Here is a 41,487-nt window from a genome sequence, read left to right on the forward strand (position 1 = left end):
GTCGAAGGGCTCTGGCCAGCGCCAGGTGAAGAAGGCGCCCGGAATGCCCATGAGCAGGCCCAGCGTCGCGGCCCAGACCAGCAGGACGGTCGGTGAGTGGTCGCGGGTCATCACCTTCATGCCGGTGATGGTCAGCGCGAACAGGAAGGACGAGGCCAGCATGGCCGCCGCCGGCCAGCCGATGGCGAACTCGCCCCCGACGCCGGGCCGCAGCATGATCAGCACGCCGATGAAGCCGATGACCGCGGCGCCGATGCGCAGGGGGCCGACGGTCTCGCGCACCACCAGGGCCGCCAGCGGCACCAGCCACAGGGTGCGGGTGAACGACAGCGCGTTGGCGTCGGCCAGCGGCATCTTCTGGAACGCATAGAACGACAGGATCATCCCCAGCGTCCCGGCCGCCGAACGGAAGATCAGAATGCCAGGCCGGGTGGTGGCGAAGGCCGCGCGCCGCCGCTTCAAGATGATCGGCAGCAGGATGATGAACCCGGCCAGCTGCCGATAGAAGGTCTGCAGCGACGCCGGATAGTCGTCGCCGAGATACTTGATCAGGGTGGTCATGGCGGTGAAGGCGACCGCCGAGGCCACCATCCACAGCGCGCCTTCCAGGTTGCGGTCCGCGGCCGGCGCGGCAGGCTTGTCGTCGTGGCTCACGAATCTGACCTGCGCGCCGGCGATGGCCTGCTCAAGGTTGGGCCGGGATCATGTCGCCCAGGATGGTCGCGAACGGCGAGACCTGCGTCGTGTCCCAGGCGTGGCGGCTGCCGACGGTGATGCCGCCGTCGACCACCAGATGCGTGCCGGAGACGAAGGCCGCGGCGTCGGAGGCGAGGTAGAGCGCCGCCTGGGCGATGTCGTCAGGCAGGCCGGCCTTCGGCACCGGTTGGGCCTTGGAGGCGTTCTCGGCCACCTGGGCGGCCATTTGGTCGGCCACTTCGCGCGGCAGGCCGAAGGAGGCGCCGAAGATCGAGGTGGCGATCAGGCCCGGGCAGATGGCGTTGACGCGGATCTTCTGCGGCGAGAGCTGGGCGGCGGCCACGCGGCTCATGTGAATGACGCCGGCCTTGGCGGTCGAATAGGCGATCGGGCCATAGCCGGCCTGCAGCCCGGCGATCGAGGCGGTGTTGATGATCGACCCGCCGCCGCGCTCCAGCATCAACGGCACGGCGTGTTTCATGCCCAGCGCCGGACCGCGGACCAGGATGTCGAAGATCCAGCTCCAGCCTTCGGCGGTGATCTCGGGGATGGAGCTCATCCGGTCGGAGATGCCGGCGTTGTTGAACAGGATGTCGAGGCCGCCGAACTCGGTCTTGGCCTTCTTCACCGCGGCCTCGATCTCGGCCTCGCTGGTGACGTCGCAATGGGCGTAGACGACCTTGCCGGGGAAACGCTTCTCGAGCATCGCGCCCTTTTCGTCCTGGATGTCGGCGGCGACCACCTGGGCGCCCTCGGCGACAAACAGTTCGACCGTGCCCAGCCCGATTCCCGAAGCCGCGCCGGTGATCATCGCCACCTTGCCGTCCAGACGCCCAGCCATGTCTCGCTCCCGTTATGTTTTTATATGATCAGCGATCACTAAAGCGGCTTCGCCTCGGCGTCGAGGCGCCATCTCCTGAAGTTCTTTCCTCCGCTGCGTAGCGGGGGAGGGGGACCGCGCGTAGCGTGGTGGTGGGGGCGAGACTGGGCTCTGAGCTTGTGGCCGCCCCCTCCACCGGCTTCGCCGGTCCCCCTCCCCCATCAAGATGGGGGAGGAAAAGACCTATCAGTCGACGATCACGACGACCTTGCCCATGGCCTGGCGGCTGCCCAGGTGGGCGATGGCGTCGGCGCCGCGTTCCAGCGGGAAGCGCTCGGAGACGTGCGGCTTGACCTTGCCCTGGGCGTAGAGCTCCAGCAGCTCGTCGATGCTCTGCGAGAATAGCTCGGGATTGCGCGCCGCCCAGTTGCCCCAGAACACGCCGACGATCTGGCAACCCTTCAGCAGGGCCAGGTTCAGCGGGATCTTCGGGATGTCGCCGGCCGCGAAGCCGACCACCAGATAGCGGCCTTCCCAGGCGATGGAGCGCAGGGCCGGTTCGGCGTAGTCGCCGCCGATGGCGTCATAGATCACGTCGAAGCCGTGCTCGCCGCCGGCCTCCTTGAAGAGGGCGCCCAGCGCCTTCTGGCCGTCGCGGTCGAACGGACCGCGGCCATAGACCACGCCGGCGTCGGCGCCGTGCTTGATCGCCAGGTCGACCTTCTCTTGGCTGGAGCAGGCGGCGACGACGCGCGCGCCCATGGACTTGCCCAGTTCGACGGCCGCCAGGCCGACGCCGCCGGCCGCGCCCAGCACCAGCAGGGTCTCGCCGGCCTTCAGGTCGGCCCGATCCCTTAGCGAGTGCCAGCTGGTCCCGTAGGTCAGGATGAAGGCCGCGGCGATGTCATGCGGCATGGTGTCGGGGATGTGCCACAGGCGGTTGGCCGGCAGCAGGACTTCCTCGGCCATGCCGCCCGACCCGGTGTTGGCCAGGATGCGGTCGCCGACCTTCACATTGGTCACGCCTTCGCCGACCGACTTGACCACGCCCGACAGCTCGCCGCCGGGCGAGAAGGGGCGGGGCGGCTTGGACTGATACTTGTCCTCGATCATCAGCACGTCGGGGAAGTTGACCCCGACCGCCTTGACCGAGATCACCGCGTGGCCGGGCTTCGCCTCGGGCGCGGGGATGTCCTCGACCACCAGGGTTTCGGGTCCGCCCGTCACCTTGCTGAGCACCGCTTTCATGTCCGTCTCCCGCGTCTGAAATTGATTGGCGCGGACGCTAGCGCAGGGGGGGAAGCGGCGAAAGGGGCGGTTCGAACATTTGTTTGAGTTGGGGCGGCGGCGCGCGTCTCCAACCCCCTCGTCATCCTCCGGTCAGCCGCTGGCTGATCCGGGGGACCCAAGCGGCCTAGCCAGTTCTGCACCTCAGCTTGGGTCCCCCGGATCGTCTTTCAGACGACCGGAGGATGACGATGTGGGGGTTGGGCGCGGTTCGATATTCAGCCGCAGGGCCGCCCATTTGGAATAAAGCCCCCGATCGCCTATATTCCGCGGCTTCCAGACAGCGAGTTTCCCTTGGGCGTCACCCTTGATCTTTCGCGCGGGTCTTCCGCGTCCGTCGCTATTAAGCCGAACCTCTCGGGCCTGACCCGCAAGGGGCTGGTCGAGGCGTTGGTCGCCGCCGAGGTGGTCCGGCCCGAAAAGGCCAAGATGCGCGCCACCCAGCTGTGGCGCTGGATCCACCACTATGGGGTCACCGACTTCGCGGCCATGACCGACGTGGCCAAGGAAACCCGCGCGGTGCTGGAGGAGGCCTTCAGCCTGACCCGCCCCGAGGTGGTCGAGCGCCAGGTGTCCAAGGACGGCACCCGCAAGTGGCTGATCCGCATGGCGCCGGGCATCGAGGTCGAGACCGTCTACATCCCCGACGTCGGCCGGTCGGGCGCGCTGTGCGTCTCCAGCCAGGTCGGCTGCACGCTGAACTGCACCTTCTGCCACACCGGCACCCAGGCCCTGGTCCGCAACCTGACCGCCGCCGAGATCGTCGCCCAGGTCCAGGTGGCCCGCGACGACCTGGCCGAATGGCCGAGCCCCAAGGCCGACCGCCGGCTGTCCAACATCGTCTTCATGGGCATGGGCGAGCCGCTCTACAATCTGGACAACGTCGCCGACGCCATCGACATCATCGCCGACGGCGAGGGCATCGCGATCTCGCGCCGGCGGATCACCGTCTCCACCTCCGGCGTCGTGCCCGAGCTGACGGCGCTGGGCGAACGCACCCAAGCCATGCTGGCCATCTCGCTGCACGCCTCCAATGACGAGCTGCGTGACGTGTTGGTGCCGATCAATAAGAAGTACGACATCGCCGCGCTGATGGCCGGCATCCGCGCCTATCCGGGTCTGTCGAACGCCCGCCGCGTGACTTTCGAGTACGTGATGCTGAAGGGCGTCAACGACAGCCCCGCCGAGGCGCGCGCCCTGCTGAACCTGCTCAAGGGCATCCCGGCCAAGATCAACCTGATCCCGTTCAATCCGTGGCCGGGCACCGACTACGAGTGCTCCGACTGGGGCGCGATCGAGAGCTTCGCGGCGATCCTCAACCGGGCCGGCTACGCCTCGCCGATCCGCACGCCGCGTGGCCGTGACATCCTGGCGGCCTGCGGTCAGCTGAAGTCCGAGAGCGAGAAGGTGCGGGCCAGCACCCGGCGCAAGCTGGAAGCCGCCGCCGCCGCGGCGGTCGATGAGCCGGCGGCCTGAAGCGCCTTAACCTCTAGCCATTGCCAAGGCGCGGCCCGTCCGTGCTAACCATTCGGCCCAGTTCTTAGATCTTGCTGACGGGTCCCATGCCGCCACAGCTCCAGTCTCCCGAAATCCAGGCGTTCGCCACCGGGTTCCCGATCACCCTGATGCACATCGGGGTGACGATCCTGATGCTGTTCGTCGGGGCCACGATCTATGTGCTGATGACGCCGCATCGCGAGATTTCGCTGATCCGGGAAGGCAACGCCGCCGCCGCGATCTCGCTGGGCGGGGTGCTGCTGGGCCTGTCCATTCCGCTGGCCACGTCGCTGGCCCGCTCGACCTCGGTCATCGAGATCGGCCTGTGGGGCGCGGCGACGGTGGCGCTCCAACTGCTGATATTCCGGCTGGTCGACCTGCTGCTGCGCGGACTGCCGCAGCGGATTCAGGACGGCGAGGTGGCGGCCGCCGCCTTGCTGGTCGGGGCCAAGCTGGCCTCGGCCTTGATCATCGCCGCCGCGGTCGGCAGCTGAGTTTGAGCTGACATGCACTTTCCCCGGCTGCCCGATTGGCTGGTCTATCTGGCGGTGGTGCTCGCCCTGCTGATCGCCGCCATTGGTCGCCAGGAACGCGCTGACGCCCCGCCGCCGCCGCCGCCGGTGGCGAGCGGCGAGGGGCTGCCGCTGGGGCCGGCCTCGCCGTTCGATCCGCAGGTGGTGGTCGATGTCCCGGACAAGGCCGAGCCTGGGGTCGGGACGGCTTTCTCGGTGGCCGAGACCGGCGTCTGGATCACGGCTCGCCACGTGGTCGACGGCTGCACCGAGGCCGCCATCGTGGTGGCCGATGGGCGCGGCGTCGAGGCCAAGGTCCGTATCGATCCGCGCGGCGAGGCCGCCATCCTGACCACTGAAGGCGGCTCGCCGCCCCTGCCGATGGGCCTGGACCAGCCGCTGCGCAAAGGCGATCGCGCCTTCCATCCCGGCTTCCCGCAAGGCCAGGCCGGGGAGGCGACCTCGCGGCTGCTGGGGCGCGAGAACCTGGAGGTCCGGGGGCGCGGGGCTCGCACCGAGCCGGTGCTGGTCTGGGCCGAGACCGGCCGCACCGACAGCCTGAAGGGCACGCTGGCCGGCCTCTCGGGCGCGCCGGCCCTGGATCGCGCCGGGCGGGTGATCGGGGTGACGGTGGCCGAGGCCCCGCGTCGCGGCCGCATCTACACCACGGCCCCGGAAACCGTCATCGCCGCCCTGAGCGCCACCCATGAGCGGCCCTCGAGCTTCGCGGTCGGCGAGCCGATCACCACCGACAACTACGGCCGGGTGGCTGACAGCCTGCGCCGCGACCTGCGGGTCGCCCAGGTGATCTGCCTGAAGACCGGCCCGGTGACCTAAGGCGCTGCCGGCGTCTCTTCGTGGATCGGCGGCAGTCTCGCCACCATGAAGGCCAGGACGATGCCGATCACCCCCAGCAGGGCCGAGTAGCAGAAGAACACCATGTAGCCGGAGCCGAGCGCCGCGGCCGAGACGCCGGACTTCTCCATGGCGCTGGCGAAGGTCTCGGGCGGCAGGGCGGCGAACAGGCTCTTAAGCGAGGCGAACAGTCCGCCGGAATCGGCGGCCGCCGCCGCGCCCTCGACGATGCGGCCCGACTGCGAGGCCACCAGTTTTCCCAGCAGCGCGTAGAGCGAGGAGAACAGCGCGTACTGGGTGGCGGTGAAGCCCTGTCCGGTCAGGCTGGACATGTAGGCGATCAGGCAGGTGCCGGAGAACCCGGAGGCCACGTTGTCGACGCCGATGGCGACGCTGAGCGCCCAGAGCTGCGGACCCTGGGTGGCCAGCCAGGCGAAGACTAGGTTCGAGATCGGCCCGGCGAAGGCGCCCACCACCAGCGCCCGGATCAGGCCGAAGCGGGCGATGGCGAAGCCGCCGAGGCCGACGCCCAGCACCGACATCACCGCGCCCAGCACCTTGCGCACCTCGGCGATCTCGAGCTTCGAGAACCCCATGTCGAGATAGAAGGGGTTCATGATGTTGAGCACGAAGTCCGACAATCGGTAGACGCAGATCAGCGCCAGGATCAGGCCCGCGGCCTGGCCGTAGCGGCGGAAGAAATCGGCCAGCGGCGCGCCCAGCGCCACCCCCAGATAGCGGCCCGGCCGGGTCTTCAGGCCAGGGGCGGGGCGGGCGGCCAGGAAGATCACCACCGCGCCGATCACCACGCCGCTCACCTGGGCGAAGACGCCCCAGGGCTTGGCGCTCCACATGGCCTCGACGCCCGCCGCCGCGCCGGGCAGGCCAAGCTTGGTCAGGCCGCCGGAGAGGATCGCCGCATTGCCCGCCAGGCCCGAACCGAGGACCAGCGCCCCCAGCACGAAGAGCCCGAGGCGGATCGCCCATTCGACGCCGTCGCGGGCCGGGGCGGCGGGGATGTCGTGGGCGTCGATGCGGCGGATCTCATGCTGCGCCTCGCGCGGCGCGCCGAGCACGCCCAGCACCCCAACCAGCATCAGCAGCGCCATGATGGCGTAGGAGGTGTTCCAGCCGACGAATTCGGAGAGGGCCAGCGGCACGACGCCGGCCACGATCATCGCGATCCGGTAGCCCCACTGATAGGCCGCGGCCATGGCGCCCTGTTTCTCGGTCACCGCCGCCTCGATCCGCCAGGCGTCGATGACGATGTCCTGGGTGGCCGAGACGAAGCCCACCATCACCGCGAACAGCGCCATCAGGCCAAGGCTGACGGCGGGATTGGTCCCGGCGATCAGCCAGAGGCCCAGCACGATCAGCACCTGGCAGACCAGCATCCAGGATCGCCTGTGGCCGAGCCACTTGGTCACCAGCGGCACCGTCGCGCGGTCGACCAGCGGGGCCCACAGGAACTTCAGCGAATAGGCCAGGGTGGCCAGGCCGAAGAAGGCGATCACTTCCAGCGACAGCCCCGCGTCCCGCAGCCAGGCCGACAAGGTGTCGAAGATCAGCAGGTTCGGCAGGCCCGAGGCGAAGCCCAGCGACAGCATCACCAGCGAGCGGCGCTCGAGATAGACGGCCAGGGCCTGCAGCGTTCCGGGTTTCTTCCCGTCCTGCGCGGCCGCCTGGCTTTCGGTGGTCATGTTCGGCGTTCCCCATGCGTGGGGCCGCCCCCAGGCTCGTCAGCCGACCTTGGCGTGGTCCGCCTTTTCCGTCCAGTCGGACGCCCCGGTCCAGCGCGCCAGCGCGCCGCGCAGGGCGCCCGGGCTGAGCGGTTTGACCAGGAAATCGTCCATGCCGGCGGCGAGGCAGGCGTGGCGGTCTTCCTCGAAGGCGTTGGCGGTCAGGGCGACGATCGGGGTCCTGACGCCCTGGGCGCGGGCCTGTTGCGCGGTTTCCAGGCCAGACATCCCCGGCATCCGCATATCCATCAAGATCAGGTCGTAGACGCCGACCGACAGCGCGGCCAAGGCTTCCTGACCGCCGCCGGCCTGATCGACGCGGCAACCCTCGCGGGTCAGCAGGGTGCGGGCCAGCAGGGCGTTGATCGGATTGTCCTCGACCAGCAGGATGCGGGCGCCCGGGGCGGCGGCGGGCGCCACCCGGTCGTCGTCGTGGCGTTCGGAGCGCTCGGCGTGGGCGCCGAGCACGGCGAGCACCCGTTCGGCCAGCGAGGCGCGGCGCAGCGGCTTGATCAGGTATCCGGCGTATCCGGCCGCCCGGTAGGCGTCGATATGGCCGCGTTCCTCGGGCGCCAGCAGGATCAGGGCGGTGCGTCCGGCCGGCGGGGTTTCGGGCGCCACGGCGCGGTCGATCATCAGCACGTCGCCCGGCCCGGTCGCCTGCAGCGCGGCGGCCAGATCCTTGGCGGCGACGGCGAGCCCGCCGGCGGCGGCGATCTGGCGATGGGCGGCGTCGCTGACGATGGGGTTGGCGCAGGCAATGGCGATGGTGCGGCCGGCCAGGCTCTGGTCGGGCTGGGCCGGCAGCTGCGTCAGGTCCGCCTCGAACCAGAACGCCGCCCCGCCGTGGGCGGCGGTCTCCACCCCGACCGACCCGCCCATGGCGGCGGCCAGCTTGCGGGCGATGGCCAGGCCCAGGCCCGCGCCGCCTAGCTGTACGTCGTTCAGCGGATCGGCCTGTTCGAAGGCCTCGAAGATCTTCTCGCGCGCCGCGGCGCTGACGCCGGGACCGGAGTCCTCGACCGTGAAGCGCAGGCCGGCGGCGACCTGCGCCACCGTGATCAGCACCCCGCCCTGGGGCGTGAACTTGATGGCGTTGCCGGCGAAGTTCAGCAGGATCTGGCGCAGCCGGCCCTCGTCGGCCACCGCCTGGCCGATGCCGGCCGGGGCGGCCCAGGCGATCTCCAGGCCCTTTTCATGGGCGCGCGGCGACAGCAGTTCGCAGACCGAGCGCAGCAGGCTCTCGACCTCGAAGGTGGTGGGGAACAACTCGATCTTGTCGGCGCCCAGGCGCGCGAAATCCAGCACGTCGTTGACCAGCCCCAGCAGGTGCTCGCCGGACTCGCGCAGGGCCGAGACATAGGCGCGCTGCTCCTGGGTCAGGCGGGTGCCTTCCAGCAGCCGGGCCATGCCGAGCACACCGTTCAGCGGGGTGCGGAATTCGTGGCTCAGCGAGGCGAGTTGCTCGGCGCTGACGCGCGGGTCTTGGTTTGGATCGACGTTCATCGACCAAGAGCCTACGCCTCGCGGCTTAACGGGCGGTCAAATCCGGGATGATCGGTCGCCAGGGCCGGTTGTCGGCTGTTCAGCCGGCCGCCATCTCCTGGGCCAAGGCGACCAGCGCGGCCCGGGCCGAGGCGCGGGGAATGGCGGCGTAGGCCTCCAGGAGCTCGGTGGCCCCGGTCAGGGCGAGGGCCTGCAGGATCTCGTCGGCGGCGTCGGACATGCCGCCCTCCTCGCCGACCAACCAGCCGACGGTGGTGTCCAGGGCCGAGGCGATCGCCACCAGCATCGAGCCCGAAACCCGGTTGGCGCCGCGTTCGTATTTCTGGATCTGCTGGAAGGACACGCCGACGCGATCGGACAGCACGCCTTGGCTGATGCCCAGCGACTTTCTGCGCAGCCGCATCCGCGCGCCAATTGCGATATCGACGGGATCAGGGCCTATGGCGTCATCAAGGGGCATGGGTTTCTCCCCGCTCGCTCACGAAATTCTTTCACGGGCCTAGGCCCGAATACACCATAACAAGTAGACGGGCTCCTACGCGAGTCGCTAACGTGTTCATCTTATGCGCGCACCGCAAGAGATCGCCGCAGACCCAGTCGAGCTTCTGACCCCTCGGGAGCGCGAATGCCTGCGATTGGTCGACCGTCACCTCAGCTCCAAGCAGATCGCCCGCGAACTCGGGATGTCGAAGGCGTCGGTCGACACCTATTGCGACCGGGCGCGCAAGAAGCTCGGCGTCGGCGACCGTTATTCCGCCGCCCGGGCGCTCGCGGCGCGTGAAACCGCTGTCCCGATCGTGTCGGGACAAGACGCAATCAGGACAGACGCCACCGCGCTCCTATGGGCTGATGAAGCCCAGCAAGGAGACCGGACCGATGGGCGATTGGTTGAGAGAACTGGCGGACGCCAGGGTGACGATGGCGGATCTGGAGCCCGATCGCGGGACGACGAGCCGTCGGGCCGCGGTTGGACAGGCGATGCGGGTTCGCGACGAGGTGCAAGCCTTCGAACGCCGCTGGCCGACCCCGCAGAACTCCGAGCCGGTGGTCCCGGGCTTTACCTGGACCCAGCTCGAACGCCAGCTCGCGGACCTGGCCGACACGCCGTTGAAGGCGAACATGGCGCGCGAACTGGTTTCGGCCACCCGCAAGATGTCGCGTTTCAAGCCCCCGGAAATGGTGCTGAGGGAAATCCTCTGCCTGACCTGGGCGCTGTTGGACGAGGGCTTCCAACCGGACTTGGAGCCGGGATTGGCGGGCGCACCCTAGGGCCTGCCGCCCGACTGGGCATGGTGGGCGTGATCGCCATCGTCTCGGCCCTGTCGTTCGGGGCGTTGCTGGCGGGCCTCCACGCCCTTCAAGACCTTTTTTAGGGTCTTAATCTTAAATTAAAACGGGGCCTTAGCCCTGATTTCCTACCCTTCACATCGTCAGAAGGCGCCGGCTGCCCCGTGCGCCAGGAGATCCCTCATGCTTAAGCAACGCCGTATGATCGCCGATCAGGTCGCCGCTAGCCTGTTCGAAGCCGAGGCCGCCATTGATATCGCCCTGGCCAAGACCGCCGGTCTGGCCGGCGTCATGCCTGGCCTGCGCGCCGACGCCGGCCTCTCGGCCCTGATCGGCCAGGACGCCGTGGAACGGGCCAGCGAGGCCCTTACGCTGCTGGCCCAGGCCCGCCGCGCCATCTGCGAGACGCACAAGGAACTGGACGTGGCCAAGACCCAGATCGGTCTGGGCGCCGTGATGTACGGCGGCGTGCAGAAGCCGCCGAACTTCGCCATGGAAGCCACCCGCCCGCTGCGCGCCGTGGCCAGCTGATCGTCTTCCAGTAAAAGTTGCATCCTGCGGGATTAACCGCAGTATCGGGACCCTCAGGAGGCTGAGGGTCCCGTCGTCATGTTCAGCTCGACCCCGGAACGTGTCTGGGCCATCGCAATGTTCGCGGTCTCCGCCTTCGCCCTCTGGCGCGGCGGGCGGACCGAACGTGTCGTGGCCATCGCCAACATCGTCGCCTGGATCGCCACCATTGTGGTCCAGAACCGCAGCAACTGGGTCGATCCCCAGTGGGGCATGTTCGCGGTCGATGTCGCCTTCCTGCTGGTGCTGCTCTGGTTCGTGATCCGCGGCAGCCGCCTGTGGATCCTGCCGGCGGCGGCGTTCCAGCTGCTGGCGGTGGTGACCCACGGGGCCATCCTCGCCGACGGCGGGGTGCGGGCCTGGGCCTATCTGACCGCGCTGATCCTCTGGAGCTATCTGGTGCTGATCACGCTGGCGGTCGGCGCCTACACCTACTGGCGGCGCGAGGCGGCGCCGGGCCACGCGCAGGTTCAGGCCTGGTAGCGTCCGTCGTCGTGCTTCAGACCAGGGCCGGCGCCGGTTGGCCCATTCGCCGGTAGATCAGCGCCTCGGCCACGTGGATGCGGCGCACCGGGCCGGCGCCTTCCAGATCGGCGATGGTGCGGGCCAGGCCAAGGGCGCGGGTCCAGCCGCGGGCGGTCAGGCCGCCGGCCTCGGCGGCCTTGGCCAGCAGGGCGCGGCCGGCGGGATCGAGGTCGGCGATCTTTTCCAGGAAGTCGCCCTGCGCCTGGGCGTTCAGCCTCGCGCCGTCATCCCCGGCGCGGTCGGCCTGCAGCTGGCGGGCGGCGGCCTGCTCCGTGCCCTCGGCCGGGGCGGGCAGGGCCAGGTCCGCGGCGCTCACCGGCGGCACGTCGATCTGCAGGTCGATGCGGTCCATGAACGGACCGGAGACCTTCATCTGATAATCGGTCTGGCAGCGCGGCGCCCGGCCGCAGGCCCCGCGTCCGGCCCCGCCCATGCCGCACTTGCAGGGGTTCTGGGCGGCGACAAGCTGGAAGCGGGCCGGATAGCGCACATGGGCGTTGGCGCGGGCCACCACCACCTCGCCGGTCTCCAGCGGCTGGCGCAGCGAGTCCAGCGCCTGGCTGGAGAACTCCGGCAGTTCGTCGAGGAACAGCACGCCGTTGTGGGCCAGCGACACCTCGCCCGGCTTCACCTTCAGCCCGCCGCCGGTCAGCGCCGCCATGCTGGCCGAATGGTGGGGGGTACGGAATGGACGGGTGCGGGTCAGGGCGCCCCTGGCGATCAGCCCGGCCACCGAATGGACCATCGAGGTCTCCAGCAGCTCGGCCGGGGACAGCGGCGGCAGCAGGCCCGGCAGGCGGGCGGCCATCATCGACTTGCCCGAGCCGGGCGGCCCGCTGAACAGCAGATTGTGACCGCCGGCCGCGGCGATCTCCAGCGCCCGCTTGGCGTTCTCCTGGCCCTTCACGTCGCGCAGGTCGGGAACCATCATCGGCCCAGGCTTGGGCGGCGACAGGATCTGGGTTCCGCGGAAGTGGTTGACCACGGCGATCAGCGACGGCGCGGCCAGGTTGGCGATGATCCGTTTGGACGGCATGGCCAGGCCCAGGCCCGCGAAGGCCGCCCGGACCCGCTCGCGGCTCTCGGCGACGGCCTTGTCGCCCAGGCCGACCAGCATGAACTTCATCTCGCCGCCGGTGAGCTGAACCTCGACGTCGACACGTCGGGCCTCGACGCCCTGAAACGCTACCGTGACGACTCGGGACGCCCTGCCAACCCCCAGAAATGGCTCAACTTATCCACAACCCCAGCACGGCGTGCGGGGCAGATCAAGAACAAAAATAGAACTTTTGGAGAAGTTGAGACGATTCCGCGACTTATGCGTGTCTCTTTGCGTTACAAACTAAGCCGTTGCACGGATCTGTTCAATACGGTCCCACATGATCGCTGTCGCATCGATTCCGCTGAACCGCTTGAGCGCCTGGGCGCCGGTCGGCGAGGTGACGTTGATCTCGGTCATGTAGTCGCCGATCACGTCGATGCCGACGAACATCAGGCCGCGCCGCTTCAGCTCCGGACCGATGATCGCGCAGAGCTCCAGATCGCGGGCCGACAGTTCGACCGCCTCGGCGGTGCCGCCGACCGCCAGGTTCGAACGGATCTGGCCTTTCTTGGGCACGCGGTTGATGCCGCCGACCGCCTCGCCGTCGACCAGCAGGATGCGCTTGTCGCCCTTGGAGACCGCCGGCAGGAATTTCTGGGCGATCACCGGCTCGCGGCTGATGGCGCGGTGCAGGTCGAGCATGGCGTCGAGGTTGGGGTCGTCGGCCAGCAGCCGGGCCACGCCCGATCCGCCCAGGCCGTAGAGCGGCTTCAGCACGATGTCGCCATGGCGGGCGCGGAAGTCGTAGATCGCCTCGATGTCGGCGGTGATCAGGGTCGGCGGCTGCACGCCGGGGAAGTCGGTGACGAACAGCTTCTCGGGCGCGTTGCGCACCTCGGTCGGATTGTTCACCACCAGGGTCTTGGGATGCACCTTGTCCAGGAAGTGGGTCGAGGTGATGTAGGTCATGTCGAACGGCGGGTCCTGGCGCAGCAGGATGACGTCGAACTCGGCCAGGTCGCGAACCTCCCAGGGGCCGAAGCTGGCGTGAGCGCCGTTGACCGCCTGGACGGTGACGCTGCGGCCCCGCGCGGTGACGGCGCCATCCTCCATCGCCAGGCGGTCGGGGGTGTAGACGAACAGGTCGTGGCCCCGCTCCTGCGCGTTGAGCAACATCAGGAAGGTCGTATCGCCCTCGATGTTGACGGCCTCGAGGGGGTCCATCTGGACGGCGACCTTCAACGGCATGGGGAGAGCTCCTTACGGCCAAGGCGCCACGGCCAAGGCGTCTGAGATAGTTCGGCGGCGCTCAAAGCGCCAGCCAGAAGGCCTGGAGGCGCTGTCAGTTCAGCCGCAGGCGGACCCGTTCGCGCTGGGCGCGGGCCGCCAGCGCCGCGCCGCCGTCCAGCGTGCTGGCGTGGGTCAAGGCCTGCAGCGCGCCGGCCAAGGCGCCTTGGCCCTCGCGGGCGGCGGCGACGTCCAGCCAGGGGCGATGGTCGGCGGGGTCGAGCAGGGCGCGGCGCAGGGCGGCGCGTTCGGCGCGGCCATAGTCGCCCGCCGCGCTGGCGCGGGCGTAGACGTTGTTTTGCAGACGGATCAGCACCGCGCGGTCGGGGGCCGGCGCCATCAGGTGGTCCAGGCGGTCGGCGACATTGGGCGTCAGGCCGGCGTGCAGGGCGCGCCGGGTCAGTTCGGAGGGCAGCACCACGCGACCCTCGCTGAAGGGGTCGATGGCCAGCGGCCCCTCGGCGGTCTCGATGCGCAGCAGGAAGTGGCCGGGGAAATCGACGCCCTGGACCACCAGGCCGCAGCGGCGCGCCACGTGCAGGTAGAACACGCCCAGCGCCACCGGCAGGCCCTTGCGTCGCTCGGCGACGGCCACCACGCAGGCGTTGTCGGGATCGTCGTAGGTGAAGAGGTCGCCGGTCAGGCCCAGATCGCCGGCCATGGCCTCGGCCAGCGCCTCCTCCGGGCTCTCGGTGCGCAGCCGGTGGGTCAGGCGCTCCACGCCGGTGCGGGCCAGGTCGCGCGCGGTCTGCGGGTCGCGCGCCGGATCGTCATGCATGGCGCAGGCGATGGCGGCTTCCAGCAAGGGAAACTCGCCGTCCTGCGCCTGGCCGGCCTCGCGCAATATTCCTTCGGCGTCCTCGGGGGTCATCGGATGCTTCAAGCGCCCTTCCAGGCGTCGGGGCTGTGGACCGGCAGCCGTCCAGGCGCCAGCGCGATCAGATCGAGGCGAACCGCGAGGTTTTGCAAGCTGGGCCGGCGCGATGCGATGGCCTGACCGGCGCGGCGCAGGCGCTCGCGTTGCATCTGGGTCACGGTTTCGAGCGCGGCCTCCAGGGTTTGGCGCTGTTTCACCTCCACCACGGCCAGCCGGGCGGCGGCGCCTCTGGCCTGGCGGACGGAGGTCAAGCCTCGCGCTCCTGCTTTAGCTCCATGGCCCGGCGGTAGAGGTCGCGGCGCGGCAGGCCCAGGGCCTTGGCCACTTCGGAGGCGGCCTCGGCCGGGCGCAGGCGTGTCAGGGCGTCGGCGAGCGCCGTGTCGGCGTCGGCGGCGGTGGCGGCTTCCTCGCGGCCGGGACCGACCAGGATGACGATCTCGCCCTTGGGCGTGTCGCAGCGCGGATCGGCGGCGAGCTCAGGCAGGGTTCCGCGGATCACCGTCTCGTAGAGCTTGGTCATCTCGCGGGCGACGGCGGCCTCACGCGGGCCGAACACGGCGGCCATGTCGGCCAGGCTGGAGGCCAGGCGCGGGCCGCTCTCGAAGAACACCAGGGTGGTGCGGATCCCGGCCAGTTCCTCGAAGAAGGTGCGGCGCGCGGCGCTCTTGGGCGGGGCGAAGCCGGCGAACATGAAGCGGTCGGTGGGCAGGCCGGCGACCGACAGGCCGGCCAGCAGGGCCGAGGCGCCGGGGATCGGATAGACGGCCGAACCCTGCGCCACCGCCTCGCGCACCAGCCGGAAGCCGGGGTCGGAGACCAGCGGCGTGCCGGCGTCGGAGACCAGCGCCACGCGCCCGCCCTCGGCCAGCACCGCCAGGGCCTTCAGCCCGCCGCGCTCGGAGGTGTGCTCGTCGTAGCGTTCCAGCTTCTTCGACAGGCCGTAGGCGGTCAGCAGCTTGGCCGCGACGCGGGTGTCCTCGGCCAGCACCAGGTCGGCGGCCGACAGCACGTCCAGCGCCCGCAGGGTGATGTCGCGCAGGTTCCCGATCGGAGTCGCCACGATGTAGAGCCCCGGATCCAGGGGGTTCTCGGACAGGGCGGGCGGGGGCGGGTGACGCGACATGTGGGAGGCTTCGCCGGTTATCGCTCAGGTCGCAAGCCTGGACGTTACATGGTCCAGGATCAAGCGGCCGGCGGGGGTGGCGCGCAGGCGCTCTGGATCGGGGGCCAGCAGCCCGGCGGCGATCAGGGCGCCGACCTGTGGGTGGACCGGCGAAAGCCCGATCGCCGCGACGTCTTCGAAGGCGACGCCCTGTTCGATCCGCAGGCCGGCCAGCAGGCGTTCCTCGGCGACCTCGATGGGGGTGAGGCGTTCCTGGGTGGCGAAGCCCGTTCCGGTCTCGCGCACGGCGGCGATGTAGTCGGCGGGCTTGGCGTGGGCGTGGGTGGCGATGCGCACGCCGTGCCGGGTCAGCCGCCCGTGGGCGCCGGGGCCGGCGCCGACATAGTCGATCCCGGTCCAATAGACGAGGTTGTGGCGCGAGCGGGCGGCTTGCCCGCGTGCATGGTTGGAGACCTCGTAGGCGGTGAAGCCCGCGCCCTCCAACACCGACTGGGTGGTCTCGAACAGCTCGGCGGCCAGGTCCTCGCCGGGCGGGACCAACTGGCCGCGCCGCACCGCGCGGTCGAAGGCGGTGCCGGCCTCGATGGTCAGCTGGTAGGGCGACAGGTGCTCGGCCCCGAGTTCGATCGCCTCGCTCAGCTCCTCGCGCCAGGCCTGCGGCGTCTGGTTGGGGCGGGCGTAGATCAGGTCCAGCGACAGGCGCGGAAAGGTCTTGGCCGCCAGGGTCGCGGCGCGGCGGGCCGAGGCGGCGTCATGGTTGCGGCCCAGCAGGGTCAGCGAGGCGTCGTCCAGCGCCTGCAGCCCCAGCGACAAGCGGTCGACCCCGGCCTGCGCGAAGGCCGTGAAGCGACCCGCCTCGGCGTCGGTGGGGTTGGCCTCCAGCGTCACCTCGACGGGCTCGTCCGGCGACCAAAGCGAGCGGGCCAGGGCGATCAGGTCGGCGGCCCAGGCCGGGTCCATCAGCGAGGGCGTGCCGCCGCCCAGGAAGATCGAGACCAGCCGCCGCTCGCCGGTCAGCTCGCGCTGGGCGCGCAGATCATCGGCGATGGCGTGAAACAGCGCGGCTTGTTCGTCCTGGCGGCCGCGGTCGCGGAAGACGTTGAAGTCGCAATAGGGGCAGATCTTCGCGCAGTAGGGCCAGTGGATGTAGAGCCCGAGCGGCGGCACGATCTGCGCGACCTCGTTCACAGCAGGGCGGCCTTGAGCTTGGCGAAGGCCATGGCCCGGTGGCTGATGGCGTCCTTCGCGTCAGGGTCCATCTCGCCGAAGGTGATGTCGGCGCCGATCGCCTGGAAGATCGGGTCATAGCCGTGGCCACGGTCGCCGCGACCGGGGAAGACCAGGGTCCCATCGACCCGGCCCTCGACCACCACCGCCGGGCCGCCCGGCCAGGCCACCGCCAGGGCGCAGGTGAACCAGGCCGAGAAGTCGTCGGCGCCGGCTTCCTCCAGCCGCGCCTCGACCTTCTTCATGGCCCCGCCGAAGTCCTTCTCCGGCCCGCCCCAACGGGCCGAATAGATGCCCGGTTGGCCGCCCAGCGCGGTGACCGACAGCCCCGAATCGTCGGCCAGCGCGATCAGGCCGGACGCCTCGGCGGCGGCGCGGGCCTTGAGCAGGGCGTTGCCGGTGAAGGTCGCCTCGGTCTCCTCGGGTTCCCCAAGGCCCAGGCTGCCGGCCGTCACCAGTTCGAACCGGTTGTCGAGGATCGCGGCCAGTTCGCGGGCCTTGCCCGGATTGTGGGTGGCGACCACCAGCTTCGCGCCGGGTTCGAGCTTCAGAGCCATGGGAAAACCTTCTGAAATGCGGGGGCGGCGGACCATATGCCGCCCGCCGCTCTGTTGCATTGCAAAAGTTTAATATCGTTTTTCGATAATTAGTTTGATCGAAAAGCAATGCGGCCGTATCGAATATCAACACGGGCGACATGGCGTCGCCGCAGCGCAACAAACGATACGGAGACCTTCCATGTTCAGCCCCGCAATGAGCTTTCTCGAACGCACCCTGATGGTGGCCGTGGTCCTGATGGCCGCCCTGCCGGTCGCGGCCTTGGTGACCGGCGGCATGATCGCCTAATCTCTCCGATGTTTCTTGGACGGAGGGCCGCGATGCGCGCCTTGGGGCCGGGCTCGGTGTCGAGCTTCCTGAAGATCATTCTCGACGTGGTGTTCGTCGCACTCTGGATCGGCCTGGGCGCCGTGGCCCTGATGATGCTGGCCGCGCTGCTGTTCAGCTTCAATCCCGAGCTGCTCGAGAACTTCTCGATCCGCGCCGGCGAGGCCGAGATCGGCGCGCGTGGCCCGGTGCTGCTCGGCGGCCTGGCGGCGGCCGGCCTCTATCTGACCGGCGTGCTGGTGATCGTCGAACGCCTGCGCCGGATCTTCTCGACCTTGACGGCGGGCGATCCCTTCCATCCGGAGAACGTGCGCCGCCTGCGAGTGATCGGCCTGGTGCTGGCTGGCCTGGAGGTCGGGCGCTACGTGATCTACGGCCTGGGAATGTGGGCGCTGCCCGGCGCCAACATCCAGCGGCCCGAGTTCAGCCCGACCGCGTGGTTTTCGGTGCTGGTGGTGTTCGTGCTGGCCGAAGTGTTCCGCGAAGGCGCGCGCCTTCGCCGCGAAGCAGAGTTGACGATCTGACATGCCGATCCGCGTAAATCTCGACCGCGTGCTGCTCGACCGACGCATGTCGCTGACCGAACTGGCCGACCGGGTCGGCGTCACCATCGCCAACCTCTCGATCCTCAAGACCGGCAAGGCCCGCGCCGTGCGGTTCTCGACCCTGGCGGCCCTCTGCCGAGAACTGGACTGCCAGCCGGGCGACCTGGTCATCTACGAGCCCGGCCCCGACGACGGCCCGATGGACGAGGACCTGGACTAGCGGTCCTAGATCCTCCCCCGCTGGGGAAGGTGGCGCGCGCAGCGCGACAGAGGGGGCTTGCCGAAGGAGTCCTGCTCCCCCTCACCCGGCCAAAGGGCCGGGAGCTCCCCCAGCGGGGGAGCATCTAGCGAGCCCCCCAAGCGTGGCTATTATGCCGCAGCGCAGCGATACTCGCCGAAAAATTGCAGCGCACCCGTCAAAAATGACGGTGTAACTGTTGATAACCCAGCGTCACCCTCCTATATGCGATGCAACAATTGCTGCAACGCACAACAAAGGAGATGGACATGGCCCAAGCCATTGAAAGCTTCATCGACCGCCTGATGGGTCCCTTCGCTCGCGAACTGGCCCGCATGCCGGCTTCGTCGTTCCGCTATCTGCTGAACGGCTTCTAAGAGCACACTCGGCGACATGAGCGCCGGGCGCGCCTGTCGATGATCGAAACGCCGCTCCGTCCTCCCCGGAGCGGCGTTTCTGATTCTGGGGGCTGGCTTAGCCGCCGACCGCCTGGCGCTGCAGCGCGCACAGTTCGCCGATGCCCTTGCGGGCCAGCGAGAACAGGCCGTCGAACTCTTCCTGGCTGAAGCCGCGCTTTTCGCCGGTGGCCTGGACCTCGACGATCGAGCCCTTGCCGGTCAGCACGAAGTTGGCGTCGGCCTCGGCGTTGGAATCCTCTTCATATTCCAGGTCCAGCACCGGCACGTTCTTGAAGATGCCGCAGGAGATCGCCGCGACCTGGTCGAGGATCGGGTCGGTGGTGATCAGGCCTTCTTCCATCAGGTACTTGGTGGCCATCCGCAGGGCGACCCAGGCGCCGGTGATCGCCGCCGTGCGGGTGCCGCCGTCAGCCTGGATCACGTCGCAGTCGAGCGAGATCTGGCGTTCGCCTAGCGCCGCCGGATCGACCACGGCGCGCAGCGAGCGGCCGATCAGCCGCTGGATTTCCTGGGTGCGGCCCGATTGCTTGCCTTCCGAGGCTTCGCGACGGCCGCGCGTGTGGGTCGCGCGCGGCAGCATGCCGTATTCCGCCGTCACCCAGCCCTGGCCGCGGCCGCGCATGAAGCCGGGCACCCGGTCCTCGACGCTGGCGGTGATCAGCACCTTGGTGTGACCGAACGTCGCCAGGCAGGAGCCTTCCGCATAGCGGTTGACGCCGGTTTCGAGGGTCACGAGGCGGAGCTGGTCGGGGGTACGTTCTGAGGGGCGCATGGGAAACCTTGGCGTATGGGTCTGGCGTCTTGCGCCGGCGGGCTTATCCTAGATCAAAGAGGTTCAGTCCATGGCTCTGACCGAGCGCCGTCCCCCGTCGTGACCAGCCCGCTGCTTTTCTCAGGCCCCTCGTTGGCCGAGCTGGACGAACGCGCCCGCGAGATCTTCCGCCGCGTCGTGGAAGGCTATCTGGAGACCGGCGAGCCGGTCGGTTCGCGCACCCTGTCCAAGGGCGGCGTCCACCTGTCCTCGGCCTCGATCCGCAACACCATGCAGGACCTGACCCAGCTGGGCCTGCTGGGCGCGCCGCATGTCAGCGCCGGACGGATCCCGACCCATGCCGGCCTGCGGCTGTTCGTCGACGGCCTGCTGGAGGTCGGCGATGTGTCCGAAGACGACCGCCGCGCCATCGAGACGCGGCTCTCGGCCAAGGGCCGCAACTTCGAAGAAGCCCTGAACGAGGCGACCGCGATCCTCTCGGGCCTGGCCGGCGGCGCGGGCGTCGTGGTCAGCCCGGTGCGCGACGCCGGGGTCAAGCATGTGGAGTTCGTCTCGCTGTCGGCCGAGCAGGCCTTGGCGGTGATGGTCTTCGAGGACGGCGTGGTCGAAAACCGGCTGATGAAGCTGGCGGCCGGGGTGACGCCGTCATCGCTGCAGGAGGCGTCGAACTTCATGAACGCCCGGCTGCGCGGCCGCACGCTGGGCGAGGCCGGGGCCGAGATCCGCACCGAACTGGACGCCGCCCGCCGCCACCTGAACGAGGCCGCCGCCCGGCTGGTCGAGGACGGCATGGCCGCCTGGGGCGGGGGAGAGGGCTCCGATCGCGCCCTGATCGTCCGGGGCCGGGCCAACCTGCTGCATGACCGCGAAACCCTGGACGACCTGGAGCGCGTCCGCATGCTGTTCGACGATCTTGAACAAAAAGAACAGCTTATCGGTTTGTTGGACGACGTCCGCGAGGCTCAGGGCGTGCGGATCTTTATCGGCGCCGAAACGCGACTCTTTTCCCTTTCGGGTTCCGCCGTCATCGCCGCGCCCTATATGACGGGCCGACAGAAGGTGCTGGGCGCGATCGGCGTGATCGGTCCGGCCCGCCTAAACTATGCCCGGGTCATCCCGCTGGTGGACTATACCGCCCGCGTCCTGTCCCAGGTGACGAACACGTAGAGGATTAGAAGATGTCCGACGATCAAACGCCGGCCGAAGAGTTCAACGAAGTCGCGGACGCCGCAGCCGATGAACTGCTGGCCCTGCGCGCCGAAAATCAGGCCCTGAAGGACCAGATCCTGCGGGTCGCCGCCGATGCGGAGAACACCAAGCGACGTACCGAGCGCGAGGCCAATGACGCCCGCGCCTACGCCATCCAGAAATTTGGCCGCGACCTGCTGACCGTCGCCGACACTCTGGCCCGCGCCCTGGCCAGCCCGCACGAGAGCGCCGATCCGGTGCTGAAGAACTTCGTGGTCGGCATGGAGATGACCGAGAAGGCGCTGCAGACCGCCTTCGAAAACAACGGCCTGAAGCAGATCGATCCGCCCAAGGGCGAGAAGTTCGACCCGCACCAGCACCAGGCGGTGATGGAGCAGCCCTCCACCGAGGTCGGCGCTGGCGGCGTCATCCAGGTGCTGCAGCCGGGCTATGAGCTGCTGGGCCGCCTGATTCGTCCGGCCATGGTGGTGGTCGCGGCCAAGGGCTCGACCGGCGAGGTCGTGGGCGGCGAGAGCCCCGCCGCCGCCAATCCCTATGCGGCCCACGACGGCGAAGACGCCGGCGGGTCCGTCGACACCCGCGCCTAGCGGCATGGCGGACCTCGAGACGACCCAGGTCACGCTCCGCGAGGTCGCCGACGTCGTCGCGCTGGTCGCCATCGAACTGGTCGGATCGGTCTCCCAGGACACCCGGGAGGCCGACGTCCGGTTGGAGGAGCTGGCCGGCCGGCTGATGGACTATGTCGACGCCCTGCCGGAGGGCAATCAACGGCTGCTGATGGGCGCCATCGCCGAGACCCTGATGGCGACCGAAGAGGGGTCTTCTCCGCCGGACTAGGACCTGGCGGCCGGCTCGCTAACCTCCCAGAAAAATTGACCGAATTCCTCGCCGGGCGTAGGCTTGGCCTTAGGTCATAAGGGATGAAAAATCGTGCTGGCCGGGTCACCGACTCGCCGACATGCACTTGGGCAGTTCGCCGCCGCGGGCGGGGTTCTGCTGGCGGCTCCCGTGATCGCCTTCGCCCAGGATCAGGCCGCCCCTGCGCCGGCCGCGCCGGTGGTCGAGCCCGACGCCGACGAAGCCCCGACCCAGATCAAGATCACCCGCGAGCTTTTCGATCAGGTCACCGCCCCGGTGATGATCAACGGCCAGGGGCCGTTCCGCTTCATGGTCGACACCGGCGCCAACGTCTCCTGCGTCTCCCAGCGCCTGGCCCAGTCCCAGCAGCTGCCCGCCGGGCGGGAGCTGCAGGTCAACACCATCGTCGGTCGCCGCGCCCGGCCCAGCGTGCTGATTGACCGGTTGGAGCTGGGCACGCGGGTTCGGCGGCGGGTCGAGGCGCCAGTGCTGCCAATGGGCGCCTTTGATATCGACGGCGTGCTGGGGATCGACTGGCTGAAGGGCCAGCGCCTGGTGTTCGGGTTCGCCGGCAATACGCTCGAGATCACAAAATCGCGTGCGGAGGGTACGACAAAGGGCAGTGTGGTGGTGCCCGCCCGCCGCAAATCGGGCCAGCTCACAATCGTCGACGCCGATATCAGCGGCCGCAAGATCAGCGCCATGATCGACACCGGCTCGCAGTTCTCGCTCGGCAACGGGGCGTTGCGGACGCTGATCGAGCGGATCGACCCGACCGCGCGCCAGCGGGTCAGCAAGGTCGGGCTGATTTCCATCGCCGGCGAGTCCTTCACCGGAGAACAGCTCTACCTGCCGTTCATGCGGCTGGGCGGCCTGACCCTGGGCAATGTGCCTGTGGTTTTCAGCGATATGCCGATCTTCAAGCTGTGGGATTTGCACGATACGCCGACCATCATGCTCGGCATCGATCTGCTGACGCAGTTCACCACGGTGGCGGTCGACTTCGGCCGTTCGGCGGTGCGGTTCGACATCGCAACGGCGGCTTCGGCTTAATCATCCCCATCAGATCGCAACAGCCCCTTTCCTGTGCCGGGATTTTGGCTAATGTCCCAAGTCCCTCCAGCGTTGGGGGCGACGGCGTATCGAGGCGCCGGCGCGTGGAGATTCGGACCAGACCATGAAGCTTACGATCGAACGGGCGGCGCTGATGAAGGCGCTGGGGCATGTGCAAAGCGCCGTCGAACGCCGCAACACAATCCCGATCCTGTCCAATGTGCTGCTGTCGGCGGAACGTGACCGGCTAACCTTCTCGGCCACCGATCTCGACATGGAGATCATCGACGAGGCCTTGGCCCAGGTTGATCAGCCCGGTCAGATCACCGCCCCGGCCCACACCTTGTACGAGATCGTGCGCAAGTTGCCGGAAGGCGCTGACGTCTCGCTCAGCTTCACCGGCGAGGATCCGCGCCTGACCGTGGCCGCGGGCCGTTCGCGGTTCAACCTGCCGGTGTTGCCGGCCGGCGACTTCCCGGTGATGTCGTCCGACGGGCTGTCGGCGCCGATCGCCGTCGATGTCGGCGACCTGATCCGCCTGATCGACAAGACCCGGTTCGCGATCTCGACCGAAGAGACCCGCTATTATCTGAACGGCCTCTACATCCACGCGGTGGTCGAGGGCGGCGTCCAGAAGCTGCGCGCCGTGGCCACCGACGGCCACCGGCTGGCCCTGGCCGAGATGGCCGCGCCGGAAGGTTCGGCCGGAACCCCTGGCGTGATCGTGCCGCGCAAGACCATCGGCGAGATCCGCCGCCTGCTGGATGACGCCGGCGAGTCGGTGGACCTGCAGGTCAGCCCGCAGAAGCTGCGGCTCGATTTCGGCGGCGCGGCCCTGACCTCCAAAGTCATCGACGGCAACTTCCCCGACTACAGCCGCGTCATCCCCAAGGGCAACGACCGGGTGATGATGGTCGACAACAAGCTGTTCGCCAAGGCGGTGGACCGCGTCGCCACCATCTCGGCCGAGAAGAGCCGCTCGGTGCGCATGGCCATCGAGCCGGGCCGCGTGATCCTGACGGTGCGCAACATGGAAGCTGGCCAGGCGGTCGAAGAGGTCGAGGTCGAGTACGACGGCGAAGCCTTCGAACTGTCGTTCAACGCCCGCTACCTGCTGGACGTCACCGACCAGATCGGCGGCGAGCAGGCCGAGTTCCGCTTCGGCGGCCCCAACGACCCGGCCCTGGTCCTCGACCCCACCGACTCCGACGTCCAATACGTGCTGATGCCGCTGCGGGTCTAAGGGTGCTGCGCCACGGCGACTTCGCCTGCGTCATCCTCTGGCGCGACGGCAAGTTGCTGCTGGGTCTGCGAAGCGCGGACAAGCGCACCTATCCGAACTGCTGGGACATCCTCGGCGGCTATGTCGAGGCCGGCGAGACCATCGAGCAGGCCCTGGCGCGCGAGCTTGTCGAAGAGGTGGGCGTGACGCCGGTCGAGTTCTTCAAGCTCGCTGTGGTCGATGAGCCCGACAAGGCGCGCCACGGCGAGGCCCGCTATCACGTCTATGTCGTCACCGGCTGGGCGGGCGGCGAGCCGGCCATGCTGGGCGATGAGCATGTCGATATGGCCTGGTTCACGCCCGCCGAAGCCGCCGTGCTTCCCGCCTTGGCGATGCCTGAATATCGCGAGCTGTTCGAGATGGCCGCCGTGCGGATGCGCCAGCGCGCTTGACGTGTCGAGGCGTTGGGACGGCGCGGCGAAACCCGCTATGACCGGCGCGTGACGGCTTTCACCCATCTGACCCTGACGGATTTCCGCTCTTACCAGCGGGCCGAGCTGCCCCTCGACGGGCGGCCGGTGTTTCTGGTCGGGCCGAACGGGGCGGGGAAGACCAACCTGCTGGAGGCGGTCAGCCTGTTCACGCCGGGGCGCGGCCTGCGGGGCGCGGTCGGGGCCGAGCTTGGCCGGCGGATGCCGGGCGAGAGCCAGGGGCGCGCCTGGGCGGTCGCCGCGGTGATCGAAGCGGACGGCGAGCCGACCCGGATCGGCACCGGCATCGAAAGCGCCGGCGCGGCGCGGCGCACCGTACGGCTGGAGGGCGAGTCCGTGCCGCCGGGACGCCTGGCCGACCACCAGCGCCAGGTCTGGCTGACGCCGGCCCAGGACCGGTTGTTCCTGGAGGGCGCGGGGGATCGCCGGCGGTTCTTCGACCGGCTGGTGTTCGCCGCTGAACCCAGCCACGCGGCCCACGCCTCGGCCTATGAGAAGTCGCAGCGCGAGCGCATGCGGCTGCTGGCCGACGGCCCGGCCGACGCGGACTGGCTGACCGCGCTCGAGGCCCGTATGGCCGAGGCCGGGGCCCTGATGGCCGATGCGCGGGCCCGGACCTTGAGCGCGCTGCAGACCGAGATCGACAGCCGTGGCGACCGGCCGTTTCCGCAGGCGCGGCTCAGCCTGACCGGCGACTGGGAGCGGATGGCCGGAGAGGGCGTCGACCTGGCCGAAATCGAGGCGCGTCTGATCCGCGCACTGGCCGGCGCGCGAGAGCGCGACGCCTCGGCTGGACGGGCCTTGACAGGTCCTCACCGGGGCGATTTGGCGGTGATCCACGCTGAAAAGGACAGACCGGCGGCCGAATGCTCGACGGGAGAGCAGAAAGCCCTGATTTTGAACCTGGTTTTGGGCCAGGCGGCGCGTCTTTCGCGTGCAGAATCGGCTCCAAACCCTATATTGTTGCTAGACGAGGTCGCTGCGCATCTGGACCGCCGTAGGCGGGCCGCGCTGTTCGACGAAATCGAGGCGCTCAAGCTGCAGGCGTTCCTGACCGGCACGGACGAGCATCTCTTCGAGGATTTGAAGGGCCGGGCCCAGGGCGTCCATGTGGACGGCTCAAGCCTGGCGATTCTGGATACCGAATGACCGACGAGACTCAGATTCCCGACAACACGCCCGAGAACAATGGACAGGCCGAATACGGCGCTGAGTCCATCAAGGTCCTGAAGGGCCTGGACGCGGTGCGTAAACGCCCGGGCATGTACATCGGCGACACCGACGACGGCTCTGGCCTGCACCACATGGTCTACGAGGTGGTCGACAACGCCATCGACGAGACCCTGGCCGGCTGGGCGACGCGCGTTGAGGTGATCCTGAACGCCGACGGCTCGGTGACGGTCACCGACGACGGCCGCGGCATCCCCACCGACATCCACGAGGGCGAAGGCGTCTCGGCGGCCGAGGTCATCATGACCCAGCTGCACGCCGGCGGTAAGTTCGACCAGAACTCCTACAAGGTCTCCGGCGGTCTGCACGGGGTCGGCGTCTCGGTGGTCAACGCGCTGTCGGACTGGCTGCGCCTGAAGATCTATCGCGGCGGCAAGTCCTACGAGATGGAGTTCCGCCGCGGCGACGCGGTCTCGCCCCTGGTGGTCACCGGCGACGCGCCGCTGCGCGAGAACGGCGAGTTCCTGTCGGGCACCGAGGTCACGTTCATGGCCTCGACCGAGACCTTCGCCTTCATCGATTATGATCGGAAGACCCTGGAGCACCGCCTGCGCGAGCTGGCGTTCCTGAACTCCGGCGTGACCATCTGGCTGAAGGACAACCGTGAGGCCGAGCCCTTCGTCGAGCTGCTGCACTACGAGGGCGGCATCGAGGCCTTCGTGCGCCACCTCGACAAGGCCAAGACCCCGCTGCTGAAGACCCCGATCGTGGTCCGCGGCAAGAAGGACAATGTCGAGCTGGACCTGTCGCTCTGGTGGAACGACGGCTATCACGAGAACGTCCTCTGCTTCACGAACAACATCCCGCAGAAGGACGGCGGCACCCACCTGGCCGCGTTCCGCTCGGCTCTGACCCGCATCATCACCGGCTATGCCGAAAGCTCCGGCGCGACCAAGCGCGAGAAGGTTTCGCTGTCGGGCGAGGACGCCCGCGAAGGCCTGACCTGCGTGCTGTCGGTCAAGGTTCCCGACCCCAAGTTCTCGTCCCAGACCAAGGACAAGCTGGTGTCGTCCGAAGTGCGCCCGGCGGTGGAAAACCTGGTTTCGGAAGGGATCTCGACCTGGTTCGAGGAACACCCCAACGAAGCCAAGATGATCGTCCAGAAGATCGCCGAGGCCGCCGCCGCCCGTGAAGCGGCGCGCAAGGCCCGCGAACTGACCCGCCGCAAGTCGGCGCTCGACATCACCTCGCTGCCCGGCAAGCTCGCCGACTGCTCGGAGAAGGACCCGGCCAAGTCCGAAGTCTTCCTGGTCGAGGGCGACTCCGCCGGCGGCTCGGCCAAGCAAGCCCGTAACCGTGAGAACCAGGCCATCCTGCCGCTGCGCGGCAAGATCCTGAACGTCGAGCGGGCGCGCTTCGACAAGATGCTGTCGTCCGACCAGATCGGGACCCTGATCACGGCGCTGGGCGCCGGCATCGGCCGCGACGACTTCAACATCGAGAAGCTGCGCTACCACAAGATCGTCATCATGACCGACGCCGACGTCGACGGCGCCCACATCCGCACCCTGTTGCTGACCTTCTTCTACCGGCAGATGCCGGAGGTGATCGAGCGCGGCTATCTCTATATCGCCCAGCCGCCGCTCTATAAGGCGACCAAGAGCCGGCAGTCGCGGTATCTGAAGGACGATTCCGAGCTCGAGAACTACCTGATCGACGAGGGTGTCGAGGGCGCGACCCTGGACCTCTCCTCGGGCGAACGGCTGGTCGGCGCCGACCTGCTGGCGCTGGTGCAGGGCGCCCGGGGCGCCAAGGCCAATGTCGAGCGGCTGTCGTCGCGCGCGCCGGCCTTCGCCATCGAACAGGCCGCCATCGCCGGCCTGCTGTCGGAAAGCGGCGGGGACCTGGCCAAGGCCGCCAAGCGCCTGGACCTCTACGCCGAGGAAGGCGACGGCCCCTGGAGCGGCGAAAAGGCCGTCACCGGCGGTTATGTCTTCTCGCGCATCAAGCGCGGGGTGTCCGAACGGGTCGTGCTGGACGAGATGCTGCTCGGCGCCGCCGACGCGCGCCGTCTGTCGGAACGCGCGAGCGCCATGGTCGAGACCTTCGAGGGCGTCGCCACCTATACCCGCAAGGACAAGACCTCCACGGTTCGCGGTCCGCTGGACCTGTTCAACGCGGTGATGGAAGCCGGCCGCCGGGGCCTGTCGGTCCAGCGCTACAAGGGTCTGGGCGAGATGAACCCCGACCAGCTCTGGGAAACCACCCTGGACGCCGACGCCCGCACCCTGCTGCAGGTGAAGGTCAACCACGCCGACGACGCCGACGACATGTTCACCCGCCTGATGGGCGATCTGGTCGAACCGCGCCGCGAATTCATCCAGGAAAACGCCCTGGACGCCGAGGTCGACGTCTAGGGCGCGGACCTAGCTACTGCGCCGCGGCCTTCGGAGGGTCCACAGTCGCGGTGACGACCGTGCATCCGAGGAACGCCGGGGCGCTCGGCTTGGCGCAGACGTCCTTCTTCGCTTGGGCCGCCTCGGCCTCGGTCGCCGGGCGCACGAGGATGCGGCCGGCGCGGTTGTCCGAGAAGGCCGTGGTCCAGTATTCGGCCACCGCGAAGGCGTAGGCCGGGCGCGGATAGGCGGGGTCGGGCGCCAGCAGCAGCGTGTGCTCCCGGCCGGCCGACGACGGCGCGGACTGGGCCGGATCGGTCACGCGGTCGGTGGCGGGGCGGCTGCAGCAGGACGCCACGACGCCCGAGGGCCGCCACTCCTCCAGCACGTCTCCAGGCGATTGCCGATCCTTGCTCCGGGCCGGGCCGAAGAAGTCTGGAACATCCAGATAGACCTGATCCGTCAGGCGGGCGGTGGCGGCCAGCAGGGCGGTGTCGGCCGGCTCCGCGCCGCCGAGGTACTTGGCGATGGCCTGCATCTGGCTGTTCGACATCTGCAGCGTCTCGCCGGGCGGCGGCGGCCAGGCCACGACCGCAACGCGGCGTCCGGCCTGCAGGAGCTCCTGCCTGTCGAAGGCTGAGAAGCACCGGCTCGACACCAGGTCAGGACGCTTGGTCCAGTCCGCCGCATTGAGCGCTTCGAAGAGGCTCAGATTGACGTCGAAGTCCGACATCGCCATCGCCCGTGCGCCGGTGCGGAATTCCAGGCACTTGGTTTCGAACGCCGCGGCCCGGGTCTTCGGGTCGCCGACGGCGTGAGCCAGGGCGGTGTAGAAGGCCTGGCTTTGGACGGTCGCCGGCGCCCCGCCGGCCGGCTTGAACATCTGGTTGCTGAGCAACACGCCCTCGCCGATCGGGCCAACCACCGGCGGAATATTCTGCGCGACGACCAACGGCGCGGCGAAGGACCGCTGGAATTCGAGCGCGACCTTTACGGTTCCAATGGTCGGGCCCGTCAGGTCCGCAGGGTTCTTCACCAGGATCGCATAGCCGGCGCTTCTCGTGCCCAGCGGGTCGAGAATGAGGGTCTTGGCCTCGGCCCTGGGAAGGTTTCGGCTGGGGTCCCTAACGAGGTTGACCAGGTTGTCGACGGCCCCGCCGGCCGATTGGATATCGCCGTCGCTGATCTGCTTTGGCCACTGTCCGCCAAACGCCGAATAGGCGCTCAATGCGCTTGGCAGCAGGGTCGAGAACGCCGCCCATTGGGTTGAATCGAAGCCCTGAACCGTCAGGTCGACATCGATCATCATCCCCTGGTCCAGGCGCACCCACGGTGTGATCAGCGGGGTCGCCCTTTGCTGGGACGCCAGCGCCTTGCCTTCGCCCTGGCTGTTCACCCCGACGCTCAGGACGGCGACGGCGGGAATTTCGGTTGTCGTCGTGGCGCTGCGGATGCTCAGCTTGGGCGTGACGGCGACGCCGCGGGCCTGCTTCCACGCGAGGTGGGCGAACTTGCCGCCCTTCTTGGCCTGGAGCGCCTTGACGCCTGCAGCGTCGAACTCCGGGGTGATGACCACCCGCACGTACAGCATGCCGGCGCTGGCCTGCGCCGTAAGGTAGGCTGGTTCAGACGGCACGAACGCCTGGGCGACCGCCAGGCTCGGCGCGCCGACCAAGGCGCCGGCGCAGAGCGCCGCCACGGCGGTCCGCCGGATTTTGGATTGGATCATCAGTTCGCCCCCCAGAACGTCGTTACATCTGACGCAAATCCCCCTTGGGTTGCAAGGTGGCCGGGTAAACTTAATGGGCGCGCCCGGTGAGGCTCAGGCCGTCTGGGGTTCTCGGGCCCGGCGCTTGCGCTTCTGGAACTTCGGGTTGGCCCAGAAGGTGTAGACGGCCAACGTTCCCAGCATGGCCAGGGTGAGGCCCGACAGCGTCATCACCAGCCGGTAGGGCAGGCCGCCGACCTTGGCGGCGTGCACCGGATATTCCAGATTGGCGACGCGCACGCCCATCGGCAGGGTCTGGGCGTCGCGGTTGGCGACTTGTCGGCCGGTCGCCGGATCGAACCAGAACATGGTGCGGCCGTTGGGCAGCCATTCGGCCTGTTGGCGCAGCCGCACCGAGATCAGCGCGCCGGGCTTGGCGGGCAGGCCGAGGCTGCGGATCTCGGCGTCTGGATACTTGGCGCGGGCCTCATCCAGCAGGGCGCGCCAATCGGTGGCCGGGGCCAGGGCGCGGCCCTTGACCTTTGGAGGCGCCTGCGCGGCGTCCATTTCGGCGGGCTTGGAGAAGACCGAGAGCAGGACTTCCTCGACCTTGGGCAAGGTCATGGCCACGCCTGTCAGCAACGATACGAATAACAGCGGAGAGACCAGCATCCCGAGGTCGCGATGCTGGCGGACCACGGCCGTGCGCGACATCTTCGCGGGCCAGAGGCTGAAGGTGAACAGCCGCCGCGTCGGCCACCAGAGGATCACGCCGGTGATCACGAACGCCAGGCCAAACAGCCCCAGCGTTCCGGCCACGAACTTCCCGGTGTCGCCGATCAGCAGATAGTGGTGCAGGTCGAACAGCCAGACCTCCGGCCGCTCCCATTTCGAGGCCCAGCGGGCGACGATCTCGCCGGTCTGGTCGGCATAGGCGCCGCGTTCCTTGTCCGTATAGGACAGCCGGTGCAAGCCCAGGCGCTCGCTGGCCAGCACGATGGAGCGCGGCCGGTCGGGATCAGCGAAGATCTTCGTGACGGCTGCGGCGACGGCGGCGGTGTCCTGCACCTGTTGGTCGGCGGCGTGGGGCATGGTCGCCCGCAGCCAGTCGTCCTTGTGCACGAGCATGGCGCCGCTGAGGCCCAGGATGGCCAGGAACAGCCCGATGAGCCCACCAGCCCAGCGGTGCGCGAGGCGCAGGATCGACATCAGAACTTGCGTTCCACACCGAGGGTGAAGCTGCGGCCGCGACCGGCGAAATAGCGCAGGTTGTCGGTCGGGTTGGCGGTGTCGGAGCTGTAGCTCAGGTACTGCTCGTCGAACAGGTTCTGGATGCTGAAGAAGACGTCGGCCACCGGGGCGGAATAGCGCACTGAGACGTCCACCAAGGTGTAGCCGCCAAAGCTGTTGCGCGGATCGGCGCCGTCGAAGTCGCGCTCCAGATAGGTCTGGCTCTGCAGCCGGGCGGCCAGCGGTCCGCTCTGATAGGTCAGGGCGACATTGACCCGGTCGGGCGAGATGTTGGCGCCGTCCAGGTCGATGTCCACCGAGCCGTCGGCGTTGCTGTCGGCGCGGCCCTTGAGCTTGGCGTAGCCGGCGGAGAGCTTCACGCCGGGGACCGGGGTCTGGGCGGTGACGTTCAGTTCCAGGCCCTCGATCTCGACCCGCTGGCGCTGCACGTCATAGACGGCGGTGGCCGGGTTCAGGACCAGCAGCTGGCCGAGCTTGGAGGTCGACCAGAAATAGGCCGCGGTCGCCTCGATGGGGCCGTGCTTCCATTCGGCCCCGATTTCCTGGTTGTCGGAAACCACCGGGTTGATGTCGAGGAAGTTGTCGACGTCGACGCCGTTGCGGTTCACCCCGCGCAGGATGCGGCCGACGTCGGGCACCGTGTAGCCCTCGGCGTAGCTGGCGTAGAGGCGCAGGGCGTCCATCGGCTTCACGACGATCCCGCCGTTCAGCAGGGTGGCCCCGAAGGACGGCTCGCCGCCGCCGACCGCTCGCGATCCGTAGGAGGCCAGGGTGGTGTAGTCGCCGACCTTGAGGGTCACCGACTCGTAGCGGACGCCGCCGGCCAGGTGCACCCTGTCGTCCAGCAGCGCCAGATTGGCCTGCGCGAACGGCGCGATGCTACGGAACTCCGTCGGCGGCACCCAGACGCGCTTGGTCTGGATCAGCGACTGCTCGGTGCGGTCCTTCATGGCGTCCAGGCCGAAGGTCGAGGTCAGGCCGGGCACGAACGGGATTTCGCGCTCATAGCCGAGCCGGGCGCCCAGCTTCTTGGATCGGTTCGAGGACTGGTCGAACAGCGTGCCGGCGGGCGCCAGGCGAACATCCTGGAAGGTGACGCTGCGGTCTCCGCCGAAGGTGTCGCGTGAGCGGTTGTAGAAGACCTGGGCGGTCAGGTCGCCGCCCAGCAGGTCGTCGTCGGTCACCGAGAGCGACACGGTCTCCACCCGGTTGGCGGCGGGCTGTCCGTCGACGGTTCCGCGCATGCTGCTGGCCGGGCGGTTCTGGGTGCGGTCGCCGGCGATAATCACATAGTCGCCGTCGCCCTTCAGTTCGAAACGGTTGGCGACCACGTCGACGCGCAGGCTCTCGTCGATCTGCCAGCCGAACCGGCCGAACACCGAGGTGCTTTTGGAGTTCTGGATTTCGCCCTGGGTGTTGTCGACGCCGATCCGCCGGCCCAGGCCGTCATAGAAGGCGCCGCGCGCCTCATAGGCGAGGCCGAGCGTGGCGTCGAAGGCGCCGGACCGATAGCCGACCAGGCCCGCGGTCTTCCAGCCGAGCCCGTCGCCGTGGAAGCGGCTGTCGCTACCAACCTGGGCCAGGACGCGGCCGGAGACGCCGTCCGTCTTGGGCGGGCCGACCGTCACCTGGTTGACCACGCCGCCGGTGGCGCCGATGCCCTGCAAGGCGTTAGATCCGTAGATCAGCTCGACATGGTCGATGAAGAAGGCGTCGATGGTGAACCCGTCGCGCGACCCGTCGCGGATCGGGGTCGATTGCGGGATGCCGTTGATGGCGAACAGCGGCGAGCGGCCGCGCAGGGTCTCGCCGCTGCCCGACAGTTTCTGGCGGGTGGGCGAGAAGGACGGCGACAGCGAGGAGATCGCCTCGACGATCGAGCCGCTGATCGACACCTGTTGCGACAGGGTGCTGGCGTCGACGATATCGACCGTCATCGGCAGGGCGCTGGCGGGCAGGGTGGTGCGGGCCGCGGTGATGACCAGCTCCGACACGTCGGTCGGGTCGCTCTTGGCCTGGGCGAAGGCTTGGCCGCCACAGGCCAACGCGATCAGGCTCGCCCCGGCGACCAGCCGTACGCCTCGCATGCGCGCCGCGCGCGCAGTTCCCAAAGCCATCGAAATCCCCGTCGTGTCGTTGTGTGGGGCGCTCTATAGCCGCGAATGAGAACGACTTGCAATTGTCGTCTTGATCGCAGGGAAGGACGCGCGGCTTGCCGCTGACGACCGGCGCCATCTATGACTCATGGCCAAGCCGCGACCCGGTTCAAACAGCGAGCTCGCCCATGATGCGCGACGATGTCGGCGACCTTGCATTCCGCTCCCTGGATTCGCTGGAGGGCGCGCCCGATCGGACCGGCGGCGCGCCTGGCCCGCGCGAAAGCCTGCTGGCCAAGGCGCGTCGTTATGCGCCCGGCGTGATCATCGCCGGCCTGGTCGCCCTGGCCGCCCAATGGCTGTCCGAACACTACAAGGCGCCGGTCATGCTGTTCGCCCTGCTGCTGGGCATGGCGGTGAACTTCACCGGCGATGATCCGCGCTGCCGGCCGGGCATCGATTTCGCCGCGCGCCAAATTCTGCGGATCGGTGTGGCCTTGCTCGGCATGCGCATCACCTTCGACCAGGTCCGTTCGGTCGGCGCCGGCGCCCTGTCGCTGACGGCGGTCGCGGTCGTCCTGACTATCCTGGTCGGGTGGCTGATGGCGCGGTCGATGAAGCTGCGCGGGCCGCTGGGGATCTTGATGGGCGGGGCGGTGGCGATCTGCGGCGCCTCGGCCGCCCTGGCGATCGCCTCGGTCCTGCCGCGCAGCAAGACGCACGAGCGCGACGTCGTGCTGACAGTGGTCGGCGTCACCACGCTCTCGACCGTGGCGATGATCGTCTATCCGACGGTCGCCGCCATGCTGCATTTCAGCGCCAGCGCGTCCGGCATGTTCTTCGGCGCCACCATCCACGACGTCGCCCAGGTGGTCGGCGCGGGCTACAGCGTCTCGCCCGAGGCCGGCGACACCGCGACCATCGTCAAACTGTTCCGGGTGGCGCTGCTGCTGCCGGCGGTGGTGATCATCTCGCTGATCTATCGGGGCTCGGCCGAGCCCAACGCCAAGCGGCCTCCGCTGATCCCGGTGTTCCTGATCGCCTTCGCGGCCCTGGTGGCGATCAACTCCACCGGGGTGATCGGCGCCTGGATCCGCGATCCGTTGCAGGACGCCTCGCGCTGGTGCCTGGTCACCGCCATCGCCGCCCTCGGCGCCAAGACCGCGCTGGGCGACCTGGCCAAGGTCGGTTGGCGGCCGATCCTGGTGCTGGTCGGCACGACGTTGTTCGTCGCGGTGTTCATCCTGGCGGGCCTGGTCCTGCTCGGCGGCTGGCCGCCCTAGGGGGCGAAAACAAAGAAGCGCGCATAGGCCGTTGCCTTCCCCAAGGTGAGATGCTTTTTGATGAAGCGGTATGTTCTCGGGAGGAACGCATGGCGGATTCAGCAGACACCATCGAGGCGGCGAGCGGGCTGGGGTTCGACCCGGAGCAGCTGCGCGAGAAGTACCGTATCGAGCGCGACAAGCGCCTGAAGGCCGAGGGCAACGCCCAGTACCAGCAGATCGCAGGCGACTTCGCTCACTACCTGGACGATCCCTATGTCGCGCCGGGCTTCACCCGTGAACCGCTGACCGACGAGGTCGAGGTGGTGGTGATCGGCGGCGGCTTCGGCGGCCTGCTGGCGGCGGCGCGGCTGCGCGAGGCTGGGGTCAGCGACATTCGCGTCATCGAGAAGGGCGGCGATTTCGGCGGCACCTGGTACTGGAACCGTTATCCGGGCGCGGCCTGCGACGTGGAATCCTACGTCTACCTGCCGCTGCTGGAGGAGATCGGTTACATGCCGGTCGAGAAGTATTCCCGCGCGCCGGAGATCCTGGCCCACAGCCGCGCCATCGCCGAGAAATACGACCTCTATTCCAACGCCTGCTTGCAGACCGAAGTCACCGGCATGGCCTGGGACGAGGCGGCCTGCCGCTGGATCATCTCGACCAATCGCGGCGATGCGATGAAGGCCCGCTTCGTCTGCATGGCCAACGGCCCGCTGCATCGTCCCAAGCTGCCCGGCATTCCGGGCGTCGAGACCTTCAAGGGCCACTCCTTTCACACCAGCCGCTGGGACTACGACTACACCGGCGGGACCTCGAGCGGCGGGCTGAGCGGCCTGGCCGGCAAGCGGGTCGGGATCATCGGCACCGGCGCGACCGCCGTGCAGTGCGTGCCCCATGTCGGCGCGGCGGCGGACCAGCTCTATGTCTTCCAGCGCACCCCGTCCTCGATCGATGTCCGCAACAACCGACCGACTGACCCCGAGTGGGTCGGCGAGCTGGCGCCCGGCTGGCAGCAGGCGCGGATGGACAACTTCAACACCCTGGTCTCGGGCGGCTTCGCCAAGGAGGACCTGGTCAATGACGGCTGGACCGACATCATCCGCAACCTGGGCATGATCGCCCGGACCAAGGCGGCGGGCGACGGCGTTCAGGACCCGGCCACCCTGGTCCAGCTCGCCGACTTCCAGAAGATGGAGCAGATCCGCGGCCGGGTGGATCAGGTGGTGGCCGACGAGGCGACCGCCGAGGCGCTGAAGCCCTACTACAACCAGTTCTGCAAGCGCCCCTGCTTCCACGACGAGTATCTCGACACCTTCAACCGTTCGAGCGTCACGCTGGTCGACACCCAGGGGCAGGGCGTGGAGCGCATCACCGAGACCGGGGTCGTGGTCGACGGGGTCGAGTACGAGATCGACTGCCTGATCTACGCCACCGGCTTCGAGGTCGGCACCGAATACGCCCGCCGGGCCGGCTACGAGATCCAAGGCCGGGGCGGCAAGACCCTGACGCAGAAGTGGAGCGAGGGCGTCTCCACCTTCCACGGCATCCATGTCCGTGACTTCCCCAACTGCTTCGTGATGAGCAACAGCCAGTCGGGCTTCACGGTGAACTACCCGCACATGCTCAACGAGCAGGGCAAGCACATCGCCTACATCCTGGCCCACGCCCAGCAGAACGGCGTGACCCTGGTCGAGACCTCGCAGGCCGCCGAGGCCGAGTGGGTCGAGACCATCATCGCCTCGGCCCTGCAGCGGGCGAAGTTCGCCGAGGAGTGCACCCCCGGCTACTACAACAACGAGGGCAAGCCCTCGGCGCTGGCGGCCCGCAACGGTCCCTATGGCAAGGGCTCGATCGCCTTCATCGAACTCCTGGAGGCCTGGCGCGCCGAGGGTGCTCTGCAAGGGCTGGAGCTGAAGAGCGCCTGATCGCGCGGGCGGGCCGCGGGGCGTAGACCCCGCGGCCGCAGCTCAACTTCCCAGCTGATCGGCGTAGTGATCGCGCATTTGGCGTGCGAGCAGTTCGATCGACTTGGTGATTTCGCGCGGATTGCGGTGGAGCGTCGCGTCGACTGAAAGCCCGCGCAGGGCTGCGGCGATGAGCCGGTGCAGATGCAGGCCATCCTTCACCTGCTGCAATCCGGCCTGGCGTCGGTACTCGGCGACCTGTTCGACGGCCTCGGCCTCGATGCGCGCCTGCACCGGCGCGAGCCGCTCGGGCAGTCCGGGCTCGCTCCGCGCGGCGTTCATGATCTCGAAGGACGCCAGGCCAGCGGGCCGGCTGAGCGCGAACCAAGCCGCCTGCGGCAGGGAGAAGAAGCGCTCCACGGGGTCTTTTATACGGCCCAGGCGATCGGCGTAGATGACGATCTCCTCCTCGTAGGCGTCGCGGACGACAGCGACCATCAGGTCGACCTTGGTGGGGAAGTGGTGAAGCATGGCGCCGCGACTGACGCCGGCCTCCTTGAGCACAACCTCGGTGGAGGTTCCGGCATAGCCGTAGTCATTGAGGCAACGGACCGTCGCATCAAAGAGCCGGCGTTTGGTGTCGGCGCTGCGCTCGGCCTGCGGCCGCCGCCTGGGCTTCGAGCCGGGAGTCGCCTGCGCCTTTTCCTTTGTCGACGGCAGGTGATCGGGAAGGGGCATCAGGCGATCCGGAAATGCGGGCGGTGGCCAACCCTAACTCAAGATTCTTCGCGATGTGAGCACCGCAACTCCGATCGCAGACCGGAGTTGCGGGGTGTCACCTCTAGCTTAGAACCTGGCGTCCAGCGAGACGCCGACGACCCGTCGGTAGTCCGGCCCCAGGAACTGGATGTGCGAGGCCGGATCGCCCAGTTGCACGCCCAGCGGATTGGTCGTGATGAAGCCGGGGACCTGTTCGTCGGTCAGGTTGCGGGCATATATCGCCAGGCCATAGCGGCCCTCAGGGCTGCGAACGCCGACGCGCCCGCCGAGCACCAGGTGAGCGCCGGTCGTGGCCTCGGCGTCCGGGAACTGGGTGAAGACGACCGAGGAGCTATAGACCCCGTCCAGCTGCACATAGCCTTCGTAACCGTTTTCCCAGGCGTGAACGTATTCGCCGCTGAACGTCATCTTCCAACGTGGCGTGGCGCTCAGGCGGCGGCCGACGGCGCTCTGACGACCGCCTACGCAGCCTTGGGCCGCCGTCTGGTTGGGCCCGCAAACCGTGAAGAAGCCTTCGCCATAGGTGGCGTCGGTGTAGGCCAGCCCGCCGTTGAGCGACAAGCCGTCGATCGGCCGGCCGAACAGGGTGATTTCGACGCCCTTGGTCGTGAGCTCCGGGGCGTTTCCGTAGATGAACTGCATCGATGCGGGATCGAAGAACTGCGCCTGGAAGTCGCTCACCTGCGTGTGGAACACAGCCAGGTTCAGCGCCAGGCGGTGCTCGAGCAGGTCGGACTTGATCCCGGCTTCGATCTGTTTGGGGATCTCAGGCCGGACGATCAGCGGAACGTTCTGGCTGGCCGCCCCGTCGTTCACCGCGGGGCCCTTGTAGCCGCGGCTGTAGGTCAGATAGCCCATGACGTCCGGCGTCAGATCGTACTGGGCGCCGAGGCGGTAGGAGAAGTCGTTGTCGCTGACCGAGCCCGCGACCGGCAAGATCGATCCGAACGGCGCCAAGGCGCCCGGAGCCAGAAAGCGGTCGGTGTCGGCTGAAATCTCTTCGCGGTTCAGGCGGCCGCCGGCGATCAGGCGGAACGCATCGCCCAGATGCAGCGTGCCTTGGGCGAAGGCCGCATAGCTCTTGGCCTCGACATTGGTGATGCTCACCTGGCCCAGCGTGCGGCCGGTGGGCAGCAGAGCCTGCAGGACGGCGCCCTGTTGCGTGTTGTTCGACGTCTGCCCGCTTCGGAAATAGTAGAGCCCGGCGACATATTCGAACATTTGCCCGGCGGGAGAGACCAGTCGGAACTCCTGGCTGAAGTTAGTGATCCGCCCGCCGCCGAAGTTGGAGTTGAGGAGGTTGACCTGGACGCTGTCGGAGTCGGCCTGGTTGCGGGTGATCAGCCAGCGATTGGCGGTGATCGAGGATAGGGTGTAGCCGCCCAGATCATAGTCGACCTGAGCCGAGGCGCCGTAGCTCTCGAAGGTGCTGTCCGCCGGGCCGTCGAGGCACGCACGGTTGTTGGTGTGGGACGCGACGATGCCGCACTTCGCCAGCTGCTGGGTCAGGAAGCTGCCCGGCGTGGAGTTCGAAATCGCCCACGTGCTGTCTCGCTGGCGGCTCTTGTCGTAGTCGGCGATCAGGTTGATCGACAGGTCGGCGCTCGGCTCCCACCGCAGGCGCGTGCGCACGCCCTTGGCGTCGTTGTCGTTGCGCCGGCCCTTGAAGACGTTCTCGTAGACTTGCGGCAACTGGTCCAGGTGGCCGGAGACCCGCAGCGCCGCGTCGTCGCCCAGCGGCAGATTGACCACTCCCTGCAAGACGCGGCTGTTGCGCGTGCCGATGTCGGCATGGCCCGCGCCCTCGAAGACGCCGAGCACGGGCGACTTGGTGGTGATGTTCAGGACGCCGGCCGAGGTGTTCTTGCCAAAGAGCGTCCCCTGCGGTCCTGCGAGCACCTCGACCCGCGACACGTCGAACAGTTGGACCGGCGACTGGGGATTGACGGCGTTACCGAGCGCCACGTTGTCGACCACGATCCCGACGCTGCCTTCGGCTGAGCGCGAGAAGGTGCGGGTGCCGATGCCGCGCACGGCCATGCCGCCGCTTGGAACCGGCGCCACGCCGAGACCAGGCACGGCGCGCACGAGATCGTCGGTGGAGGTGATGTTCTGCCGCGCCAACTGATCGGCGCCCACCGCCGTGACGCTGGCCGGCACGTCCTGCAGCCGCTCCTCGCGCTTGTTGGCGGTGACGACGATCTCGGTGACCGTTTGCTGGTCGTCCAAGGCGGCGGCCGGAGCGGCGTAGGCCAGGGCCAACAGACTGCAACTGCAGCTGAGGCCGATGATCATTTTCTTCATGAGGTCCCTCCCGTGAGCCCTTCAGGCTTCGGCGGGACATTCGTTCGGTTGCCATTTACAGTCAAGATAGACTGTTTTGAAACCTGGCTCACTCCAGACCGAGAGGTCCTCGGCGTGATGCATACACCTTAGAAGCAGGAAGAATTCGTCGCTGAAGCGGAGCTGCGCGTGAGGCCGGCATGACCGGGCCGACTATTTTCGGTCCAATCCGACTGTTCATAGAGCGCCAGTCTCGGCGGCCGCGCGATCGGACTAGGTCGTCCCCTGAGGTTCCGCGCCCGGCTCGTAGTGGGCGAACGGCAGGGCGCGGATGTCGTCGGAGGTGAAGGCGGGATTGGCCGGGTAGAGCGCGGCGTAGACCCGCTCGACGAAGGCGAAGTCCTCCGGGGTGTCGACGGTCCAGCGCAGGGCGCTGTCGTCGCGGTCCTGCACCAGCTCGCCCTGACTGAAGCGCTGCGGGTTGCGGTAGAGGAACGGGGTGACGTGTTCGCGGTCGTAGGGGGCGGTCGCTTCTCGCCCGGCGATCAGCAGGGCCTGAAGGTTGAAGACCTCGACGTCCAGGCCGCGCGGATAGCTGCGGCGCTGGCCGTTGGTGACATAGTCGGCGCCGAGCCTGTCCTGCAGCCGCACGCAGGCGTCGATCAGCTCGGGATCGGCCAGCGGGCAGTCAGCGGTCAGCCGGACCACCTTGCCCGCCACCCGGAACGCGCGGGTCGCTCCGACATAGCGCGCCAGCACGTCGTGCAGCGAGCCGCGAAACACGTCGACGCCGATCTGCTGGAGGTGCGCGGCGAGGGGGTCGTCGGAGGCGTCGTCGCTGGTGGCGACGATCAGCCGGTCCAGGGTCGAGCACCGGCGCAGCCGTTCGATTTGGCGTTCGACCATCGGCCGTCCCGCCAGCAGCTTCATGACCTTGCCCGGCAGCCGCGTGGAACTCATCCGCGCCTGCAGGATCGCCACCGCCATCGCCTGTCCTCTCGAAAGGGCCAAGGTTAGGAGCAGAGCGTTTAGCCGCTCTTAACCGCACCAGAGCGGCCTTCCGCGGGCTGCCCGGCGCGTCAGCCTTTACGCCGGTTCCCTGCTTGGGCTACGTCCCCCTAGGTCGCCGCGTGTGTCGGGCGACAACCTAGGATCGAGGTTTCCCATGATGCTGTCTGACGACGCTCGCGTGATCGCCGCCATCGAAAAACAGGCCGCCAAGGGGGCCTCGGTCGAGGCGGTGCTGGCCAGCCTGCGCGCTGGCCTGTCGCTCGACGCCTTCGGTCTGCTGATGATCGGGTTGCCGCGGAAAGATCTGCCGGCGCTCTCCAAACTGCTGCCACGCATGGCCGCCGACGAGACGCAGCGCAACTTCACGGGCGACGCCGGGGTGCCGCTGCTGGTGCAGACGGTGAGCTTCGTGCGGGCCCTGGCCTACAACTATGCGGCGCTGCGCAATCGTTCGCTGTCGGGCGCCAGGATCCTGGACTACGGCTGCGGCTACGGTCGCATCACCCGGATGATGTACTACTACGCCGACCCGGCGAAGATCTGGCCGGTCGATCCCTGGGACCTGGCGATCGACCTGTGCCGGGACTCAGGGCTGCTCGGCAATCTGGCTCAGTCCGACTACCTGCCGCAGAGCCTGCCCGCGCCGGAAGGCGGCATCGACGTGATGTTCGCCTTCTCGGTGTTCACCCACACCTCGCGCTCGGCCACCGACGCCGCGCTGGCGGCGATGCGCAAGCACATCGCCGACGATGGATTGCTGGCCATCACCATCCGCTCGCCCGAGTACTGGAGCGCCGACCCGCAATATGCGGCGAACGCGGCGCAGTTGACGAAGCAGCACGCTAAGGACGGCTTCGCCTTCGTGGCCCATCCGCGCAACACCGTGGAGGGCGAGGCGACCTATGGCGACACCTCCATGACCCTGGAGTTCCTGGCCGCCAACTATCCCGACTGGAAGGTCGTCGGAACCGATTGGGCGATGACCGACGTCTATCAGCGCTACGTCTTCCTGCAGCCGGCCTAGGTGGAATCGACATTCAGCGCATCCAGATGAGTGTGGCGGCGAGGTGGATGAAGC

General features: G+C 68.4%; 38 protein-coding genes and 2 pseudogenes (1 of these 40 running past the window's edge). 20 read left to right on the plus strand and 20 right to left on the minus strand.

The window, feature by feature from the left end; all coding sequences use genetic code 11:
- From ASE02_RS09360 to ASE02_RS09370, 3 genes are all read right to left on the minus strand, one after another.
- Nucleotides 1-591 carry the 5' portion of a DMT family transporter gene (locus ASE02_RS09360; RefSeq protein ID WP_056733547.1) on the minus strand. The gene continues 285 nt to the left of window position 1, outside the view, so only the first 591 of its 876 coding nucleotides appear in the window; its start codon is at nt 589-591; its stop codon lies off the left edge, out of view.
- Between the two features lie 94 nt (nt 592-685).
- Nucleotides 686-1,537, minus strand: coding sequence for an SDR family NAD(P)-dependent oxidoreductase (locus ASE02_RS09365; RefSeq protein WP_056733458.1), 852 nt, complete (start codon nt 1,535-1,537; stop codon nt 686-688).
- A 225-nt stretch (nt 1,538-1,762) separates the two neighbouring features.
- Nucleotides 1,763-2,764, minus strand: coding sequence for an NADPH:quinone oxidoreductase family protein (locus tag ASE02_RS09370; protein WP_056733460.1), 1,002 nt, complete (start codon nt 2,762-2,764; stop codon nt 1,763-1,765).
- Nucleotides 2,765-3,097: 333 nt separating this feature from the next.
- On the opposite strand from ASE02_RS09370, the gene rlmN reads away from it, so the two are divergent.
- The 3 genes from rlmN (at nt 3,098) to ASE02_RS09385 (ending at nt 5,649) form a co-directional block, all read left to right on the plus strand.
- Nucleotides 3,098-4,279, plus strand: a complete 1,182-nt coding sequence (rlmN, locus tag ASE02_RS09375) for a 23S rRNA (adenine(2503)-C(2))-methyltransferase RlmN (RefSeq protein ID WP_056733462.1) — start codon at nt 3,098-3,100, stop codon at nt 4,277-4,279.
- 86 nt (nt 4,280-4,365) lie between these two features.
- The gene (locus tag ASE02_RS09380) at nt 4,366-4,794 is read left to right on the plus strand and encodes a DUF350 domain-containing protein (RefSeq protein ID WP_056733464.1); all 429 of its coding nucleotides are present in this window, start codon (nt 4,366-4,368) and stop codon (nt 4,792-4,794) included.
- Nucleotides 4,795-4,806: 12 nt separating this feature from the next.
- Nucleotides 4,807-5,649: a serine protease gene (locus tag ASE02_RS09385; protein ID WP_056733467.1), complete on the plus strand. Its 843-nt coding sequence runs from the start codon at nt 4,807-4,809 to the stop codon at nt 5,647-5,649.
- Here ASE02_RS09385 and ASE02_RS09390 read toward each other — a convergent pair.
- The 3 genes from ASE02_RS09390 to ASE02_RS09400 form a co-directional block, all read right to left on the minus strand.
- Nucleotides 5,646-7,367 (minus strand): MFS transporter, encoded by a 1,722-nt coding sequence (locus ASE02_RS09390; RefSeq protein WP_056733470.1) that lies wholly within the window; start codon nt 7,365-7,367, stop codon nt 5,646-5,648. The genes ASE02_RS09385 and ASE02_RS09390 overlap by 4 nt on opposite strands.
- A gap of 39 nt (nt 7,368-7,406) precedes the next feature.
- Nucleotides 7,407-8,912: a response regulator gene (locus ASE02_RS09395; protein ID WP_056733471.1), complete on the minus strand. Its 1,506-nt coding sequence runs from the start codon at nt 8,910-8,912 to the stop codon at nt 7,407-7,409.
- A 79-nt stretch (nt 8,913-8,991) separates the two neighbouring features.
- Entirely contained in the window at nt 8,992-9,372 is a 381-nt protein-coding gene (locus tag ASE02_RS09400) for a helix-turn-helix domain-containing protein (RefSeq protein WP_056733472.1), read from the minus strand.
- Between the two features lie 103 nt (nt 9,373-9,475).
- On the opposite strand from ASE02_RS09400, the pseudogene ASE02_RS23325 reads away from it, so the two are divergent.
- The 4 genes and pseudogenes from ASE02_RS23325 to ASE02_RS09415 all read left to right on the plus strand — a co-directional run.
- A pseudogene (locus ASE02_RS23325) lies at nt 9,476-9,664 on the plus strand (response regulator transcription factor); the annotation flags it as partial.
- 124 nt (nt 9,665-9,788) lie between these two features.
- Complete coding sequence (locus tag ASE02_RS09405; RefSeq protein ID WP_235536659.1) at nt 9,789-10,181, plus strand: hypothetical protein; 393 nt, start codon at nt 9,789-9,791, stop codon at nt 10,179-10,181.
- 201 nt (nt 10,182-10,382) lie between these two features.
- Entirely contained in the window at nt 10,383-10,730 is a 348-nt protein-coding gene (locus ASE02_RS09410) for a hypothetical protein (protein ID WP_056733474.1), read from the plus strand.
- A 78-nt stretch (nt 10,731-10,808) separates the two neighbouring features.
- Nucleotides 10,809-11,252: a hypothetical protein gene (locus ASE02_RS09415; RefSeq protein WP_056733476.1), complete on the plus strand. Its 444-nt coding sequence runs from the start codon at nt 10,809-10,811 to the stop codon at nt 11,250-11,252.
- Nucleotides 11,253-11,268: 16 nt separating this feature from the next.
- Here the strand turns inward: ASE02_RS09415 and ASE02_RS09420 are convergent, their stop codons facing one another.
- From ASE02_RS09420 to rdgB, 7 genes and pseudogenes are all read right to left on the minus strand, one after another.
- On the minus strand, nt 11,269-12,516 hold the full coding sequence (locus ASE02_RS09420) for a YifB family Mg chelatase-like AAA ATPase (RefSeq protein ID WP_056733478.1): 1,248 nt from the start codon (nt 12,514-12,516) through the stop codon (nt 11,269-11,271).
- A gap of 120 nt (nt 12,517-12,636) precedes the next feature.
- On the minus strand, nt 12,637-13,584 hold the full coding sequence (gene gshB, locus ASE02_RS09425) for a glutathione synthase (protein WP_056733479.1): 948 nt from the start codon (nt 13,582-13,584) through the stop codon (nt 12,637-12,639).
- Nucleotides 13,585-13,678: 94 nt separating this feature from the next.
- Nucleotides 13,679-14,494, minus strand: coding sequence for a SirB1 family protein (locus tag ASE02_RS09430; protein ID WP_056733483.1), 816 nt, complete (start codon nt 14,492-14,494; stop codon nt 13,679-13,681).
- A gap of 8 nt (nt 14,495-14,502) precedes the next feature.
- A pseudogene (locus ASE02_RS09435) lies at nt 14,503-14,712 on the minus strand (YraN family protein); the annotation flags it as partial.
- A 35-nt stretch (nt 14,713-14,747) separates the two neighbouring features.
- Nucleotides 14,748-15,623 (minus strand): 16S rRNA (cytidine(1402)-2'-O)-methyltransferase, encoded by an 876-nt coding sequence (gene rsmI / locus ASE02_RS09440; protein WP_056733485.1) that lies wholly within the window; start codon nt 15,621-15,623, stop codon nt 14,748-14,750.
- A gap of 24 nt (nt 15,624-15,647) precedes the next feature.
- Nucleotides 15,648-16,811 (minus strand): radical SAM family heme chaperone HemW, encoded by a 1,164-nt coding sequence (gene hemW / locus ASE02_RS09445; RefSeq protein ID WP_156405995.1) that lies wholly within the window; start codon nt 16,809-16,811, stop codon nt 15,648-15,650.
- Nucleotides 16,808-17,407, minus strand: a complete 600-nt coding sequence (gene rdgB / locus ASE02_RS09450; RefSeq protein WP_056733487.1) for an RdgB/HAM1 family non-canonical purine NTP pyrophosphatase — start codon at nt 17,405-17,407, stop codon at nt 16,808-16,810. The genes hemW and rdgB overlap by 4 nt, the downstream gene beginning before the upstream one ends.
- Before the next feature lie 321 nt (nt 17,408-17,728).
- On the opposite strand from rdgB, the gene ASE02_RS09455 reads away from it, so the two are divergent.
- Both ASE02_RS09455 and ASE02_RS09460 read left to right on the plus strand, forming a co-directional pair.
- On the plus strand, nt 17,729-18,259 hold the full coding sequence (locus ASE02_RS09455; RefSeq protein WP_056733489.1) for a DUF2975 domain-containing protein: 531 nt from the start codon (nt 17,729-17,731) through the stop codon (nt 18,257-18,259).
- 1 nt (nt 18,260) lies between these two features.
- Nucleotides 18,261-18,500, plus strand: a complete 240-nt coding sequence (locus tag ASE02_RS09460; protein ID WP_056733491.1) for a helix-turn-helix transcriptional regulator — start codon at nt 18,261-18,263, stop codon at nt 18,498-18,500.
- A gap of 492 nt (nt 18,501-18,992) precedes the next feature.
- Here ASE02_RS09460 and rph read toward each other — a convergent pair whose 3' ends face one another.
- Entirely contained in the window at nt 18,993-19,709 is a 717-nt protein-coding gene (gene rph / locus ASE02_RS09465; protein ID WP_056733493.1) for a ribonuclease PH, read from the minus strand.
- A gap of 99 nt (nt 19,710-19,808) precedes the next feature.
- On the opposite strand from rph, the gene hrcA reads away from it, so the two are divergent.
- From hrcA to gyrB, 8 genes are all read left to right on the plus strand, one after another.
- The gene (hrcA, locus tag ASE02_RS09470; protein ID WP_056733495.1) at nt 19,809-20,876 is read left to right on the plus strand and encodes a heat-inducible transcriptional repressor HrcA; all 1,068 of its coding nucleotides are present in this window, start codon (nt 19,809-19,811) and stop codon (nt 20,874-20,876) included.
- A gap of 11 nt (nt 20,877-20,887) precedes the next feature.
- A complete protein-coding gene (grpE, locus tag ASE02_RS09475) occupies nt 20,888-21,505 on the plus strand; it encodes a nucleotide exchange factor GrpE (RefSeq protein WP_056733497.1) in 618 nt (205 codons plus the stop codon).
- Nucleotides 21,506-21,509: 4 nt separating this feature from the next.
- Entirely contained in the window at nt 21,510-21,755 is a 246-nt protein-coding gene (locus ASE02_RS09480) for a hypothetical protein (protein ID WP_056733499.1), read from the plus strand.
- A 171-nt stretch (nt 21,756-21,926) separates the two neighbouring features.
- On the plus strand, nt 21,927-22,829 hold the full coding sequence (locus ASE02_RS09485; protein ID WP_056733501.1) for a retroviral-like aspartic protease family protein: 903 nt from the start codon (nt 21,927-21,929) through the stop codon (nt 22,827-22,829).
- 124 nt (nt 22,830-22,953) lie between these two features.
- Nucleotides 22,954-24,072 (plus strand): DNA polymerase III subunit beta, encoded by a 1,119-nt coding sequence (gene dnaN / locus ASE02_RS09490; protein WP_056733503.1) that lies wholly within the window; start codon nt 22,954-22,956, stop codon nt 24,070-24,072.
- Between the two features lie 2 nt (nt 24,073-24,074).
- A complete protein-coding gene (locus tag ASE02_RS09495; RefSeq protein WP_056733505.1) occupies nt 24,075-24,503 on the plus strand; it encodes an NUDIX hydrolase in 429 nt (142 codons plus the stop codon).
- 48 nt (nt 24,504-24,551) lie between these two features.
- Nucleotides 24,552-25,691 (plus strand): DNA replication/repair protein RecF, encoded by a 1,140-nt coding sequence (gene recF, locus ASE02_RS09500; RefSeq protein WP_056733553.1) that lies wholly within the window; start codon nt 24,552-24,554, stop codon nt 25,689-25,691.
- Nucleotides 25,688-28,129, plus strand: a complete 2,442-nt coding sequence (gyrB, locus tag ASE02_RS09505; protein WP_056733507.1) for a DNA topoisomerase (ATP-hydrolyzing) subunit B — start codon at nt 25,688-25,690, stop codon at nt 28,127-28,129. The genes recF and gyrB overlap by 4 nt, the downstream gene beginning before the upstream one ends.
- Before the next feature lie 13 nt (nt 28,130-28,142).
- On the opposite strand, the gene ASE02_RS09510 is transcribed toward gyrB, so the two are convergent.
- From ASE02_RS09510 to ASE02_RS09520, 3 genes are all read right to left on the minus strand, one after another.
- The gene (locus ASE02_RS09510; protein WP_056733509.1) at nt 28,143-29,837 is read right to left on the minus strand and encodes a hypothetical protein; all 1,695 of its coding nucleotides are present in this window, start codon (nt 29,835-29,837) and stop codon (nt 28,143-28,145) included.
- A 93-nt stretch (nt 29,838-29,930) separates the two neighbouring features.
- The gene (locus ASE02_RS09515; RefSeq protein ID WP_082601976.1) at nt 29,931-31,025 is read right to left on the minus strand and encodes a PepSY domain-containing protein; all 1,095 of its coding nucleotides are present in this window, start codon (nt 31,023-31,025) and stop codon (nt 29,931-29,933) included.
- On the minus strand, nt 31,025-33,184 hold the full coding sequence (locus ASE02_RS09520) for a TonB-dependent receptor (RefSeq protein ID WP_056733511.1): 2,160 nt from the start codon (nt 33,182-33,184) through the stop codon (nt 31,025-31,027). Before ASE02_RS09520 ends, ASE02_RS09515 begins: the two co-directional genes overlap by 1 nt.
- Before the next feature lie 167 nt (nt 33,185-33,351).
- Between ASE02_RS09520 and ASE02_RS09525 the strand changes: the two genes are divergently transcribed.
- A complete protein-coding gene (locus tag ASE02_RS09525; protein WP_200957652.1) occupies nt 33,352-34,446 on the plus strand; it encodes a YeiH family protein in 1,095 nt (364 codons plus the stop codon).
- 89 nt (nt 34,447-34,535) lie between these two features.
- The gene (locus ASE02_RS09530; RefSeq protein WP_056733512.1) at nt 34,536-36,356 is read left to right on the plus strand and encodes an NAD(P)/FAD-dependent oxidoreductase; all 1,821 of its coding nucleotides are present in this window, start codon (nt 34,536-34,538) and stop codon (nt 36,354-36,356) included.
- Nucleotides 36,357-36,398: 42 nt separating this feature from the next.
- Here the strand turns inward: ASE02_RS09530 and ASE02_RS09535 are convergent, their stop codons facing one another.
- From ASE02_RS09535 to ASE02_RS09545, 3 genes are all read right to left on the minus strand, one after another.
- A complete protein-coding gene (locus ASE02_RS09535; protein ID WP_056733514.1) occupies nt 36,399-37,073 on the minus strand; it encodes a TetR/AcrR family transcriptional regulator in 675 nt (224 codons plus the stop codon).
- Nucleotides 37,074-37,181: 108 nt separating this feature from the next.
- Nucleotides 37,182-39,419 carry a TonB-dependent receptor gene (locus tag ASE02_RS09540; RefSeq protein ID WP_056733516.1) on the minus strand — a complete coding sequence of 746 codons (2,238 nt, stop codon included), beginning with the start codon at nt 39,417-39,419 and terminating at the stop codon, nt 37,182-37,184.
- A 252-nt stretch (nt 39,420-39,671) separates the two neighbouring features.
- Nucleotides 39,672-40,385: a cytidylyltransferase domain-containing protein gene (locus ASE02_RS09545; protein WP_056733518.1), complete on the minus strand. Its 714-nt coding sequence runs from the start codon at nt 40,383-40,385 to the stop codon at nt 39,672-39,674.
- Nucleotides 40,386-40,563: 178 nt separating this feature from the next.
- Here ASE02_RS09545 and ASE02_RS09550 point away from each other — a divergent pair, with 178 nt between their 5' ends.
- A complete protein-coding gene (locus ASE02_RS09550; protein ID WP_056733520.1) occupies nt 40,564-41,433 on the plus strand; it encodes a bifunctional 2-polyprenyl-6-hydroxyphenol methylase/3-demethylubiquinol 3-O-methyltransferase UbiG in 870 nt (289 codons plus the stop codon).
- The last annotated feature ends 54 nt before the right edge of the window (nt 41,434-41,487 follow it).

Source organism: Phenylobacterium sp. Root700, from assembly GCF_001429025.1.
GTDB lineage: Bacteria > Pseudomonadota > Alphaproteobacteria > Caulobacterales > Caulobacteraceae > Phenylobacterium.

What these genes read in the sequence shown, in the direction of transcription:
- ASE02_RS09410 (WP_056733474.1), top strand. Translation starts at nt 10,383, where the DNA reads ATGCTTAAGCAACGCCGTATGATCGCCGATCAGGTCGCCGCTAGCCTG.
- ASE02_RS09370 (WP_056733460.1), bottom strand. Translation starts at nt 2,764, where the DNA reads ATGAAAGCGGTGCTCAGCAAGGTGACGGGCGGACCCGAAACCCTGGTG.
- ASE02_RS09400 (WP_056733472.1), bottom strand. Translation starts at nt 9,372, where the DNA reads ATGCCCCTTGATGACGCCATAGGCCCTGATCCCGTCGATATCGCAATT.
- ASE02_RS09520 (WP_056733511.1), bottom strand. Translation starts at nt 33,184, where the DNA reads ATGGCTTTGGGAACTGCGCGCGCGGCGCGCATGCGAGGCGTACGGCTG.
- ASE02_RS09535 (WP_056733514.1), bottom strand. Translation starts at nt 37,073, where the DNA reads ATGCCCCTTCCCGATCACCTGCCGTCGACAAAGGAAAAGGCGCAGGCG.
- ASE02_RS09480 (WP_056733499.1), top strand. Translation starts at nt 21,510, where the DNA reads ATGGCGGACCTCGAGACGACCCAGGTCACGCTCCGCGAGGTCGCCGAC.
- rph (WP_056733493.1), bottom strand. Translation starts at nt 19,709, where the DNA reads ATGCGCCCCTCAGAACGTACCCCCGACCAGCTCCGCCTCGTGACCCTC.
- ASE02_RS09380 (WP_056733464.1), top strand. Translation starts at nt 4,366, where the DNA reads ATGCCGCCACAGCTCCAGTCTCCCGAAATCCAGGCGTTCGCCACCGGG.
- ASE02_RS09365 (WP_056733458.1), bottom strand. Translation starts at nt 1,537, where the DNA reads ATGGCTGGGCGTCTGGACGGCAAGGTGGCGATGATCACCGGCGCGGCT.
- dnaN (WP_056733503.1), top strand. Translation starts at nt 22,954, where the DNA reads ATGAAGCTTACGATCGAACGGGCGGCGCTGATGAAGGCGCTGGGGCAT.
- ASE02_RS09545 (WP_056733518.1), bottom strand. Translation starts at nt 40,385, where the DNA reads ATGGCGGTGGCGATCCTGCAGGCGCGGATGAGTTCCACGCGGCTGCCG.
- ASE02_RS09460 (WP_056733491.1), top strand. Translation starts at nt 18,261, where the DNA reads ATGCCGATCCGCGTAAATCTCGACCGCGTGCTGCTCGACCGACGCATG.
- grpE (WP_056733497.1), top strand. Translation starts at nt 20,888, where the DNA reads ATGTCCGACGATCAAACGCCGGCCGAAGAGTTCAACGAAGTCGCGGAC.
- ASE02_RS09530 (WP_056733512.1), top strand. Translation starts at nt 34,536, where the DNA reads ATGGCGGATTCAGCAGACACCATCGAGGCGGCGAGCGGGCTGGGGTTC.
- ASE02_RS09430 (WP_056733483.1), bottom strand. Translation starts at nt 14,494, where the DNA reads ATGACCCCCGAGGACGCCGAAGGAATATTGCGCGAGGCCGGCCAGGCG.
- gyrB (WP_056733507.1), top strand. Translation starts at nt 25,688, where the DNA reads ATGACCGACGAGACTCAGATTCCCGACAACACGCCCGAGAACAATGGA.
- ASE02_RS09525 (WP_200957652.1), top strand. Translation starts at nt 33,352, where the DNA reads ATGATGCGCGACGATGTCGGCGACCTTGCATTCCGCTCCCTGGATTCG.
- ASE02_RS09385 (WP_056733467.1), top strand. Translation starts at nt 4,807, where the DNA reads ATGCACTTTCCCCGGCTGCCCGATTGGCTGGTCTATCTGGCGGTGGTG.
- ASE02_RS09510 (WP_056733509.1), bottom strand. Translation starts at nt 29,837, where the DNA reads ATGATCCAATCCAAAATCCGGCGGACCGCCGTGGCGGCGCTCTGCGCC.
- ASE02_RS09455 (WP_056733489.1), top strand. Translation starts at nt 17,729, where the DNA reads ATGCGCGCCTTGGGGCCGGGCTCGGTGTCGAGCTTCCTGAAGATCATT.
- ASE02_RS09415 (WP_056733476.1), top strand. Translation starts at nt 10,809, where the DNA reads ATGTTCAGCTCGACCCCGGAACGTGTCTGGGCCATCGCAATGTTCGCG.
- ASE02_RS09405 (WP_235536659.1), top strand. Translation starts at nt 9,789, where the DNA reads ATGGGCGATTGGTTGAGAGAACTGGCGGACGCCAGGGTGACGATGGCG.
- ASE02_RS09550 (WP_056733520.1), top strand. Translation starts at nt 40,564, where the DNA reads ATGATGCTGTCTGACGACGCTCGCGTGATCGCCGCCATCGAAAAACAG.
- ASE02_RS09390 (WP_056733470.1), bottom strand. Translation starts at nt 7,367, where the DNA reads ATGACCACCGAAAGCCAGGCGGCCGCGCAGGACGGGAAGAAACCCGGA.
- rdgB (WP_056733487.1), bottom strand. Translation starts at nt 17,407, where the DNA reads ATGGCTCTGAAGCTCGAACCCGGCGCGAAGCTGGTGGTCGCCACCCAC.
- gshB (WP_056733479.1), bottom strand. Translation starts at nt 13,584, where the DNA reads ATGCCGTTGAAGGTCGCCGTCCAGATGGACCCCCTCGAGGCCGTCAAC.
- rsmI (WP_056733485.1), bottom strand. Translation starts at nt 15,623, where the DNA reads ATGTCGCGTCACCCGCCCCCGCCCGCCCTGTCCGAGAACCCCCTGGAT.
- ASE02_RS09515 (WP_082601976.1), bottom strand. Translation starts at nt 31,025, where the DNA reads ATGTCGATCCTGCGCCTCGCGCACCGCTGGGCTGGTGGGCTCATCGGG.
- ASE02_RS09395 (WP_056733471.1), bottom strand. Translation starts at nt 8,912, where the DNA reads ATGAACGTCGATCCAAACCAAGACCCGCGCGTCAGCGCCGAGCAACTC.
- ASE02_RS09540 (WP_056733516.1), bottom strand. Translation starts at nt 39,419, where the DNA reads ATGAAGAAAATGATCATCGGCCTCAGCTGCAGTTGCAGTCTGTTGGCC.